The sequence below is a fragment of the Agitococcus lubricus genome (assembly GCF_003051055.1).
Classification (GTDB): domain Bacteria; phylum Pseudomonadota; class Gammaproteobacteria; order Pseudomonadales; family Moraxellaceae; genus Agitococcus; species Agitococcus lubricus.
This window is the reverse complement of record NZ_QAON01000004.1, coordinates 230,687-277,350: the sequence shown is the minus strand read 5'-3', so window position 1 is coordinate 277,350 and position 46,664 is coordinate 230,687. Positions and strand designations below refer to the sequence as shown.

Below are 46,664 nucleotides of genomic sequence, written 5' to 3'. Positions count from 1 at the left end.
ATTCAACGCTAGGTTATAAATCACCATTAATATTTGAACGTGATTTTTTAAGACAAGCTGCCTAAATAACTGTCCTGTTTCTCTTGACCATTACATAATGAGCAAAAATTGGTGTGTAGTAACGAAGAAGATAAACATGACTATTTTATTGTCGGTTGATAACATCAGCATTGCCTATCAACAACAAACGGTGGTTAAAAACCTCAGTTTTCAGCTAGAGCAAGGTGATATCGCCTGTTTATTAGGTGCATCGGGCTGTGGCAAAACTTCCGTATTAAGAGCGATTGCAGGCTTTGAGCCAGTCAGTGCAGGGCAAATTAGCTTACAACAACAAATCCTTAGTCAGCCCAAACAGTTAATCCCTGCTCATCAACGGCGGTGTGGCATGGTATTTCAAGATTATGCTTTGTTTCCCCATTTAACCGTTAGTCAAAATATTGCTTTAGGTTTACACAAACAGTCAGCCGCACAACGTCAACAACGGGTTGACGAGTTAATTGACTTAGTGAAACTGAGTGCATTTGCCAAACAATATCCGCATCAATTATCGGGTGGACAACAACAGCGTGTTGCTTTAGCGCGTGCTTTAGCCCCTAAACCATTATTGTTATTGTTAGATGAGCCGTTTTCTAATTTAGATGCCGAATTACGCGAAAGTTTGAGTTTAGAAGTGCGTGCTTTATTAAAAGCCGAAAATACCACCGCGATTTTAGTCACCCATGACCAACACGAAGCCTTTGCCATGGCCGATTATGTGGGGGTAATGTACAACGGCCAGATTGAACAATGGGCAAGCCCTTATGAGTTATATCATCAACCAAGTAGTCGGCATATTGCTCAATTTATTGGTGAAGGGGTATTGGTGGCAGGAAAACGTTGCTCCGATGATGGTCGGATTGCTTTAGAATTAGGCGAGATTGGGATTGATGTTTGCCCTTGTGAAGCAGGCGAAGAAGTCGATGTATTGATTCGTCCTGATGATATTATCCATGATGATAATAGCCCAATACAGGCAAAAGTCATCGCTAAAGCCTTTCGTGGGGCAGAGTTTTTATATACCTTAGAGTTGAGTAGTGGCACTAAAGTATTATCCTTAGTGCCATCACATCATAATCACCAATTAGGCGAGATGATTGGTATCAAACTCGCCTTAGACCATACGGTGGCTTTCTCTTAAGCCTTGCCATTTTCTACTAAATAGTTCTTATACGTTTCTCTAACGCCTGTCTTTAATAATTTACCTGTTGCGGTGTGGGGTAAATCGGGTACAAACACGACAGCATCAGGTAATTGCCATTTAGCGACTTTGTCACTTAAATAGTTAATGACCTCGGCTTCAGTGACTTCTGCACCTTCTTTTTTGATGGCTAATAACAACGGACGTTCATCCCACTTTGGATGATAAACCCCAATCACACAGCATTCTTTAAGCGCAGGATGACCCACAGCGGCATTTTCTAAATCAATTGAGCTAATCCATTCACCGCCTGATTTAATCACATCTTTAGAGCGGTCAACGATTTGCATGGTGTTTTCGCTGTCAATCGTGGCCACATCCCCTGTATCAAACCAACCATCAACAAAGGATTTTTTATCCTCATTCAAATAATAGCTATCAACCACCCACGGGCCTCTGACCAATAAACGGCCAAAGGCTTTGCCATCACGCGCGAGTTCTGTACCGTTATCATCGACAATTTTAATCTCCACCCCATACACAGGGCGACCCTGTTTTAATTGGGCGTGATAACGTTGCTCTAAGGGGAGGGCTGCCATGTTGCGGGTCATGCTATTGACTGTACCCAAGGGGCTTAATTCGGTCATGCCCCATGCGTGAATCAAAAAGGCATCGTGTTTTTCTTGGAAGGCTTTAATCATCGACAATGGTGCAGCCGAACCGCCAACCACCACATTTTTAACCGAGTCTAATTTGGCATTAATCGAGTCTAAATAATTTAATAAACCTAACCAAACAGTCGGCACACCCAACAATAAATTGGCTTGTTCACCATTAATTAATTCATATAACGACGCACCATCCATCCCATGTGCAGGTAATACCAATTTTGCGCCCATCATCGTCGCGGCATAGGGTGTTCCCCATGCGTTAACATGAAACATTGGTACAACAGGTAATAAAATGGTATCAGGCGTAATGTTTAACGCATTATATTGAGCAGCGGCCATCGCGTGTAATACAGTGGAGCGATGCGTGTACATCACCCCTTTAGGATTTCCTGTTGTGCCAGAGGTATAACATAAAGCCGCATCGGCATTTTCGTCTAAAGCTGGCCATGTGTATTCGGTACTGGCATCGGCAATTAATTCTTCATAACATAATAAATTGGTTAATTTGCTACTGGCTGGCATGTGCGCTTTGTCGGTTAACACCACAATGCCTTCTACCTTGCTAATGTGGCTGGCGACCGCTTCGAGTAAGGGTAAAAAGGTTAAATCGATAAAAATAAAACGGTCAGCCGCATGATTAATAATATAAATAATTTGTTCGGGAAATAAACGTGGGTTAATGGTATGGGTAATTGCACCAATGCCACTAATGCCAAAATATAATTCGTAATGACGATAGGTGTTCCATGCCAACGTGCCAATACGGTCGCCTTGTTGAATGCCTAATTTTTGGGTGAGGGCATTGGCCACTTGCTTTGCGCGTTTTGCCGCTTGGCCATAAGTGTACTTAAAAATACCGCCTTCCACTTGACGGCTCACAATTTCGGCATTGGGATGATTAACAATGGCGTGTTCGATTAAAGAAGAAATTAATAAAGGTTGCTGCATCATGCTCATTATGGTTGTCTCGTTTATAAACCAAAAAGGGTCAGTGTAGGCTTAATACACTGTTTTATTATCTTTACACGCATGGATTATGCGTTGGTCTAATCAAGTCATTGATTAGGAACTACAAGGTTTAGTGGAGGTGGCCTAAACCTTCAGGGTAGCTAATATACAATTGTCTGCTATTTCGAGCGAGAGGCAGATTGCTTTTTTGTAAGGAGAGACGAATGCCAAGCGATGATTTTCTAGAGTGGGGCGTTGAGGAAGAGCCTGCGCCTGAAGGCTTAGGTATTTTTACCACGTCTTTTTGGGGAGACACGCTCAATAATCGTAATGCTGAAGCCTTTGAGTTTTTAAAAGCTAATGAAACACAAACAGAGGCTTATGTTGACCAAGAGGGTTATACATGGCTGATTATCGCTTTTGTGATTAATGAAGTAGAAAATTGTTGTGCTTGGGTCGAATGGAAATCAAACACCAATAAACGAATCGAAGAGCATGACTATTTTTTAAAAGCACGTTTGGCTGATGGTCGTTTTTTAAAGTGGCCGATTCAAACCTATAACAATTATTTTGGCTGTTCGGTCTTGGCGTTAAGCTGTCACCAAGAAGGCGTGAGCTTAAATTATCAAGATAAACATGACACATTTCATGTTTTTTTGCGCAAAGATAATCAAGCTATTTTTAGACCATGCATTGCACCCTAAATAATTGATTTCGAAAAAATTATGCCCTCACGAATTGGTAGGGATTAGGTAAATAAGCCCAATCCCTAAGCAGGTTATTTAGCCTTAAAAACAGAACTAATCGTACTGGTTACGTTCGCAAAACCAATAAATCCTTCGGGTGCTAAAGATTTGCCCGTATTTAAAAACGCCACCGAAATATCACGTGCAGTGTCAGCCCAACACAAAATATTGATAAAGCCTAAATGACCAAAGGCATCGGCGGTGTTTGCACCAAAAATCGTCCATAATTTTTCGCCGCGCATAAAGCCAGCCGAATAACGCATGGGTGCTTTGGCAGAGTGGTCAAAACGTAATGCGCCCCGTCGTGTAGCGTTGGCGACAGTGGCTGCTTCAAATACCCGTTGGCCTTGCCACAGGCCGCCATCTAATAACATTTGATAAAAACGACAGGCTTCTTCGGCACTACAATAAATGTTCGCGGCAGGGACAACGGCAGATAGGCCTTCGGGTGAGTTGATGGCATCGATAATTTCGCGGTCATTCACGCCCAGCATGTGCTCTATCATTTTGCTGGCAATGGGCACTTTATCAACCCCTGTGGCATGACTGAGTGCAATTTCGTGGCGGCGGGTTTCATCGACACCAAAAGTAAAATGTTCACAGCCTAAGGGTTTCGCCAAGATACGATTGAGCAGTTGTGGGAGTGTTTCGCCCGACGCATTTTGTGCAATCGCGCCCAAAATATAGCCTGCGGTAACTGCATGATAGGCTTGATGTTTTTTGGGTGTACCAACGGGAGGCGATTCGGCCAAAATTTTCACGACGGCATCAAAATCAAACATTAAAGCGGGTTCAGGATTGGCAACTGGCATAATGCGAATGCCTGCCTTGTGAGTCAATAAATCGTGAATGGTGGTTAGGTGTTTTCCATGTGAAGCATACTCGGGAATATATTGGCATACGCGGTCATGGAGCTTGAGTTTACCTTCCTCGGCTAATTTATGTATCAGCATGGCGCTAATCGCTTTAGAACCAGAAAATAAACAAATGGGGGTATCAGCAGTCGCTAATTTTGACCCATCATCAGGCGATTCACCTTCCGCTCCAACATGGCTATAACCCAAGCCACGACTCATCACAATGTGGCCTTTATAGCGAATCACTAAGGTAATGGCTGGGTGTAATCCCGTTTTATAATAGGCTTCAACACTTTGCCAAATTTTATCAATAGCATCTGCGGGCAAACCTAATTGTTGTGCGTCACATTCACGCTCTCTGTCAATGGTGGTGATGCGCGAGAGGTCTTTAGGGACAGGTAAACGACGGCCACCTGTTTTGATATAAGGCAATATTCGATTGATTCGGTCACTTAACATAAGACAGTCCACAGTGGTTAATAGGACGAAAGTACTAGATGATAAACTAAAATGCGCTAAAAACCTTGTGATTATACGACTGTATTTTTATGCGCTCTGCTCAAAGCGATTTCCAAATGCCATTGAACAGAGCATCACGTTATAAGTTGACTTGTGTGCCTAACATAACAGTACGATTCGCAGGTAAACCAAAGAAACTATAGACTTCGCCTGCTTGTCTAAATAAGACATTAAATACCCCAAACTCTAGCCGATTCAATGTGTTAGCATGATGACGAATTAAAGTGTCGGAGACAAAAAATGACGTGTGTAGTGGATCAAAAGACCAGTCTAACGGAACTTTTTGCAGAATAGGCATCAATAAAGGCTCTTCGCGAAAGCCGAACCGAATAGTCAATTGGGCTAATTGTGGGCTTAATACCGTGAGACTGACACGCTGTGCATCGTCCACAAAGGGCATATTGAGGGTTTCTACGGTTAAACACACATTATGTTGGTGAATGACTTGATAGTGTTTAAGGTTGTGTAATAACGCACTGGGGATTAAGTCGGGGTCAGAACTTAAATAAATCGCGGTACCTTGTACGCAGTGCATATCATTGACTAAGAGAGGTAATTGATTTATTGCTAAACTTAATTGGCGACGTTCGGCACTGAGCGCATTTTTGCCTTTGCGCCAAATATAAAACAGACCAAATACGATACAACCTACCAATACAGGCAACCAACCGCCTGTGAAAAACTTGCTGCTATTGGCAATCACAAATATCAGCTCTAAGGTGGCAAATAAACCTAATAGACTCAGCATTAACCCGCGTTTATGGTGACCTTGATGATAGACAATTAACATCAATAATAAACTGGTAATGAGCATCGTCCCAGAAACGGCCAAGCCATAAGCAGCGGCTAAAGCACCAGACGATTGAAAAACTAAGACTAAAGTCACTACGCCTAACAACATTAACCAGTTAATAAAGGGGATATAAATTTGACCTTGTTCGGTATTTGAGGTGTGAATGACATTAATACGTGGCAACAAATTCAGACGTGAGGCCTCAACAGTCAGCGAGTAAGCGCCTGCGATGGTGGCTTGAGAGGCAATAATGGTGGCTAGTGTTGCCAAAATCACCAAAAAAATCATCATACTATCAGGCGCAAGCAAATAAAAAGGATTGGCCACTGCACTGGGATTTTGCAAAATTAACGCCCCTTGACCAAAATAATTTAACACTAAACTCGGCCACACTAAACCTAACCACGCTAAACGAATAGGACGTGCGCCAAAGTGTCCCATATCCGCATATAATGCCTCTCCACCTGTGAGTGCCAAAAAAACAGCAGACAATAATAAGATGCCTGCACTGGGATACTGGATAAAAAACTCCATTGCATACATAGGGTTCAGTGCTTTTAAGACACTGGGCTGTGCGAGAATAGCATGGATACCTAAGACAGCAAGGGTCACAAACCATGTAATGACAATCGGGCCAAAGACCCGCCCGCCAATTCGCTGAGTGCCTAAACGTTGCACAACAAATAAGCTGATTAAAATGGCAAGGGTAATGGGGATAATCCACGGTTTAAGGCTAGGCGCAACAATTTCTGTCCCTTCTACCGCCGATAACACGGAAATTGCAGGGGTAATAAACGCATCCGCATAAAATAAACCAGCGGCAAATACGCCTAAGCTAAAAATAACGGTCGTTAATTTACCTTGTTGACTGATTTGCTGATTGGCTAAGGCCAATAAGGACAACACGCCCCCTTCACCCTTGTTATGATAACGCAATACCACCAAGATATATTTGAGTGTAATAACTAATAAAATTGCCCAAAAAAAAGCAGAAAGACTGGCTAAGACATTAAATTCAGTTGGCGCTAAGCCATGAGCAAAGGCTTCTTTGAAGGCGTATAGTGGACTGGTGCCAATATCACCATAGACAACACCCAAGGCAGCAATGGCTAACGCACGGGTGCGGGTTGTGCTAGACATAGTAAACTCCTATCTTGTTTACGACTTAACTAAACGTTAGTTTTTTAAGTGTATTTGTACTTTGTGTGATGGCTAAAGAAAGTCAAACAGCGAGCTAACCGCTTAATAAAAAGCGATAACCGACACCGACTTCGGTGAGTAGATATTTAGGACGGGCGGGGTCTGACTCAATTTTTTTGCGTAAATGGCGGATATAAATGCGTAAGTAGTGCGATTCTTCGCTAAATTCACCGCCCCAAACGGCTACCAATAATTGCCGATGGGTTAATACTTGGCCTGCATGTGCCGTTAAAACAGCCAGTAATTGTGCTTCAATATGGGTGAGATGAATCAGGTTGGTGCCTTGCCATAATTGTTGTTGATGACGGTCAAAATGAAAGTCAGCAAATTGAATCATGGCCTGTTGTGCGTTTTGTTGACGTAATTGGACTAAGCGACGACATTGTGCCCGTACCCGTGCTAATAGTTCGTCGGTACTAAACGGTTTGGTTAAGTAGTCATCTGCGCCTGCATCAAGCGCATGGATTTTATCGTGTTCGGCAAAACGTGCAGATAACACAATAATCGGCAGCGTAGACCAAAGTCGTAATTGGCTAATCCATTGGCTACCGTCGCCATCGGGTAACCCTAAATCTAAAATAATTAACTCTGGGTGAGTTTTGTCCTCTCTGAAATAAGCATTCGCTTGGCTGAGATTAGCGGCCAAACTCACCTGAAAGTCTGCTTTGATTAAGGCTTGGTAGAGTAATTGCCGAATATCTGTATTGTCTTCAACCACTAAAATATGGGAGCGTATCGCTGAACTGATCATGATGGCACCTGTGGTTGTAGGGGAGTGGGCAGGCGGATGGTCATGACTACATAAGACTGTTGGCTATCAGGTGCAGTTTCACAATGGCAGCTAATGTCACCGTGATGCGCATGGATAATTTGTTGGCAAATAGCCAAACCCAAACCTATCCCATGCGGATGTGAGGTGTGTGCTAAGCGTTGAAAAGGGGTAAAAATATGTGTGAGCTGTGCATGAGTCATTAAAGGTGCAGGGTTGGCAATGCTTAAATAAAAGGTATCAGCTTCGCTTTTTACCCCAATTTTTATCTCGCCCTCACCCTGACAATATTTAATGGCATTATCCAATAAATTACTGATGACACGTTGTAATAATAACTCATCGCCGTAAATTACAGCGTCTAGTGATTGGGGTAAAACAATAGGATGCTTATGTAATAAGGGCTTAAGCTCTTGTAACGCACTACCAATCAATTCTTCGACAGGTAGCCATTCCCACTTTAAGACAACATGTCCCGATTGTAGTTTAGACAATTCTAACAAACTACTGACCATTTTATTTAAGTGTAAGCTGTGTTGGCAAATTTGACGAATACGGTCTTGGTGCGTGCTGTCACGTAGTTCTGTAGATAACTGGTCGGCTAAACCATAAATAATGGTTAATGGTGTCCGAATATCATGTGAGACGGCGCTTAAAATGGAGTTACGTAGCTGTTCGCTTTTAATTTGCCACATTTGTTGTTCACTGACATCAATGTAATGCCAACGCTCAAGTGCGACGGCAACAAGGGAGGCAATAGTTTCTAGGCGTGTTTTTGCGATAGCTTGGGGGTTGATAATACGCATCATACCACGTAAGCGGGTTTGGCCTTTAAGGGGAAAATAATGGTTATCTGCATCATAAAACATGTTGGCTGACGCCAAATCTTGTGCCAAAAACCGAGTCAGTGTGCGTTTTTCGTGCTCAGTAAAATCGCCAAATATCATCTCTTCGCTGTTAGCGAGCGCGTTAGGCGAGAGATAAAAAGCGACTTTGAGTGCCAGATTGGTTTCGATAAATTCTTGGCAAATGGCAAAGATGTCCTGTGGCGTTAAAGCACTGACTAATTGTTTAGCAAATAAATAGAGTTGCTGGTTTTGTTCGGCTTGAGCATCACTTTTTTGTTGACCATCGCGTAAGGTGTTGATGAGTTGGCTGACCGTGAGGGCACTAATCAGCATCACCGCAAACGTGATTAAATACTGCCAGTCTTCGACACTAAACGATAATCTGGGTTCGACAAAAAAGAAATCAAATGCCAATACGGCAAGTACGGCGCTGAAAATACCCGCCTGTCGGCCATAGTAGGCACTGAGCATCATGACCATCAATAAATAAAGCATAGCGATATTGGTGGCAGACAACCAAGCAAATACCTGACTAAATAACAAAGTCGCCATGATAATCACACAGCTAATCGCTAACAGACGGGAGGATAAGGGCTTATACATACGCTCTGCCTTGCACACCGCGTGTCAACGCAGTGGGTGTTATGCTAAATCTTGCTAGTCAGTATTCCTCAAATAGTATAAAAAAGGTGTAAAAAATGAAGAGATTTATGGCATGAGCTTGCTAATACAACAACGCCATATTCCTGCCTATATTGCCATGATATTGGTAGACTGGGCGTTAGCGAATGGGTTTAAGGAAGCACAACTCGCAGCATGTTTACAATTGGAGGATATACGGTTATTAGCTGAAGATGATTGTCGTTTAGCCGCAGAAGATTACGAGCGTTTACTAGTGTTGTTTTATGAGCAAGGGCATCAAGATTTAGGTTTGATGATTGGTGCGCGTGTGAATGTCTCTAGTTATGGCATCTTGGGGCATGCCATGTTAAGTGCGCCAACCGTGGGTGAGGCGATAAAATACGGCTTAGATTATTATCGTCTGACCAGTAGTTTTATGAGTTTGGAGGCGTTAGAGCACCCCGAAGAGTTTATGATTCGTGCGCAACTGGATTATCCGTTGCCAGCACTGGCGCAATTTGCCCCCGAAGAGTTAATTTGTGGTTTTACGCATGTGGCACGGCAATTAATGGGCGAAGATTTTTCGCCGTTACTTGTTCATTTTATCGGGCAACAACCCAGTTATCATCACGCCTTACAAGACTATTTACGTTGTCCTATTTTTTATCAACAAGCCGATTGCCAATTTAGTATGGACAACCGTTTGTTGTCTTTACCGCTTAAAACCGCCAATGCACTCACCGCGAAACAATTATTATTACTGTGCCAACAGTTATTGGTTGACCAACAACATCCTGTATTACGTAGCGAAGATATTATCCAAAAAGTACAACAAGCCTTAAAAGCACGCCCCAACTATTGGCCAAGTATGCCCGAAGTCGCTAAGCGTTTAGCTATGTCAGAGCGTACCTTAAGACGTAAGTTACACGCTGCCCAAACCGATTTTCAAGCGCAAGTTGAGCTTGTCCGTCAGCAATTAGCCAAACAACTTTTAGCCAATAAACGGGTGACGGTAGAACAAGCTGCCGCTGTGTTGGGTTATAGCGAAGCCGCGAGTTTTAGGCGTGCTTTTCATCGTTGGATGGGGGTTTCGCCACAAGGTTATCGGCAGGGATAAAATGGCCGAAAATATCCCCCTAGTTGTCCCATCCTGTGCTAGTATCAATGAGCAATCATTTCTAAGATACGACAATAATTATATTCCGTTGGGAAAGGTGATATGCACAAAATCCTGTTTTTTAGTCTATCCCTCATGGGGTTAGCGGCTTGTAGTAAACAACCCCATCTACAGCCAGTCACCCTGAGCGAACAACAACAAATACTCTTTGAACAAAGCTGTAAAACGTGTCACGCCAATGCAGCAAATCCAGCGCCACAAATCGGTGATAAAGCGGCATGGGAAAAACGCCTAGAAAAAGGATTGCCCACTTTAGTACAACACGCGATTCAAGGATTTAATGCCATGCCTGCGGGCGGCTTATGCGCCACGTGTACACCCCCCGATTTTGAAGCCATGATTACTTATATGGCGACTGCTCAAACTGCAAAATAATATACCCCTCCCTAACTCTCCCCTAAATGAGGGGATGGTATCTAAACAGAGGAACGAGGTTAAGAAAGTCATGTTAAATCGTCGTCAATTTTTAAGTTTTAGTGCTGCGAGTAGCGCGAGTTTAGTCTTATCCGCCTGTTATAAAGCCCCTCATCAGCCTGTGCCTGCCAGTCAAAATGCCCAAGGTCATTATATTTGGCAAAATTGGGCAGGCAGTGAATATGCATATCCCAGCAAACGTGTTGCCCCTAATACTATCGATGAACTAAAAGCCTTACTAGCCAATAGCGCAGCACCCATTCGTTGTGTCGGTGCAGGTCACTCATTTAATGCTCAGTGCGCCACAGACGGCACTTTACTCGCCTTAGACAGTTTTTCGGGCTTAATTGGCCACGATGCCGTGCAACATACGGCAACGGTAAAAGCTGGGACACGCTTACAACAATTAGGTCAGTTATTAGAACAAGTTGGCCAAGATATGGTCAATATTCCTGATATTAATAAACAAACCTTAGCTGGCGCGATAGCGACAGGCACACACGGGAGTGGTTATGCCTTACCTGCGCTACATGGTCGTGTGGCGAGTTTTAAGTTAATCAGTGCGCAAGGCCAAGAGCTGAATTGCAGTCCCTTAGAAAATGCTGACATTTATCATGCTGCCTTAGTAGGCTTAGGCAGTTTTGGGGTGGTGACAGAATATACCTTAGAAAATTGGCCGTTAGCCTATACTGAACGTCAAGTGACCATGTTGCCTGTTGAAGAACTATTTGCAGAGTGGACTGAGTTATATCAAAAAAATCGGAATGCCGAGTTTTTTTATATTCCGTTTACGGGCTTGGCGATGAAGGTTTTACATAATCAAACCGATAAACCCGTCACGCCACGTGGTGAAGACAAAGACATGGAATCTTTAATGGACTTAAAAAAGCTACGAGATTATGTCAGTTGGTCACCCAACTTGCGCCGACGTATTGCACAAATGGTTGCCGATAATCATGGCACTGAATACGCGGTAGATTATGGTTGGAAGTTGTTGGCTTCTGAGCGTTCGGTACGCTTTCATGAGATGGAGTATCATTTGCCCTTAGAGGCACAAATCCCTGCCTTAAAAGAAGTCATTTCGCTCATCGAACAACAACGGTCGGATGTGTTTTTTCCGATTGAAGCACGGGTTATCAAGGGCGATGAGCGTGCATGGTTATCCCCATTTTATCAACGGGATACAGGCTCTATCGCGGTACACGCCTATTACGAAGATGATTATCAGTTTTTATATACACTGATTGAGCCTGTTTTCAAAAAATATGGTGGCCGTCCACATTGGGGTAAATTACACTCTTTAACCGACGCAGATTTTGCTAAGCTCTATCCACAATGGTCTACGGTCAAAGCAATACGCCAACAATTAGACCCGCAAAATAAGCTCGTTAATAATTACACCAAAAAAATTTGGGGCATCGCATGAGTTGGAGTCGTAGACAAATCCTGCTAGGCGCAGGTGTAGGGGGGGTGGCTGTGGTGGCTGGCCTAAAACCCTCAGATGAAGGCAAAGGGCATGATAATTATTTTCAGCAGCTCAGTCAGGCATTAAGAACAGCCGAAGTCGCACAACCGACACTGATTATCGACCAACAACGACTCCAACATAATATTCAACAAGTGCAACAACACTTAGCCGCTAAGAACTTGCCTGTACGTTTGGTGGTGAAGTCATTGCCTTGTTTGTCTTTGTTGCAAGTATTGAGTCAGCAGTTGCGTAGCCAGCGTTTTATGGTCTTTAATCTGCCGATGTTATCCACGGTATTAGAACATTATCCGCAAGGTGATTTTTTATTAGGGAAACCCATCGCCGCGTTGGCCTTAAAGCATTGGTTGACAGATTTAACGAATCCTATGCTCTTAGACCGTGTGCAATGGTTGGTCGATAGCAGTGCCCGTTTGCAAGAATATGCCGAGCTCGCGCAAGCCTTTAATTATCCACTAAAAATCAATCTAGAAATTGATGTGGGCTTACATCGTGGAGGCTTAAAAACGGTAGAGGAGTTACAAACGGTATTGCAACAGTTAAAGCAATCGCCCCTATTAAAACTCTCTGGCTTGATGGGCTATGAAGCGCATGTTGCCAAACTGCCGACTGCGCTAGGTATGCAACAAAAAGCATGGGATTATGTGCAGTCTTTTTATCAAGCCTGTCAGCAAACGATTCAACAAGCAGGGTATGATGCTAATCAGATGACTTACAACTCAGGTGGCAGTCAAACCTATACCTTACATGCACAAGGTACAGTCGCTAATGAGATTGCTATTGGCAGTGCATTTGTGCAACCGTCAGATTTTGACTTACCCACCTTGGCACAGCATCAGGCCGCTTGTTTTATTGCGACGCCTGTCCTTAAAGTAGAGCAAGAGCCTTTAATTCCTGCCTTAGAATGGGCGCGTTGGTTTCGTAGTGCATGGGATGCCAATAATCAGCGGGGCTATTTTATTCATGGTGGACACTGGTTGGCTCAGCCTATTTCTCCCGCAGGTTTACGTTTAAGTGAGTTATATGGTCGTTCAAGTAACCAAGAATTATGGCTAGGGTCTGCCAGCCAACAATTAAAGGTGAATGATTATCTCTTTTTTAGACCTCAACAAAGTGAGGCCGTCTTTTTGCAGTTTGGTGATATACGCCTATATCAGCAAAGCGCACTCACCCAGACATGGCCTGTATTTACTGCCTCGGCTTAACCAACGTCGAGCAATGATGGCCTTATTTCTATTGCGCACAATAGGCTAAGCATGTTATCTAATTGAGACAACGGGTTTGTAACGGCAGTTGTATGGCTTTTTGGCAATTGAAAATAGCCATAGCGGGCAACGACTAAAATAATGTAGAACTGCGGGCTATGTGACGTGCTGTAATCTGCCAAAATGGCCTATGTTCTTAACCACAAAAGCGTAAATTATGACAAAAAATGGGGCTTATTATGCAGTATTCTATTGATTTAATTGAAGAATTAACCGTGTTATCTATGTTTGATTTGGGTAATCATCAAGCAGGTCTAAAAATTCATCATACCGCTGAGCCTGTCATCATTGCGGCGGCACAACGCTTGTATCAAAAAGGTTTAACCAGTCATGTAGATGGCGGTTATTTGACTCAACTGGGGATTGAAGCGGCGGAGCATGCACAAGCGGCACTCACGATTTTAGATACTTAATCGCGTCAACATGTAGGGTAAACCTTGTGTTTACCCAATAATATGCGGGATTCATGATGTCTGAACTTAGCCAACACGACGAAAAAGATTGCCAAATGCGTCAGTATATCCGTCGACCAGATAAACAGTTTTGGTTAGATTTACTGAGTCCTCCGCCATTACCGACGCAAGCAGACCATACCCGTCGTACACGCATCACCCGTTATAGCTTAGGAGCAGCCTTTGCCTTAACGACATTCTATTTTTTGCTTTCCTTTTTTCTGGGCTTCACCCAAGGCTTGTCTGTCATTTTACTCAATGCCGTCACTATGGCTTGTTATGGCATGGGGATGTGGGCTGCTTCTTTACACGCGGAACGTTTGGCACGTTTATGGTTAATGGTGACGGTCAACACCCATTTGGCGGTATTGATTTTTTTAACAGGCTCGGCGTTGGGGGTGAGTATTTTTGGGGTAACGAATACCGTCTTAGCCAGTGTGATTTTTGACCCACCCGAAAAAAAGTCCCGTCTATTTTTTATGGGTTTTCCGATTTTATGTTTGATATTAGGTGCTTGTGTATTTACACAAGCCTATGTTGATTTAAGTGCTGTACAGCCCATGCTGATTTCATTAATGCGTACGGTGAATATGGTATTGGCGACCTTATCTGTACTGCTGATTTTGAACGTATTTGACCGCGAGGTACTCAAGGCCGAACAGTATTTAGTGCAAGAACGTGAACGCTCAGACCGCTTGTTACATGCCGTATTACCGCCCAAAATCGCCAACGAATTACGCCAAAATGACCGCATGATTGCTGACCGTCATCCCGAAGTCAGTGTGTTATTTGCCGATATTGCGGGTTTTACGCCGTGGGCATCCAAACAAGACCCCGAAGTCGTCGTCTCGTTATTAGAAAAAATCTTCTCCCGTTTTGATGCGATTGTGGCTAGATTAGGCGCAGAAAAAATCAAAACGATTGGCGATGCCTATATGGTGGTATCAGGTGCACCCGACCCACGTCACGACCATACTCATATCATTGCACGTTTAGCCTTAGCGTTATTAGACGAAATTAAGTTAATTCGCCAAGAAACAGGTATTGACTTGGACGTACGTATTGGTGTGCATACAGGTTCAGTCATTGCAGGGGTGATTGGCGCGATGCGTTTTAGTTATGATATTTGGGGGGACACCGTGAATACTGCCAGTCGAATGGAGTCACACGGGCAAGCGGGACGTATTCAAATCAGTCAAGAAACTCGTATTCGTTTAGCCGAAGATTTTAAGACCGAGTATCGTGGTGTGATTGATGTTAAAGGCAAAGGCGAAATGGCCACATGGTGGTTATTAGCACAGTAGGTGATTTTAGCGTATGTTGACCATCCAACTGATGCAAGTTGAAGATTTAGCTGCCGTCCAAACGGTACAACAACACGCCTATCCGCAAGCACTGTGGGAAGAAACGACCATTTTTGCACATAAACGGCAACTGTCACCTGAGACTAGTTTGGTGGCTAAAGATGGACTACAGGTCGTTGCCTATGTGTTGAGTCATCCGTGGTTATGGGCAGATATTCCTATATTGAATCGCATCAATCCCCCTATCACAGCCAACACAAACACACTGTATATCCATGACCTTGCGGTAGACCCTGCCTATCAGGGACTAGGGCTTGCTCAACAGTTGACCCACTATTTGCTGGCCTATGCCCAGCAACAGGCTTACGCAGCACTGGCTTTAGTGGCTGTACAAGGCGCGCTACGTTATTGGCAACGCTATGGTTTTGTTGTCGATAATCTACTGAATCAACAGCTCAAGGCGGCGTGTTTAGCCTATGGTGAAGACACGGTGTATATGTATAAAAAAATCTAAAAACGGCTGACCTTAGCCATAACCAAGGTCAGACCCTCAGAGGGCGAGTGTTATCTTCGAGCCATAATAGCTCTCCTCAAACCCCGTTTATTCACCGTGCAGTCCTCGTTGTCATTCCTCTTTGTGATAGCGTCTGCAAGGCACTTTTCTATCTTCAAAACGTCAACAAAGTGACACGTGCTTGTCATAAAACCCTTCTACTGTGCGCCTAAGCCCAATCGCCATTCAATCAATCCTTTTATCTGCTAGACATGAACACTGTACAGGAAGTACTTGTGGTACTACGTAGGAGTGACTATGTCCATATTACGCACCTTTGCGACGGATATTTTAGCTTTTGATGAGCAGGACACCATCAATACCGTTGCTGACGCTTTTTTATCACAGGCGTATCAACAATGTTTATCTGTGGCTGTGGTCAATGCCAAACAGCAACCTGTTGGTATGATTAGCCGTCACCAATTAAATGATATCTTTCTCAAAAAATTTGGCCGAGAGTTGTTTGGTAATCGGCCAGTTAAAGACTTTATGCGCCAAGATGTGTTGTCTGTAGAAGTCACGGATAGCTTGGCCGAAGCAGCCGCATATATCAGTAAAAAAATGCGATTTCCACTCAGTGAAGATTTTGTTATTACCGAGCAGGGGCGTTATTTGGGAATGGGAGCGGTATTGCATTTATTATCGGCGATGGAAAAACAAATTAGTCAAAGCGCTGCTGAACTCAACATCGCCTATCGCCAGTTATCCTCGTCACAAGCGCAATTGGTACAGTCTGAAAAAATGGCAGCCTTAGGCCAAATGGTTGCTGGTGTAGCGCACGAAATTAATACCCCTTTAGGTTATGTGAATAATAACATTGAGATGGCACGTGAGTTTTTTGCTCAGTTTCATTATGTGCTACAAGCGCACGAGCACTTGGCACATACGCTGATTGACCCTAATAGTCGCGATGTAGACATTGCTGAAAGTTTAGCAAATCTGGACGATGCAAAAGCGGGTTTTGACAGTCAACAATGGTTTGCTGACCTAGAAGGTTTATTTGCCGATACGTTTTATGGTGTCGAGCAAATCAGTGAACTGGTGACTGGCTTAAAAAACTTCAGCCGTTTAGACCAAGCCATATTAGACAATGTTTCCTTAAATGAATGTATAGAAAACGCTTTATTGATTGCACGTAATACCCTCAAATACAAAGTCACTGTCTTAAAACGCCTTGAAGATGTTCCCCCTATTCGTTGTGCCGCTTCGCAAATCAATCAAGTATTACTTAACTTATTTACCAATGCCGCACAAGCCATCAAAGAGCAGGGCTATTTGTTAATTAAATCATGGTCAGATAAGGACTTTGTCTATGTCTCTGTACAAGACACAGGCTGTGGCATTGCGGCTGAACATCTCGCTAAAATTTTTGACCCTTTCTTTACCACCAAGCCTGTTGGCCAAGGCACAGGCTTAGGCTTATCTATTTCGTACAAAATTATTCAGCAGCATCAAGGCTCTATTCGTGTCGCCTCCGAGTTAGGCAAAGGCACACGTTTTGTGATTGCCTTTCCTCGTACCTTGAATTTATCGGCTGCTGCTTAGGATGTAAATTATGACGATTGCTATTAAACCGCGTATTTTATTAGTGGATGACGAAGAACGTATTTTGCGTACCTTAACGATGTTATTAAGAATGCAGTATCAGGTGTTTGCGACCACAGATGGTTATGAAGCCCTCAAGATTATGCAAAAAGAGAAAATTCATGTCTTAATCTCAGACCAACGTATGCCCACGATGGTAGGCACAGAGTTACTACGACATGCGCGTGAGCGACATCCCAATACCATTCGTATTTTATTAACAGGTTATGCCGATGTTGATGCAGCCGTAGACTCGGTGAATGAAGGTGAAATTTTTAGGTATATCAATAAACCGTGGGGGCCTAAGGAGCTACGCGATACCATTGCCGATGCGGTAGCCATCGCTCTCAAATTAGAGCAAGTGAATATCCCCAGTTTTCCCTTACCAACGCCCGCCAAAGGAATTAACTGTTTGGTATTGGATGAAGACGTATCGGTGTATGAAACGGTTCGGGATATTTTGGGTGACCAGCATCACGTGTTATGGCGTACCACCATCGCCAGTGCGTTAACCGTATTAGCTTCGCAATCTGTCGCAGTCTTGGTGACAGAATTGCAGGTTGCAGATGGTGATGCCTCGGTGATGATTAAAACCCTAAAGCAAGAATATCCCGCGTTATTAACCATCATTAATACCAGTTTCAAAGATACACAACGGGTCGCGCAGTTAATTAATCAGGCGCAAGTCTACCGTTATTTGCCTAAACCTTTACGCAAAGGCTTATTGGCAAAAAGTTTAGAATCCACCTTGTCACGTTATAAACAATTACAAGACCTGCCAGTCTTGAAAGAAGTGATTAAGGTAGAACAGTCGAGTGATGTACAAGAAAAGGCCGTTAGCTCGAAAATAGCGGATTATTTAGCCAAGATACGCGCCAAAGGGTTTGGTGGCTCTAAACCTGCATTGGCTTAAGACACAACCTTATTCGCCGCTTGCCAACCCCACCAAGCGGCTTCCTCAAAAATCGAATAGCCCGATAAGTCACTATGGGCAAACAAAATACGTCCATCGGCCTGTTGTAAATAGTGACGGCTTTTATTATTTAAGAAGCCAACAGTAGGCGCAGCCATTGCATGACCGCGTACACATAATTCTACCCCTTTAACACTTATCCATAACTGTGTCCCGTAAGCGGTTTTTAAGTCGGCAATGCCGAGGTCTAACAGCTCGCTCGTAGTTGCAGTGCTTAGCCATTGACGGGTGGCGGTGCTAGCCGAATTAAAAGCATGATAAGCGGTAAACACGGTGTATTGCGGTTTAGCTGCCCGTAACCATTGATGGGTGGCGACCACATAACCCAAATGTGGACTGCCATAAACCACATTATCCCAAGCCAAATCATTACCTTTTAGCTCTTGCGGAAATTTATCTACATAAAAGTTACTGACTAACCACGGTGCATGAACAGGCATATCGTGTTGCCAGTTTATGCCATCACCTTTGAGTTGTGGTAATAAATGTTTGGTGACGTGTAAAGGCGTGGCACAAATAACTTGTTGCGCCTTGATGTTAAAAACTTTGTTTGATGTCGTATCTAAATACAACACATTTACGCCATCTTTTTGTTCTTGAATATTGAGCGCAAAACCATTAACTAGCTGCTGCTGACGCGGTAGCATTTTTGCGGCAAGATGCTGTAAACCTTCAGGCCACGTTAATACGGTGTTATCGCTAGCATTAGCCGCTAAGCCATGACGACTAGCAAAATAATGAATGCCTGCCCATGCCGAAATCTGTTGGCTATCTAAGCCATAATCATCTTTACAAGCATAATCTACATACCAACCTAAGGCAGCATCGTTAAAACCTTGTTGTTTTAGCCATTGAGCAAAAGTTAATTTATCTAAAGCTCGCCATGTATCATCCATCGAGCAACTGGCAAGTGGAATGGTAAAAACTGGCTTGCCATCATTACCACGTTGCTGTTGATAGTCATTCATGAGCTGAAAAAAGCGTTGTTGTTGGCTTTGGCTGTTTTTGTCGGGGTGTGCTAATAAACCCTCATGCCATTGTTGGTTTATTAAAATTCGCTCATCAGGTGCATGGACTAAGGATAGCTCATCATAAGTAGGTTTAAGGCTAAATGGGTCTTTTTCAATAATTTTCCACGCAGCCAACATTTCCCGAATATGCGTTGATTCGAGAGTGGGCAAAGGTAAATAATGGCCACCACGCGGATAAGCCACATCTTGCCATTGTCCTGCATTGGCATTGCCAAAACGTTCGCCACCCATCAGCAATAAGAAATCCTGATAGCCTTGCTGTTGTAAGCGCCATGCCGCCGTTAAGCCAGCTATGCCACTACCAATAATCAACGTGCCAATACGGCGTTCACCTTGAGCAACAGGTAATTGTTTAAGGTGACGTAAATAATGGCCTTGCTGCATGGCAGGTTTTAAAACCGTAATCGGCAACCACGGAGGTAGATCAAACCATGAAGAGTAATCTTGGCAGGCGGTTAATAAACTGGCGGCTGTGCCTGTAATAAATTGCCGCCGTTTCATCGAATCACTCGTGACCAATCTTGCTCAAAATAATGCACCAGCATTTGATTATTGAGTCTATTAGCTTCTACCTCAACTGGCTGCATATCGGGTGGAAATTGAAACATTAGCGCGGTACTGGCAGCATCTAAAAACTTCATTGGCAGGCTGTACTGTTGTGGCGGTTGATAATTGCCTGTTAAGTCAGCCAACACATAACCCCATTCACCAAACGAGGGCACTAAAACATGATAGGGATAAGTAAAAAATCCTGCTTCTTTTAAGGTGGCATCAATACACCAAAACGATTGGCGGGCAAAAAACGGTGAGGTGGATTGCACCACAAACAGTCCACTAGGTTTTAGATGTTGTTTAACTAGTCTATACATCGGCACGGAATATAATTTGCCTAAACCAAAGTTAGAAGGGTCTGGCAGGTCGGCAATAATCACATCAAATGGTTGCTGCTGTTGTTCTAACCAATGACCTGCATCGGCATTTATCACAGTGACTTTTTTATTGAGCAGGGCACTTTGATTAAGTTGAGTGAGTTCGGCATTGGTGCTAAATAAACTGGTCATCGCAGGGTCTAAATCGACTAAGGTGACGTGTTCAATGTGTGGATAACGCAAAATCTCACGTACAGCCAAACCATCACCGCCACCTAGCACTAATACTGTTTTTGCTTGTGGTCGTGTCGCTAAGGCAGGATGCACTAAGGCTTCGTGGTAGCGGTATTCATCTCGACTCGAAAATTGCAAATTGCCATTAATATATAAGCGCAAGTCATCTTGCCAACGGGTAACAATTAAACGTTGGTACGGTGTGCTTTGGGCATGAATAATCGGGTCAGCAAAAATTTGTTGCTCTGACCAAGAGACCAACTTATCACTGCCCACAAAGGCTAAAAGCAAAAAACCTAAACTTAAAATTGCCCGATTTCGTTGCCGAGCAATCGACTGTAATTGATGCTTAAATTTATAAATTGTCCATGCGGCTACGGCGGCATTGCTAATCCCAAATAATAAGGCACTACGCGCCAAGCCAAGTTTAGGAGCTAAAATGAGTGGAAAGAGTAGCGAAACCGCTAAGGCACCCAAATAATCAAAGGTTAACACCCGACTGATTAACGCGCTAAATTCAGCTTTATGTTGATTAAGTACACGCATGACTAAGGGAATTTCCATACCTACCAACATGCCAATAATTAATACGAGGGCATACAACACTGTTCTAAACGGCATCGACAACCATGCAAAAATTACAAATAAAACCGTTGCCGATAAACCCCCAATCAAACCGACTAATAGTTCAATTTCAATAAAACGGTCTAATACTTTATCTTCGGGCACATATTGCGCGAGGTGTGAGCCAATGCCCATGGCAAATAAATACGCACCAATAATCGTGGAGAATTGTAAAATCGAATCGCCTAATAAATAACTGGCTAAGGCCGCAGTAATGAGCTCATAGGCTAAGCCACAAGAAGCTACGACAAAAACAGATAAAATAAGGGTACGGTCGAGCATAAAAGTTGTTATAGGCGATAAGTTAGAAGTGCGGCATAATAACCTTAAATTGACATCAGCACGTAATCATTGCATCGCAATTATGCACCTTCTGTTTGGCGGTTGCGTTAAGGTGACGTTGAGTGCTTTATTTGAGTTTCTTTCAACAACGCAGCTTATACGAAAAACCTCAATAGTCCCGACATAAACGTCTGAAAGTAGAGGCAGATGAGCCAAGCGCTGTGTCAGCTATCACTTAATTTGCCAAGGAAACGACACCATGTTATCAACCTATATTTATAACTATATTCTCTATTTATTAGCCAGTTTAGCGATGATAGGTGTGTTTTCGCTGATTTACACCAAAATTACGCCGTATGATGAATTAAAAATGATTCGTGAAGGACAAACGGCAGCGGCTTGTAGTTTTGTGGGCGCATTATTGGGTTTTTCCTTAACCTTAGCCTCAAGTATTATGCACAACGATAATTTAGTGGCGTTTGCGGGCTGGGCAAGTGCAGCAATGGCGGTGCAATTGTTGGTCTATGCTTTGGTGTCGCGAATTATGCCCGAAATTCATAACGAATTAGATAACAATAATGTGGCGATGGGGGCATTATTGGGTGGGGTATCTTTAACTTTTGGTATTATTAATGCGGCGTGTTTGTCTTAAACACATTGGCATCCCCAAAACAACAGGAGTATTTAACATGGGTTTATTTTCATTTGTCGCTAAACAATTTGTGGATGTCATTGAATGGGACAATCAACCCGATGGCCAGCTAATGTGGCGCGTTCCATTTACCGACAACGAAATTCAATATGGCGCACAACTGACGGTGCGTGATACACAAACAGCCGTCTTTGTTAACGAAGGTCACATTGCCGACGTATTCCCGACGGGTTTATACACACTCGAAACCCGTACCTTACCCGTGTTAACTAACTTAAAAAACTGGGATAAATTTTTTGCCTCACCGTTTAAGTCCGATGTTTTCTTTTTTAGTACCCGTTTACAGTTAGGCCGCAAATGGGGCACACCACAACCTATTACCATTCGTGATAGCGATTTTGGGATGGTGCGTTTACGCGCCTTTGGTATGTATGCTTATAAATTGGTCGACGCCAAAAAATTCTATAGCACCATTACAGGTGCAAACGATAGTTACAGTGTAGAGCAGTTAGAACCTCAATTGCGTAACTTGATTGTCGCCAATATCAGTACGGCAATTGCTGGTTCAGGTGTGCCATTTTTGGATATGGCCGCCAATCAAGGCTTAATGGCCGACAAAATTAAAGAGGTATTAAAACCGTTATTTGTGAGTTATGGCTTAGAGTTAGACAGTTTTGTGGTTGAAAATGTGTCCTTACCCGAAGAATTGCAAAAAGCCTTAGATACCCGTATTTCGATGGGTATGATGGGCGACCTAAACCAATATACCCAATATCAAACTGCAACGGCCATTCCCTTAGCGGCACAAAATGAAGGTGGTATGGCTGGTGTAGGCGCGAGTATGGCCGCTGGCATGGCAATGGGACAAGCAATGGCAGGAGCAATGAATAAAGCCTTTAATCCTGCGGCAGTGGCACAATCAGTATTGGGTGAACAAACAGCCTCTGCTGCACCAGCCAGTGATGACCCGACAGCAAAATTAGAAAAACTGAAAGGTTTATTAGATAAAGGCTTAATCAGCCAAGCCGACTACGATACGGCCAAAGCCGATGTATTAAAGAAGTTGTTGGGATGAAACCCCTCGGACAACATTATTTGCTAGAGTGCGATGGGGTAGCACCCAACTTGTTGGCGAACCCTGAGCAACTGGAACAGATATTGCGCCAAGCTGCACAGCAGGCACAGGCGCATATTGTTTTTGCCCATTTGCATCACTTTGGTGAAGGGCAAGGTGTAACGGGTGTGTTGGTGTTGCAAGAGTCGCATATCACCATACATACGTGGCCAGAATATGCCTATGCCGCTTTAGATGTATTTATGTGTGGCCAAGCCCAACCGCAAGATGCTGTCAGGTGTTTAATTGAGTGCCTTCAACCGACGCAACATCGCTGGCAAATGATTGAGCGTAGCTCTAAAAGTATGAGTTTTGACTGTTAAGCGCCTCTTGATAAGTTTTTTGAGCTTCGATTCGCTCAGCTAACCCAAAAGTTCCCTGAGCGAAGTCGAAGGGGAATTGCACGTATTACCCCCTCTTAAACTAAGGGAGGGAAATTCATTAAATTAAGGAAAATCGGTCTTTCATGTTTACCGCCACCTGTCCCAGTTGTGGAGCAAAGGTTCCGTTTAAGTCACCCGCATCCGTGATGGCGGTATGTGAGTATTGCCAAACTACCGTCTTAAAAGATGCAGATAGTGTCAAAGATATTGGTAAAATGGCCAGTATTTTAGAGGACTACAGCCCATTACAAATTGGCACAACAGGACTTTATCAAAACCAAGCCTTTACCGTGTTGGGACGGATTCAGCTCAAATATGACGATGGTTTGTGGAACGAATGGTACACTTTTTTTGATAATGGGAAAGAAGGTTGGCTGTCCGAAGCCTCTGGCCAGTATGTGTTTAGCTTTGCCGATGGTGTGGCTAATGATGCACCAGCATTTGAAAGTTTACGACCATTAAGCAAATATCGCCTGTATTCAGCCACTGATGTGCGTACTGCTCGTTGTACAGGTGGACAAGGCGAATTACCGTTTAAAGTCGGGAAAGGTTGGAAAACCCAAACCGCCGATTTTAGAATTAAAGATAATTTTTTAACCCTTGATTATTCTGATGGTTTTCCACCACAACGCTATGTCGGTAAAGCCGTTGAATTAAATCAATTACAATGTCAATTATTGCGTGACCAAGACGCGATTCATGAAAGTGCAGGCCGCATTAAAGGCCAAATGCAGGCGTTGGATTGCCCAAGCTGTGGCACGCAAATTCCTTATGCCAATCAAGAATTTAAACATATCGTTTGTCCTGCTTGTAGTGCCAATGTCGAATTAACCGAAAGCAAAGCGATTGTGGTCGAAAAGCACCAACAGCAAAGTTATAAACAAACGAATTTAAAGTTAGGTGATATGGGCAACATAGAGGGCGTGCAATATACCATTATTGGGTTGTTGCAAGCCGCCGAAATGGATGACTATTCAACCATGCCGTGGACGGAGTATCTGTTATACAACGCAGATAAAGGCTTTTTGTGGTTAGTCGAAAGTAGTGAGGGTTGGGAAAAGGTTAAAGTGCTCAACGAAATGCCTGATAACAGTAGCGATAATTTGCGTTATCAGGGCAAAACATGGAAAAAGCTGTGGACATATCGTGCCAAAGTTGGCTATGCCGCAGGGGCATTTAATTGGCGAGTAAAAGTAGGTGATATCACCGAGATTACCGACTACCAAGCCAATGAGCAAAAAATCAGTGCCGAAAAAACCGCCCAAGAAGTGACTTGGAGCTTGGCGCAAAAAGTGCCTAAAGCTTTGGTCGAAAAGTGGTTTAATAAAACGATATTCAATCCATCTGCGTTTAATAGACAAAATCAGCATGACAATATGATGCGTGAGATGGGCTTTAAATATGATAAGCAACAATTAAGCTATTTTTTTATAGCCATTTTATGGTTGATTAATATGCCATTAATAGCAGCAGGTTCAGGCAGTTTTGTATTGACAGGCATAGCAACTATTGTGCTATGGATTTTAGCGTTAGGGACATAAACGATGTCAAATATTCAGTATCTGTTATGGGCAACGGTGATTGTGTTTATTACAACAGCAATCAATTTATCGACTAATACAGGCAGCTATAGCTCCTCTAGCTCCAGCCGTAGTTGGAGTAGTGGTAGTTATTCTTATGGTGGTAGTGGCGGTGGGCATAAGTAGCTTAACGGGACAGAGGCTATATAGACTGCCCCACGGACTTATTTTTTAAGCCTGACGACTGCTACTAAAAAACTGCTCTAATCGTACACGCATGTCTTCGTTTAAGTGACAGGTCATAAACTTGCCATGACGTTCGACCCAAATTAATTTGGCATTGACCAATTCTTTAATATGGTGAGAAACGGTTGGCGCACCAATATTCAGTTTATGCATAAATTCAGACAAGCCAAAACTACACTCTTTTTTTTGGCAATCGCCTGAAGCGATAATTTTTTCACGTAACTCTAATAACTCCAAATACATTTGCAAACGATTAGGATGGGATAAGGCTTTAAAGGCTTGCGCCATTGCATTTAAGTCTTTCATCTTTTTGCTCGATAGAGTCAGTACAAGTACTCAGTATAACACAATTATATTTTGATAAGTATCGAAACATTATCGGTGTTGGTAAATTGATACTTAAAATTGCAGTAATTGGGCGAGTGCGGCTAATTCTTGTTGGGTCGCAAGCGGAGCAGGACGATTGAGTTTTTTTCCATTCCAACGAGGAATAACATGGGTGTGAAAATGAAATACATCTTGGCCACCTGCTTTGCGATTGTGTTGCCAAACGGTGATACCATCTGCTGCTAAAACCGTCATTTGGCGTTTAGCAACTTGTTGTGCCAAGTCCATCACTGCAAATAAATCGTGTTGTTCAATGGCTAATAAATCAAGACTATGACGTTTGGGAATAACTAAAGTATGGCCTTTGCTCAGTGGGCGAATATCTAAAAAAGCTAAAGCTAGGTTTGTTTCTGCAATTTTGTGGCAAGGCGCTTGGCCTGCAATGATTTTCTCAAAGATAGTAGGCATTAGGTTTATCCTCTCATAAAAATATGACAATGTATCAGCTTTTGTTGGTTTTTAGTTTGACATATATCGAAATATGTAATAATTTGATGGATATCGAACTAATGCTGAGTTGATTATAACAATGAAAGAACATATTTTAATTATTGGTGCTGGCGCGGTTGGGCAGGTGTATGCCTATCATTTGGCACAAGCTGGTTATCACATTCATTTTTTGCTAAAAGAAAAATACCTAGAAGAAGCACAACAAGGTTTTTTTTTGTATAACTTACGCCAAGACAAACAGCGTCAGCAAGCGATTATTTTTAATAATTTTAGTTGTCACACCTCATGGCAAAGTTTGGCCAATATTAAGCTTAGTCAAGTTTGGTTGTGTGTATCCAGCACCGCTTTGGCAGTCATGGATTTAGCCCCAATGAAAGCCGCGATTGGTGATGCTTTAATGGTAGTTTTGCAACCTGACCCTGATGATGTGAGTCGTGTGCAACAGACCTTTGGCAAAGAACAAGTTGCGGCAGGGATGATTAACATGATTAGTTATCACACCCCCTTAGCCACCGAGCAAACAGCGCGAGAAGGTATTGCCTTTTGGATTCCCCCTGTGATGCCTATGCCAGTTGATGGTGAGGTTGAAGGGGTGTCGGCATTGTTGGCCGTGTTAAAGAAAGCCAAAATTAGTGCCTTGTGGCAAAAACAATTTGCGATTGCGAATGCCCACAATACAGGCTTTTTGATGGTGTTTTTGGCCGCTTTAGAATTAAGTGATTGGCAATTTAAGCAATTATCAGCAAATAAAGCGTTATTAAAAACGATGATAGCCGCACAGCAAGAGGTATTTGCTGCCTTACATGCAGAATATGGTAGTAAAGCCAGTATGGTGTTGCGACAAATAAAGCCGTGGATGTTACCAGTCATCCTAAAATTGGCACGTCATGTTGCTCCCTTAGATATGGAAACCTACTTACAAGCGCACTTTATGAAAGTACGCTCACAAACCTTATTGTTGTTAGACGCTTATGTTCAACGAGCTAATAAAAGTGGTATTGCTGTGCCAAATTTGCAAGGGTTATTGATGCGGCTTAAATGAGTAAATAGATAGGCTGATTGGCTTGTTTCTTGCAATTATTCTGATGAAGAAAAATCTAAAAGTTTTCTATCACATCAAAATGAAAGCACTTTGAGGAATAGCCAATATGAACAAAGCACAAGTCGTAGAAGCCGTTGTATTAGCAAAAAAAGCCAAGCAACTTACTTGGGAGTCGATTGCCTCGACGTTGGGGATGAGTACTGTATGGGTGACATCAGCGTGTTTAGGCATGAATAGTATGCCAGAACAAGCAGCAGAAAAATTGTGTGAACTTTTAGAGTTGCCATCTGAAGCTAAGTCTGTGCTCATGGAGTATCCGACGAAGGCATGGTCTCCTGCTATTCCTCAAGATCCACTAATTTATCGTTTATATGAAGTTGTGGGTGTGTATGGTGATACGCTTAAAGAGGTGATTCAGGAAAAATTTGGCGATGGCATTATGAGTGCAATTGATTTTAGTATGGAAGTAGAGAAGCAGCCAGATCCAAAAGGTGATAGGGTTGTAATTACCATGAATGGCAAGTTTTTGCCTTATAAGGCGTGGTAGCAAGAGTCGCAAGGCTTGAGAGATAAAACCCGTCTTCATCGTTTTTATTCTTTCTCCCATAGTTGCGGTAGTGTGGGTTGACCTAGAAAACCCACCATGAGCATTTCATTACCGTGGGTTTAGTTTCTCAACCCATGCTTATGCTCGCTATGCCATTTTCCACAACTTAGTCAGCATTTCTGCTGCACCGCCACGCAAATGATAAGTCGCCAAATGTGATAGCTCACTATCAATAGGATTAATCTCAATAACAGGAATAGCTAATTGTTTTGCAATAACAACAGGTTGTTGAATATAAGGAAATTGAGCACTTGTACCCACCACCACAACCATATCAAAAGGCATGGTTTCTAACAATTGATAGAGTTGAGAGAGGGCTTTTTCGGGTAACATTTCTTCAAACAACACCACATCAGGTCGTATTAAACCGCCGCACTGAGGGCACTGTGGTGGTAGGTTGATAGTTTGTTGGTAGTTAGCCAAAAGTTGTTCAGCCGTACTCTGAAAATCACAATCGAGACAATATAAACGTTCAGCACGGCCATGAATTTCGATGAGGTTTTTGCTGCCTGCTTGATGATGAAAGCCATCAATATTTTGCGTTAATACCCATGTATTTGGTTTGTTTTTTTCGATCTCGGCAATAATTGTATGGCCTTGATTAAACTTAGCTTGATAACACGCTGAGCCAATTTGCCACAAATATTTCCATGTAATCTCAGGGTGACGGCGAAACATCGATGCACTTAATGCAGTTTCGATAGCATAGCCTTCGTCTGTACGTTGACCTTCATACAATCCCCCCACACCGCGATAGGTCGGTAATCCTGAATCAGCCGATAAACCTGCACCTGTAATAAATAATACCGATTTGGCAGATTTAATCAGTTGTTGGGCGGAGGAGAGGGGAGTGGTCATTTCAAAACCACCCCATCACCATCAAACACATTAATTTGCAAAGGAATACCTGCTTGCACACTTTGCGACACGGTACAAAAATCTTCAAACTGCGCCAAAATCCGCTCTAAATGCTCAAATTCGGCAGCCGCTTTACCTAAATTAATGTTGGCATTAATGTGCGTCACGCGTAAGCGTTTTTGCTCATTACGATCAACCGTACAACTAATGGTTGTCTGAATATTCTCGGCATTTTGCTTAAATTTGCGTAGTGCAAACAACAAACTGGCCGATAAGCAATTGGCCACTGCGGCTAATAACAAATGCTCAGGCGAAGGTGCAGAACCTTCACCTAAAGGCGGTGGCAAATCAGCCATTATAGGGCTGAGGGCAGCACCAAAATCCACTTCAAATTTATAGTCGCTGGTTTGCTGAATCTTAATTGTCAGTTGCTCGGCCATGGTTATCGTCCTATTAGAGTCTATAAATATCCCTTCGACTCCGCTCAGGGAGCAGGCGTTGTGCTGATTGAGCGCAGCCGAAACCCATCTGAATAATCTATTGAGCCGCTTTGGGAGGGGGTACATCACCTGTTTTGGGCGAAGTAGTCAGTTTTTTATCAAGCAAATTAAAACTGACCATATTCAGCCAAGAGCGCTCCTCATTTTGTGCGCCTAAATCTAATTTGACTTGGTTTTGCGTATCCACATAGTCAGGATAATTCGTTTTGAGTAAGGCTAATTGTTGGTTGGCTAAGTCGGTCATCCCTAATTGTTGATAACAATGGACAATCATGGCTAAGGCTTCTGGCGTTTGCGGCGTTTGCGGGTAATTTTCTACAACCCAGCGCGCTCGATTGAGTGCAGCAACATAGGTTTTACGTTTGAGATAATAACGACCCGCATGGAGCTCGTTTTCTGCCATTTGATTACGAATATAAATCATGTGCTGGCGAGCATCGGGCGCATAAGCACTATTGGGAAAACGACGGACTAATTCGTTGAAATTATCAAAGGCTAAACGTGAGCTGTTGAGGTCGCGGTGCGCAGTATTGAGTGGAATAAAACGCAAAAAAGCATCTTTGTCGGCTTCAAAGTTAGCTAATGCCCGTAAGTAATAGGCATAGTCGATTTGTGGGTTTAAGGGATGTAGACGGATAAAACGCTCCGCAGCGACGACGGCGCCAGGATAGTCCAAGTGTTTATAACGGGCATAGATAATATCCAGTTGCGCTTGTTCGGTATAAACCCCAACAGGATAGTGCGATTCTAAGGCCTCTAAGTGTTTACTGGCGTTTTCAAAATTTCCGTATTTTAAGGATTTTTGAGCCGCTTCATAATAACCTTGTTCGGATAAAATGCCTTTAGTGTCAGGCGTGGTACTACAGGCAGCAACACATAAAGTCAGTGCAAAAAGAGAAAGCAAACGCATATTTATCCTCAAACCGTGTAAACTACGCCCTGTTAAAATCTCCCAACGGAGGTTTTGGCGTGATAGGCTTAGATGCTCGGCGATTAAACCAGCCTGAGTCTTCTACTAAGTCCGCTATATTAAGCTCTTCTGATACGCTCGCCAAATATGACTACGCAATTACAACAGAGTTCTTCTGAAAATACTGATTTTTTGACAGTAATGATTCCTGCCGATTTAGGCGGCGCACGTTTAGACCAAGCGGCTGCCCGTTTATTTAGTGATTATTCGCGTGAGCGACTCAAAGAATGGATTCAACAAGGGCATTTATTGGTGGATGGCAAAGTGCTACGCCCCAAAGACCGTATTGTTGGCGGGGAATATCTCACCTTACAAGTCGTCTTAGAGGTTGAGACCGAAGCCCAAGCCCAAGAGATGCCACTCAATATCTTATATGAAGATGACCATATTTTAGTGTTAGATAAACCTGCGGGTTTGGTGGTTCATCCTGGTGCAGGCAATCCAGATGGTACGTTATTAAATGCCTTGTTACACCATTGCCCTGACCTCAAAAATATTCCGCGTGCAGGCTTGGTGCATCGTATCGATAAGGATACGAGTGGATTACTGGTGGTAGCCAAAACCTTGCCTGCGCAAACCTATTTAGTTGCAGAGTTAAGTGAAAAAAATGTCTATCGCGAATACGAAGCCGTTGTCCAAGGCTTACTAGTTAGTGGTGGCACGATTGATGCGCCGATTGCCCGTCACCCGCATGAACGGGTAAAAATGGCGGTCTTAAATGGCGGCAAACCTGCGGTCACACATTATCGTGTCATTAAGCGTTATCGTAGTCATACGCATGTCCGTGTTGAGCTAGAAACAGGTCGTACCCATCAAATTCGGGTACATTTTGCTCACAAAGGCTACCCCTTGTTGGGCGACCCTGTTTATGCAGGTCGTCCACGTTTGCCTAAAGGAGCAAGTCCTGAATTAGTGAGTGCCTTACAACAATTTCCACGTCAGGCCTTACATGCACGTCGTTTAAGTTTAGTCCACCCTGACACGGGTGAGCAGATGAGCTTTGAATCACCTTTACCCCAAGACCTTATTGATTTATTGGCATGTCTGAATCAGGATGTCAAAACCTCCTAAGTTCTCTAGCGACGAAGGGCGATTGCCCTTCAACACGGTACCTCACCACACACTCGAATGTTTGCTGACTAAAGTGTGATGTGTATCACATGTTTTTCAAGTTTAGATTTGGCTCTACCCAATTGCTCCATACTCTAATGCCATCTTGCCGCTGGCTAAGCCAGTATCATCTGAATGTCACTTTTGTCAGGTATACATAACTGCCTGCTGGGTGGCCTTAAGGTCTATGTCGGTATTGAGGCCAGTGAAGGCGTATAATCCGTTGATTGGGGTTGATGATGAGTCGTCGTCAAGAAAAGATAAACAAGTTGTTGTGTAAAGTATTTGGCCATCAGCTCATTGATGGGGTGAAGTATCATAATCATGCCACGCGTGGTAGTTCCAAAATTTGTCAACGCTGTGGTTTTTATGAGGTCGTGTTGGCGGATGATGAACAGCACCTGTCAACCTCATCGCCAGACACGCATGCGCAAGCCGTAAAATAATCACCACCTAAACATGGGCAATGGTTTGAATGGGTGACGTAAGGTGTGCCTAACAGATTGTTTCGCCAAAAAGACATGAAAGCCTGCGTTTGGCCACGTTTGCTTAACGCGACGGATGAAGCTCTTTGACAAACCCATCGGCAATTGTCCCAAACTCACATCTAACCAGTCGGCTTTACGAAAGGCATCGACTAAGGGGTTGTGACTATACGGCCAAATTTTATGGTGTAGCGTTATCATCGCCAACACATCCGATTCCCATGCACTTTTTTGCGCCTCATGTAGGTAATGGCGTGCTAAGCGTGCAGAAGGGGCTAAATAATCTAGACTTTGGTCTGTCCAAATTCCCAAATCATGAAATGCCACCGCAATTGCTGCTTTATCAATCGCTTCGGTATTGTCGCCTACCAAGGCACGATAAAAATTTAACACCCGATAGCAGTGGTTTTTATAAGCTACATACTCTTTACCCAATGTGGGTTGCCAACGATTGAGCAAGTCATCTAATAAAAAATGATAGGTTAATAGTTCTAAGGACATAGGCAGGCTCACAGGATTATTATTAATTGTCCGTCTTTTAGCGATAGTCAGAGTCAAACATGCGTTAGGCTATTCTGTCAACTGAGGCGAAGCGCGTATACTGGGTGGTCAAGATTTTCCCTCAACAACGCAGATGTGATAGACAAGGTTAGGAGCAGCTATGTGGCATTATGTAATAGGATTTTGTCTGAGTATTATTTTTTGTTTATCACAAAGTGTATGGGCCTTGTCGGTGGGGGAGGTGTTAGCGTCAGCAAAAATGACGGCGTTACAGGCTTCAGGTCAAACGGTGGCCTTAACGAGTTTTAGTCCACAAGGCGAGGTGGGTACGGTGTTGCAGGCTCGTGCTCGCTTCTCTGATGCCATGGTGCGTCTTGGTGATGTTAATGTCCGTAATCCTTTTCTGGTCAGCCCTAATTGTAAAGACTATGGCAAAGGTCGGTGGTTAGACACCAAAACATGGGTCTATGATTTTAGCGATTTACCCGTAGGTATAGAATGCCGCTTTACCTTAGTCAGTGGTCTCAAAAGTGTACAAGGTAAGTGGTTACGTGCGTATCCGTTATATCAATTCAAAACCGACGATATTAGTTTTGGCTATGAACGTTCTAGCCCTACGAATGTCAGTATCATTGATTCGTGGCCACGCCATTATCAAGAAATTGTCGATGACCAAGTTTTTTTAGTGAAACTAGATAAGACGACCGACCCCAAAACTTTGCCACAACACGTCTATTGTCTCACCAGTCAATCGCCCGAAAAACTCTATGCTAAGTTTTTGACTCCGCAAGAAACCAGTGCATGGTTAGCCAAACAAGACAGTGTGTTATGGGACTGGTGGCGAGGTCAAAAAGGCGATAATTATTATGACCAAGCCAGTAAAAGCGAAAAGCAAGATGTAGTCAAAGAGTGGCGTGCCTTGACCTGTGGCCGTCGGTTGGTGGCAGGTGCAGAGGTGCGTTTGGTGTGGGGTAAGCATACGGCGACGACGACAGGCCAAAAACGCCTTGCTAATCAGGTTTTAGCGTTTAAGGTACGTGAACCGTTTACCGTCAGTTTTAATTGCCCACGTCAGCAGGCCAAAGCCCCGTGTGTTCCCTTAACAGACATGGAGTTACGTTTTTCAGAGCCGATTCCTGCCGAAAAAATCAAAGCGATTCGTTTACAGGGTGCAACTCAACAATGGGCACCTAAACCCAATAATGGCGATGACTACGAAGACAGCGATTATGTGCGTTTTAGTGCGCCGTTTCCTGCTGAGTCTGCTTTTTTATTAAGTTTACCCAGTGGTATTTATGACAGTTATGGTCGGCCACTCAGTAATGCCAAAAACTTTCCTTTATCCGTCAAAACAGGTGGGTATCCTCCATTAGCTAAATTTGCGGCAGATTTTGGCGTGGTTGAGAGTGCCGTCGGCGCAGTTCCCGTCACGGTGCGTAATTTAGAGCCGAGTGTCAGTGCCAAAACTGAAGCCAAACTGTATAGCCTGAAAATTGCGAATGATGACCAGTCGTTTGTTAATGCCCTTAAAATGTATCAGAGTCATGGTAATTATGGCCTGTTAGATAAACCCTTGATTGCTAAACAAGCGGGGGTGACGGTACAGCCATTACCTAAACAGTTAACGGCGCGTGAGTTTGAAGTCATTGGTATTCCTGTCACGCAGGGCTTATATATCCATGAAGTAGAAAGTCGTTATTTAGGGGAGTGGATTAGTCAAAAGCCACAACCCGCGTTTGTCCATAGTATGAGCCTAGTCACCAATTTGGGGGTGCACTTGCAAATGGGGCGAGTGGGGAGTTTGGTGTGGGTGACAGACTTGGCAAAAGGACAGCCTGTCGCCGACGCAACGGTCAGTGTGTGGGATTGTTTGAACAATAAATCGTTGTGGACAGGCCAAAGTAATGCACAAGGTATTGTTTTAATTCAAAAAGATATTTTCAAAGAGCCAGACAATCCCGAGGGCAAAAAAACAGCCTGCCAATATTCGTCTTTTGTAGTCTTGGCACAAAAAGGCAATGATCGTAGTTTTGTGTTGCCGCAATGGAATAACGGCATAGAAACATGGCGCTATAATTTAAGTGCGACAGGCTATTATGACGATGCCAATAGCGATGAATATTATGGTAGCAGCAAAACAACTGGCGATTATGTGGCACATACGATTGTTGACCGCAGTTTATTGCGTGTGGGCGAAACCGTACACATGCAACATTTGGTACGGATGGCTAAATTAGTCGGACTCAGTGCCCCGTCTAAAGAGCTGAAAATTAAAAAAGTTGTTGTCGAGCATGCAGGCAGTGGCGATAGTTATGAGCTGACAACGCAGCTCAACACGATTGGTAACGGTGAAAGCCAATGGCAGATTCCTAAACAGGCGAAATTGGGTGAATACTGTACACGTTTGGTATTACAGGATGACCGCAACTTGTACACCAGTTGTTTTAAGGTGGCTGCTTTTAGATTGCCGGTACTCAAAGCTAATTTGGGCGTACAGCCCAACACCCTCGTCGATAAAACAAATCCACAGTTTCCGATGCAGCTTCAATTGCGTTATTTGAATGGCGGGGGGTATAGCGATGCGCCTGTCACGGTGCGTGGTCGTTTAGAATATGGGGCAGTGCAGTTTGATAAGTTTGAAGACTATAGTTTTGACAGTATTTCGCTTAAACCTAAAGCCGCCAATGATGCAGAAACAGCAGACAGTGAGTCAGCCTTAACGGAGCAACGGTTACGTTTAGATGCCACAGGCAATTTACAAACTCAGATACCCCTCCCTGCCATTGACCAAGTGCATACTGCCCGCTTGGAAATGGAGTTCCGTGACCCCAGTGGTGAGACACAAACCGTTGGCGCTAGCAGTCAAGTGTGGCCAGCCTCGGTGATTATTGGCACGAAAGCCCTATCGACATGGTTGGGCGACGATAAACCCATAGAGCTAGAGTTTGTCAGTGTCAACGCCCAACAACAGTTGGTTCCCCATACACCCTTACAGATTACGGCTAAACAAATCCGTTATGAAAGCCATCGTAAACGCACGATTGGAGGGTATTATGCCTATGACACGCAACGGGTCGAACAAGACTTGCCGCTAAACTGTGGCCAACAAACCAATGCTCAAGGCCGATTGACCTGTCGTCTACCCCTAAAAAAATCAGGTGAAGTGCAAATTGTGACGACTGCAACCGACAATCAAGGCCGTCAACTCAGTACAAGTACCAGTGTGTGGGTGGGTGGGGATGACGATTGGTGGTTTGACCAAGGCAATGATGACCGTATTGATATCTTACCCGACCAAAAAGTCTATCAAACAGGTGACACGGCGCGTTTACAAGTGCGCATGCCCTTTCGTGAGGCAACGGCGTTGGTAGCGGTAGAGCGTGATGGCGTGATAGACAGCTTTGTCACCACCTTAGCAGGTAAAGACCCGATAATTAGCGTGCCTATCAAAGGCGAGTATGCCCCGAACGTCTACGTATCTGCCTTAGTGATTCGTGGTCGTAATCAAGAAGTGCAGCCAACCGCATTGGTCGATTTAGGGAAACCCGCCTTTAAGTTGGGGATTGCCGCACTCAAGGTCGATTGGCAGCCATATCAACTGGGCGTACAAGTCAGTAGCGATAAAAATCAATATCGCCCGCGTGAGCAAGCACAGGTCAGCGTACAAGTTCTAGCGGCTAAAGGTCGTCAAAGTTTGCCTGCGAATACCGAAGTGACCTTAGCCGTGGTTGATGAAGCCTTATTGGAGCTCGCCGATAATGACACATGGGAGGTATTGCCAACGATGATGTTAGAACGGGCGTATGGCATGGAAACAGCCACCAATCAACTGCAAGTGGTAGGCAAACGTCATTTTGGTAAAAAAGCCTTGCCGTCGGGTGGGGGTGGTGGACGCGGTGGCGCAACGCGTGAATTATTTGACACCTTATTACTATGGCAAGCCAGCAAAGCAGTGGATACACAGGGGCGTGTGCAATTTACTGTGCCACTCAATGATGCGCTAACCCGTTTCAAAATTATCGCGATTGCCAGTAGCAAGGAGCAGTTTGGTACAGGCAGCCATAGCATTAACAGTCGTCAAGAATTGCAAGTGGTGAGTGGCTTGCCAACGGTCGTGCGTGAGGGAGACCAGTATCAAGCCGAATGGACTGTGCGTAATAGTACCGAACAAGTACAAACTGTGACCCTGATGCTACAACAAACGGGCATAGCACAGCCAACGCAACACACACTGACCCTCGCAGCCAATAGCTCACAATTAGTCACTGTGCCTGTCACTGTCCCACAAGGTCAAACGCGTATTGATTGGAAAGCAAGCGCACAGGGTCAAGCCTATCAAGACAACGTGCTTGTAAGCCAAACCGTCTTGCCTGCAATTCCGTTACAAGTGTTACAAGCGAGTCTTACCCAAGTCAACGAGAACACACGGACTATGCCTATCGCACCGTTACCTGCCAACGCCTTGACAGGTGGCGAAGTACAAGTCGATTTACAAGCCAGCTTAGGTGGCACGTTAGAACCGATTAAAGCATGGTTTAAGCAGTATCCTTATGGCTGTTTAGAACAAAAGACCACCAAAGCCGCAGGTTTACAAGACCGTGCTTTATGGGACTCACTCATGGCCGATTTACCCACGTATTTAGACCGTGATGGCTTGGCTCAGTTTTACGCTACACAGTATGAAAGTGCGGGTTCTCCCTTTTTAACAGCACATATTTTACGTGTTGCGAAAGCCTTAAACTGGCCAATTCCCGTCGATAGTCGACAAAAAATGCTCACCGCTTTACAAGCCTATGTACAGGGAAAGTTGGCCAATGAGCTTTATAAGCACTGGATATTTGAGCCTCAATTTGACGGCATACAACGACAATTAGAAGTCGCAAGTATCTTGGCGCAATATGGCACATTCAAGCCAACTATGTTAGATAATTTGCGTTTGGAGCCAAAAAAATGGCCAACCCACTTGCTGATAGATTATTTGGAGTTACTACAACATGCGCCTAATTTGAGCCAACGCAAAGAGCGTTTGGCCGAGGTCGAAAATTTATTGCGTAGTAAAATCAAACAAATGGGTGGCACGTATGCCATCTTAGAAAATGACCGTGCGCGTTGGTGGTGGTATGACAGTCAGAGTCTCTTACAAGCCCGTTTAATTTTAGCCATACTCAATCAAGCTCAGTGGCAACAAGAGCTTCCCTTGTTAGTTCGCGGTTTGGTGCGTCAGCAGCAACAAGGGCATTGGTATAGCACACAAGCCAATTTATGGGCTGGGTTTGTGTTGACACGGTTTAATGAAACGAGCGAGGTGATAACTGGTCAAACACAACTGACCTTAGCCGCACAGCAACAACGCTATCAATGGCCTATCAGCCAAGCAAATGATGTCTTGCAACAACAAGCCCAACAAGCGAAAGCCTCAGCCGTGGTATTTGATTGGCCAACCAACAACACAAACTTGACCGTGACACATGAAGGACAGGGCAAACCGTGGTTAAGAGTCTCAACGGCAGCCCGAATCCCGATTACACAAGCCATGAATCGTGGCTATAGCATCCAAAAAAACCTAGTACCTGTCACCCAAAAAGTGAAAGGGGAGTGGCATGTAGGGGATGTGGCGCGTGTAGAATTACGCATGGATGCAGGTCAAGATATGGGCTGGGTGGTGGTCAATGACCCCATTCCTGCGGGCGCAACGTTATTGGGGCGCGGTTTGAAACGCGATAGCCAGCTTCTTAATAATAGTGCGAATGATTGGTGGCCTGTATATGTGGAATATGCCGCAGATGCTTACCGTGCTTATTATCAATATTTGCCGTATAAAGCGACATGGCAAAGCAGTTATGTCGTTCGCTTTAACCAAGCAGGTGTTTTTAAGCTCCCTGCAACACGAGTAGAAGCGATGTATGCCGAAGATGTCTTTGGTTTAAGCCCAAATGCAGATATTGAAGTGAAGCCATAGTGCAATCATCGCCCGTCATGGTACGGGCTATGCACGCGCTGAGGTAGGCTTGAGTAGACAAAATACAAGATTACGACATATTCGCTTAACGATTAACTCTTTTCGGAAGTCGTCAGCAATGATAGTCTTTCACCGTCCTAATTTTTACGAATTATCAGTCCCTAAACGTAGCACTTAGGCATTTTGTTCTTCAACATCGTTAGCAAGTAGCATGTACGCACAGGTTTGAACTTGGTGTGTTTAGTCGGCATAAGACCGTTATGAACGGTGGATATGGCAGCTAAGCTACCCTTAGTGTGGCAGGCCTACTCACATGTTGAGTCCACAAACGCTCAATATAAAAGTGCTACCCAGTCAGGGACATCCCCAAGACAGCCACCTACGGTAAAGTGTGGCATATATAGAGGAACTATAGAATGGTAATGGCCAACGCAGAAAAAAAGACCCTACTACATTGTTTGTTGTATTGGGAAAAGAAAAGCCCCAGTGCCATTTATTTAACCCAACCTTTTGGTAATGGCGATGTTAAAAACTACACATGGCAACAAGTAGGTGATGAAGTTCGTCGTATTGCGAACTATATCCAAACCCTGAATTTACCACCTAAAAGTAATATCGCCTTATTGGGTCGCAACTCCGCGCATTGGATTATGGCTGACCTCGCGATTTGGATGTCTGGCCATGTGACCGTGCCGCTATATCCCACATTAAATGCTGAAACAGCTGAGTATATTTTTGAGCACAGCGAAGCCAAATTATTAATTGTTGGCAAAATGGACGGTAAAGCAGACGGTTGGAAAGAAATTAAAACGGTTATTCCTCAAGGATTGCCCGTTATTGCTGCACCTCTATCGCCACCAGAGCTGTCGGCACAACCACAATGGAATGATATTGTTAGCAAGACAGAACCACTCAAAAATCCCGTTTTACCCGAATTAGACGACATTGCGACTATTGTTTATACCTCTGGCAGTACAGGTAAACCCAAAGGTGTGTTACACAGCTTCCGCACCATGATTGTCATTACCAGCGGTATGGAGCAAATTTGGGGCTTTACCAGCAACGAACGGATGTTGTCGTATTTGCCACTCGCACACGTTGCCGAACGTGCCGCCGTTGAAACCATGTCTTTATTCTTTGGTTTCCATATCTTCTTCTCCGAAGGTTTAGAGACCTTCCAAAAAGATTTACAACGCGCTCAACCGACAATTTTCTTCTCTGTACCGCGTTTATGGACGAAGTTCTATTTAGGCGTCAACGAGAAGTTACCGCCCAAAAAACAAAAACTGTTATTTAACATTCCTATCCTAAATAAAATCGTCAAGAAAAAAGTCTTAACGCAGTTAGGGATGAATCATGTGCGTGTCGCCTTAACAGGTTCTGCGCCGTTGCCACCACAGATTATTGAGTGGTACCGTAGTTTAGGTTTAGAGTTATTGGATGTGTATGGTATGTCCGAAAACTTTGCCTATTCACACGCTTGCAAACCTGGTGAAGTGCGTGTCGGCTACGTGGGTTCAGTAAACCCTGGTGTGTTGCAGCGTATTGCGGATAACGGTGAAATTCAGGTCAAAAGCCCTGCACAAATGATTGGTTATTATAAAATGCCAGACAAAATGGCGGAAGAAATGACCGATGATGGCTACTTCAAAACAGGCGACCGTGGCGAAATTGATGAAAAAGGTCGTTTACGCATTACAGGTCGGGTTAAAGAGTTATTTAAGACCAGTAAGGGTAAATATGTTGCACCTGTCCCGATTGAAAACAAACTCAATAACCACCCCAAAGTCGAAGTGGTGTGTGTGACAGGGTCGGGTGAGCCACAACCCTTCGCCTTGTTTATGTTGTCTTTAGATGCCACTAAAGAGTTAGCGAACGGTCAATTGGATAAAGAGACCTTAACTAACGAATTCAAAGACTTGTTAAAGAGTGTCAATAGCACCTTAGAAGACCATGAAGTCTTAGATTATATTGTGGTAGTTAAAGACCAATGGACGATGGAAAATGGCTTCTTAACCCCCACCATGAAAATTAAACGTAACATCATTGAAGACCGCTACTTAAAACATGGTGAGCAATGGGTTGCCCAAAAACAAAAAGTGATTTGGGAATAATAGTTTGCATCTTTATGGGTGCTAACTAAGTCGATAAACTAAGAGGCAAACTAGCAATGGTTTGCCTCTTTTTATTGGTGGATAACATGACCGAATATCGTATTGAGTCGATTGCCTTAAAAAATATTGGTGTATTTGATGAGGTGAAAATTGATTTTCCTCCCATTGAATCGACTGAGGCTGACCAAAAAAAGGCAGAAATTCATTTATTTACAGGGGCAAATGGTTGCGGCAAAAGTACCTTGTTGTATGCGTTGGCAAGTATTTTTGATAAATATCCAGCTGATAACGATTTGTTAGCTAAACGTTTTCGACAAGATGACTATGCTGTTATTAACATAAATTTTAATAAAGAGCTGATACGTTTTAATCAAAAGACAGATGTAAGATTACATTTAGTAAAAGAATATTATTTTGAACAATCTAAAATATTAGGTTTATATCATCATATAAAGCAAAATATATCACTAATAGATACTTGTTTAGCCCCTATTATGGCTTTTGCCTATTCAGGTCGTCGTACTTTAGAAAATATCAGCACCCACAGTATTGAAAATATCCAAAAATCACCTTTTGAAAATGCCTTATCGTTTACAGGCAATACCGATACCAATTTAATCGCTCAATGGATTTTAAACAGTTTATCTTCGGCAGCATTGGCAGAAGTGGAGGGTGACAAACAAGCAGCACAAAACTATCAATATGCCGTCAAACAAATAGAAGAATTTATTTTTGATATTTGTCAGTTAGAGATTAAATTCAAGATTCAACGCTCACCGTTAACGGTAAAAATTAGCCTTAATAATCGAGTGTTAGATTTTGAGGTATTGCCTGATGGCTTAAAGTCGGTGATTAGTTGGGTGGCTGATTTAGCGGTACGTTTAGATAGTATTCCGTGGGCACAGCAACGAAGTATTTTTGACCAAAATATTATTTTATTTTTAGATGAAATAGATATTCATTTACATCCTAAATGGCAACGCCGAATTTTGCCTGCGGTACAAAAACTACTACCCAATGCCCAAATTTTTGCTTCTACTCATTCGCCGTTTGTGGTCGGTTCGGTAGAAGATGCGTGGATTTATAAACTCCCCGAACAAGGCGAAAAAGTTTCAGAAATTAAAGCCATTAAATCAAATCCTGCTAAAAGTTACGCATTAATTTTGAATGAAATTTTTGATATAGATAAAGATTTTGGTGAAGAAATAGAGCAAGATTTAAATCAGTTTTATCAGTATCGTCAATCTTATATGAATAACAAACAGCCTGCCGATAAAACACAATTATTAGCAATTGCAGCAAAGTTGTTTGATAAAGGTGAAGAAGTTAAGGCGATTGTTGCACGTGAATTAAGACAATTATCGCGTTTAATGAATGAGGATATAGACCTTGCGTAAATTAACAAGGATGGCTGCACCTGAGTGTTGGCAAAAAAAAGAGTACCAATGGAATGCGGACTATGTGGCAAAAGTGCAAGAGAGTCCATCCTATAAATTTGTATGGCGTGACTCCAAAACGTGTTTTAGTTGCGCTAAAGAACAATTAATGAGCATGACTCAACATAATTGTGCCTTTTGCGATGGGGCATTAGGGGTAGAAAGTCGAAAAACCATAGAGCATTTTCGTCCTAAAGAGTCTTTTCCTCAATTGGCTTATGTATGGGATAACTTGTTTTCTTGTTGTGACGTATGTCAGTCAGAGAAATTAGCACAATTTGATGAGAGCTTATTAAAACCTGATGAGCCAACTTATCAGTTTTATCACTATTTTCAAGTGAGTTTTAGGACAGGTGAAATACAGCCATCATCAATAGCGAGTCAATCTCATCAGCAGCGCGCAGAGATTACCATTAACTTATATCAATTAAATAAACTAGAGCGTTGTAAAGCGCGTCTTAAAGAGTTACACGCATTTCGTCCTCATGAGGGCGATATGCTAGATGATTTTAATTATCGATTTTTTCTAGAGGCTGCGCTTTAGTATGCGTTGGCTGTTAGTGTTACTTTTGACGATTGCTTGTCAAATCGTTCAGGCCGCCCAACTCCCCCGTTTTGAACAAGTCAAACAACAATGGCAATCTTCTTATGCCCGTTTATTAGACCGACATGGCCACGTATTAAGTTATCAACGTCTCAATAAACAACAACATCGCTTTGAGTGGACAGCCTTAGACGACGTGTCACCCGCGTTAATCGATGCCTTATTATTTGTTGAAGACAGAGATTTTTATCAGCATCATGGTGTCGATTGGGGCGCGGTGAGTCGTTCGGCGATCAGTTATTTAACGGGGCAAAAAGCCCGTGGCGCCAGTACGATAAGTATGCAACTGGTTGCTCTGTTAGATAACACGCTGAGTTGGCAAAGCGGTGGACGTACAGTCAGTAAAAAATGGCAGCAAATTTGGGCAGCTAAACAACTAGAGCGGCAATGGACAAAAGCACAAATATTGGAAGCCTATCTCAACCTAGTGATTTGGCGTGGTGATTTACAGGGCGTGAGTGTCGCCAGTTTAGCCTTATTTGATAAATGGCCGCGTGGTTTAGACCGTGATGAGAGTCTGGTTTTGGTCGCCTTATTGGCGGCACCTAATGCCAATTATGCCCGTCTTAAACAACGTGTTTGTCAATTAGCCCAAGCGGGTTTTACGGCAGACTGTACGCGCATGCGTTTGTTGGTAGAAACTCAATTGCACCGCCGACAACTACCGTTTGCCATGCAACCCGATATCGACAGTTTGGCCGCTCGTTTGTTATCAGAAGCCCATCAAGACCTACGCACCAGCCTAGATGCGTCATTACAACAGTTTGCTTATCAGACCTTAGTGAGTCAACTCCGCAGTTTAGTGCACCAACAAGCCAATGCAGGTGCTGTGTTGGTGATTCATAATGCCACAGGTGAGGTATTGGCGTATGTGGCCAACAGTGGTTTAGACCAAGAAAGTCAATGGGTAGATGGTGTACAAGCCTTAAGGCAAGCTGGTTCTACCTTAAAGCCATTTTTATATACCTTAGCCATCGACCAGCAACGCTTAACAGCCGCCTCTGTCTTGGACGATAAGCCTGTCAACATCAGTACCGAATTAGGTTTATACGTGCCACAAAACTACGAAAAAGATTTTAAGGGCGCAGTGACGGTGAGAACTGCATTAGCCAGTTCGTTAAACGTGCCCGCGGTGTTAACGCTTCAGCAAGTAGGTTTGACTAGTTTTTGGCAATTATTAAAAGACTTAGGCTTTAGTCTTGAGCAACAACCCGACTATTATGGCAATGCCTTAGCCTTAGGCGGGTCAGATGTGAGTTTATGGCAATTAGCGAATGCTTATCGCACCTTAGCCAATGCAGGGCAGCGTAACCCCTTATTTCTGACATTGCCACACGATACGCCAGTCCCCACAGCGCCGTTATGGTCGTCGGGGAGTAGTTTTATTGTCAGTGATATTTTAAGTGACCGCCAAGCGCGCAGTTTAAGTTTTGGTTTTGAAAATCCCTTGGCCACTCCTTTTTGGACAGCGGTCAAAACGGGTACCAGCAAAGATATGCGTGATAACTGGTGTATAGGCTTTTCTCAAACCTATACCGTTGCGGTATGGGTGGGCAATATGCAGGGTTTACCAATGCGTGATGTGTCAGGGATTACGGGCGCTGCCCCCATTTGGTTTGACATTATGCATTATTTGCATCAGGACCAAATGGCAATGCCCGCACCGGTTGCGCCCGCCACGCTACAACAGATGCAAGTCCAGTTTACAGGGTTTAATCAGCCAAGTTATCTTGAATGGTTTCTTGAAGGGACTGGCCAACAACAAATTAGTTATCAAGCAGACACAATTCCACAAATAATCTATCCTGCACATGGTACTATCATCGCCCTTGACCCCGATATGCCTGTCGCCCGTCAAAAAGTGTTTTTTAAGGCACACGTCGGGGGGGAGCATTTAGCGTTTTGGTTAAATGACCAGTATTTGGCTCAAGCAGAGCAAGATTATGCTTGGCAACCCCAACGTGGGCACTATCATTTGCAACTGAAAACACATTCTGGTCAGACACGTGCTGACATTCGTTTTGAAGTTCGTGGTAAGGTAGTGAAACCGTAGGAGCATCATGCTCCTAAAATCTGACCCTGATTTGGTCAATAGCTTGTCATCTATTGTCGTTCTAAGGAAGGCTGTCTATGAGTTTAGCCGACTCGTTTTTAATGCCCGATTGGCCTGCACCTGCCAATGTACGTGCAATTGTCACCACCCGTGCTGGCGGACATAGTACAACACCCTATGACAGTTTTAATTTGGCGTTTCATGTGGGTGATGTGGCAAGTACGGTTGTAGAAAATCGTCGCAAATTATTGTGTGCGCTCAACGAAATTGCACCCTGTGGTCCCCCACAATGGCTACAGCAGGTACATGGTACAGACGTGGTAGATGCCTTTAGTGAACCGAAGCGTCGTGCGCAAACCGTTCCTGAAGCCGATGCAGTGACAACCACACACCGTGGTTTGCCGTGTGTAGTGATGACAGCCGATTGTTTGCCCGTCTTTTTTTGTGACCAAAATGGCAATCGTGTTGCAGTAGCACATGCAGGTTGGCGCGGTTTGTCTAATGGTATTTTGGAAAATACACTGGCAAGATTCACCACCCCTGCGGAAGTCATGTGCTGGCTCGGCCCTGCCATTGGTGCAAATACCTTTGAAGTGGGTGCCGACGTGCGAGATGTTTTTGTGAAAGCCGATAAAATGGCTGCCAGTGCGTTTGTTGCCCAAGCGAATGGCAAATATTTAGCAGATATCTATGAGTTAGCACGACAGCGACTCATGAAGGCAGGTATTGGTATGATTAGTGGCGGGGGGTTATGTACCGTCACTGACCAAGATAGATTTTTTTCGTATCGCCGCGACCAAATCACTGGCCGTATGGCCTCAGTCATTTGGTTAGCGTAAATACGCGCCTATAGAGCAAGATTATGGCAAAGAATATCGCAATTGTTTATCACAGCGCTTATGGCCATACCGCCAAATTAGCGGAGTTTATCGCCTTAGGAGTGGCACAAATCGCCGATGTTGATGCCTATTTGATGTCTGTAGACCAGTTAGATTGGCAACTATTGGCCGATGCGGATGCCATTATCATGGGCTGCCCAACCTACATGGGCAGTATTTCTGCTCCCTTCAAAGCGTTTATGGATGCCAGTTCTAAAGTCTGGTTGACGCAAGGCTGGCAAGGAAAGTTAGCCGCAGGCTTCACGAATTCAGGCGGCTTGAGTGGCGATAAGCTCGCAGTGTTACAACAAATCCAACTCTTTGCCATGCAGCATGGCATGTTATGGGTCGGTATGCCGTTGATGCCCACAGGCACACAGCCTGAAGACATGAACCGTATGGGCAGTTATATTGGATTGATGGCACAATCTGACAGCGCACCTGTTGAGGTGACACCGCCTATAGGGGACCTAAAAACCGCCGAATGGTTTGGTCAATATGTCGCTAAAACGGTACAGCGCATCATGGTATTTGACGATGGTTTACAATGATTCGAGAGTCACCGATTACCGATTTTCAACCACGCCCCAATGATATTATTTGGGATGTGCGTGATGCTAACGCCTATGCCGAAGGGCACTGGCAACCTGCACAACATCAAGCCTTAGACAGTATTAATCGGACTGTTTTGCAAACTGTTCCTAGCGAACAGACCATTTATGTACTCTGTGGTGGTGGGACAAAAGCAGGTAGAGCCGCTCAATTGATTGCAAGTTTAGACAGTCAACGCTCTGTCGTGATTTTGACAGGTGGCACGCGCGCGGCGAAAGCAGCAGGCTTACCGATGGTTGAGGGGTTTTAACAGGAGTCTTCGGTTTAAAATACCCCATCGACTTCGCTCAGGGGCACGTTTCGTTGATTGAACAGCCTCGAAATCAAATAAACATGCCTAGAAGATGCGTCTGGCTATTTAATGGTAGCGTGTTGCAGTCGACTTAAAAATCACGGTTAATCATAATACTTCCCCAAATTAAATCACGATGGCCGTGACCTTGTTTGAGTTCCGCACTTTGATAACGCCAGACCCAACTTAATCGGTAGTGCGTACTGATTTGTTGAGTCACACCTAACCATGACTCCACTAATAGGGGTTCAAGCTCACTTTGCTGATAGCTAAAGGTACTTTCTCTAAACTGCCCTTGCAAAAACGCATTATAGGCGCGTACACGTAATTTGGTGCCTGCCCACAGATAAAGCTCAGGTTGACGATAACGGTACTGCATGGGTAAACCCACACTGGGCTGGGCAAAATACTCAGAACGGTCGGGTGTAAAGCTCCACCACGGGCTGCTAATGCGTCCCCAACGTACAGAAATAGCACTATTAGCTTCGGTTAAA

General features: G+C 43.8%; 42 protein-coding genes (1 of these 42 cut by a window edge). 28 read left to right on the top strand and 14 right to left on the bottom strand.

Going from position 1 to position 46,664, the window contains the following annotated elements:
* Positions 1-136: 136 nt before the first annotated feature.
* Positions 137-1,177: an ABC transporter ATP-binding protein gene (locus C8N29_RS06270; protein ID WP_107865186.1), complete on the top strand. Its 1,041-nt coding sequence runs from the start codon at positions 137-139 to the stop codon at positions 1,175-1,177.
* Here the strand turns inward: C8N29_RS06270 and C8N29_RS06265 are convergent.
* A complete protein-coding gene (locus C8N29_RS06265; RefSeq protein ID WP_107865185.1) occupies positions 1,174-2,805 on the bottom strand; it encodes a long-chain-fatty-acid--CoA ligase in 1,632 nt (543 codons plus the stop codon). The two genes, C8N29_RS06270 and C8N29_RS06265, sit on opposite strands and share 4 nt — an antisense overlap.
* Before the next feature lie 215 nt (positions 2,806-3,020).
* On the opposite strand from C8N29_RS06265, the gene C8N29_RS06260 reads away from it, so the two are divergent.
* The gene (locus C8N29_RS06260; RefSeq protein ID WP_107865184.1) at positions 3,021-3,500 is read left to right on the top strand and encodes a hypothetical protein; all 480 of its coding nucleotides are present in this window, start codon (positions 3,021-3,023) and stop codon (positions 3,498-3,500) included.
* Between the two features lie 74 nt (positions 3,501-3,574).
* Here C8N29_RS06260 and C8N29_RS06255 read toward each other — a convergent pair whose 3' ends face one another.
* From C8N29_RS06255 to C8N29_RS06240, 4 genes are all read right to left on the bottom strand, one after another.
* Complete coding sequence (locus C8N29_RS06255; RefSeq protein ID WP_107865183.1) at positions 3,575-4,858, bottom strand: serine hydrolase domain-containing protein; 1,284 nt, start codon at positions 4,856-4,858, stop codon at positions 3,575-3,577.
* Between the two features lie 139 nt (positions 4,859-4,997).
* Complete coding sequence (locus tag C8N29_RS06250; RefSeq protein ID WP_107865182.1) at positions 4,998-6,851, bottom strand: potassium transporter Kup; 1,854 nt, start codon at positions 6,849-6,851, stop codon at positions 4,998-5,000.
* A 94-nt stretch (positions 6,852-6,945) separates the two neighbouring features.
* Positions 6,946-7,662, bottom strand: coding sequence for a response regulator (locus C8N29_RS06245; protein WP_107865181.1), 717 nt, complete (start codon positions 7,660-7,662; stop codon positions 6,946-6,948).
* Positions 7,659-9,131: a DUF4118 domain-containing protein gene (locus C8N29_RS06240; protein ID WP_107865180.1), complete on the bottom strand. Its 1,473-nt coding sequence runs from the start codon at positions 9,129-9,131 to the stop codon at positions 7,659-7,661. The genes C8N29_RS06245 and C8N29_RS06240 overlap by 4 nt, the downstream gene beginning before the upstream one ends.
* Positions 9,132-9,243: 112 nt before the next feature.
* Here C8N29_RS06240 and C8N29_RS06235 point away from each other — a divergent pair, with 112 nt between their 5' ends.
* The 9 genes from C8N29_RS06235 (at position 9,244) to C8N29_RS06195 (ending at position 18,297) form a co-directional block, all read left to right on the top strand.
* Entirely contained in the window at positions 9,244-10,266 is a 1,023-nt protein-coding gene (locus C8N29_RS06235) for an AraC family transcriptional regulator (RefSeq protein ID WP_107865179.1), read from the top strand.
* Between the two features lie 102 nt (positions 10,267-10,368).
* Positions 10,369-10,701 carry a c-type cytochrome gene (locus C8N29_RS06230; protein WP_239986970.1) on the top strand — a complete coding sequence of 111 codons (333 nt, stop codon included), beginning with the start codon at positions 10,369-10,371 and terminating at the stop codon, positions 10,699-10,701.
* A 70-nt stretch (positions 10,702-10,771) separates the two neighbouring features.
* Positions 10,772-12,166 carry a D-arabinono-1,4-lactone oxidase gene (locus C8N29_RS06225; protein WP_170106909.1) on the top strand — a complete coding sequence of 465 codons (1,395 nt, stop codon included), beginning with the start codon at positions 10,772-10,774 and terminating at the stop codon, positions 12,164-12,166.
* Entirely contained in the window at positions 12,163-13,431 is a 1,269-nt protein-coding gene (locus tag C8N29_RS06220) for an alanine racemase (protein WP_107865176.1), read from the top strand. Before C8N29_RS06225 ends, C8N29_RS06220 begins: the two co-directional genes overlap by 4 nt.
* Before the next feature lie 239 nt (positions 13,432-13,670).
* Positions 13,671-13,904, top strand: a complete 234-nt coding sequence (locus tag C8N29_RS06215) for a TIGR02647 family protein (RefSeq protein WP_107865175.1) — start codon at positions 13,671-13,673, stop codon at positions 13,902-13,904.
* 53 nt (positions 13,905-13,957) lie between these two features.
* On the top strand, positions 13,958-15,247 hold the full coding sequence (locus C8N29_RS06210; RefSeq protein WP_107865174.1) for an adenylate cyclase: 1,290 nt from the start codon (positions 13,958-13,960) through the stop codon (positions 15,245-15,247).
* A gap of 13 nt (positions 15,248-15,260) precedes the next feature.
* Positions 15,261-15,761: a GNAT family N-acetyltransferase gene (locus C8N29_RS06205; protein ID WP_107865173.1), complete on the top strand. Its 501-nt coding sequence runs from the start codon at positions 15,261-15,263 to the stop codon at positions 15,759-15,761.
* Between the two features lie 297 nt (positions 15,762-16,058).
* Entirely contained in the window at positions 16,059-17,345 is a 1,287-nt protein-coding gene (locus C8N29_RS06200; protein WP_107865172.1) for an ATP-binding protein, read from the top strand.
* Between the two features lie 10 nt (positions 17,346-17,355).
* Positions 17,356-18,297 (top strand): response regulator, encoded by a 942-nt coding sequence (locus C8N29_RS06195; RefSeq protein ID WP_107865171.1) that lies wholly within the window; start codon positions 17,356-17,358, stop codon positions 18,295-18,297.
* Here C8N29_RS06195 and C8N29_RS06190 read toward each other — a convergent pair.
* On the bottom strand, positions 18,294-19,889 hold the full coding sequence (locus C8N29_RS06190) for an NAD(P)-binding protein (protein ID WP_107865170.1): 1,596 nt from the start codon (positions 19,887-19,889) through the stop codon (positions 18,294-18,296). The genes C8N29_RS06195 and C8N29_RS06190 overlap by 4 nt on opposite strands.
* Positions 19,886-21,397, bottom strand: coding sequence for a polyamine aminopropyltransferase (locus tag C8N29_RS06185; RefSeq protein WP_107865169.1), 1,512 nt, complete (start codon positions 21,395-21,397; stop codon positions 19,886-19,888). Before C8N29_RS06185 ends, C8N29_RS06190 begins: the two co-directional genes overlap by 4 nt.
* 259 nt (positions 21,398-21,656) lie before the next feature.
* Between C8N29_RS06185 and C8N29_RS06180 the strand changes: the two genes are divergently transcribed.
* The 5 genes from C8N29_RS06180 (at position 21,657) to C8N29_RS16740 (ending at position 25,252) form a co-directional block, all read left to right on the top strand.
* Positions 21,657-22,049 (top strand): DUF350 domain-containing protein, encoded by a 393-nt coding sequence (locus tag C8N29_RS06180; protein WP_107865168.1) that lies wholly within the window; start codon positions 21,657-21,659, stop codon positions 22,047-22,049.
* A gap of 37 nt (positions 22,050-22,086) precedes the next feature.
* Positions 22,087-23,124 (top strand): SPFH domain-containing protein, encoded by a 1,038-nt coding sequence (locus tag C8N29_RS06175; protein WP_107865167.1) that lies wholly within the window; start codon positions 22,087-22,089, stop codon positions 23,122-23,124.
* A complete protein-coding gene (gene speD, locus C8N29_RS06170) occupies positions 23,121-23,486 on the top strand; it encodes an adenosylmethionine decarboxylase (protein ID WP_107865166.1) in 366 nt (121 codons plus the stop codon). The genes C8N29_RS06175 and speD overlap by 4 nt, the downstream gene beginning before the upstream one ends.
* 143 nt (positions 23,487-23,629) lie before the next feature.
* On the top strand, positions 23,630-25,087 hold the full coding sequence (locus C8N29_RS06165; RefSeq protein ID WP_107865165.1) for a DUF4178 domain-containing protein: 1,458 nt from the start codon (positions 23,630-23,632) through the stop codon (positions 25,085-25,087).
* 3 nt (positions 25,088-25,090) lie between these two features.
* Positions 25,091-25,252 carry a hypothetical protein gene (locus tag C8N29_RS16740; protein ID WP_170106908.1) on the top strand — a complete coding sequence of 54 codons (162 nt, stop codon included), beginning with the start codon at positions 25,091-25,093 and terminating at the stop codon, positions 25,250-25,252.
* Positions 25,253-25,297: 45 nt separating this feature from the next.
* Here the strand turns inward: C8N29_RS16740 and C8N29_RS06160 are convergent, their stop codons facing one another.
* Together C8N29_RS06160 and C8N29_RS06155 are read right to left on the bottom strand one after the other, a co-directional pair.
* On the bottom strand, positions 25,298-25,618 hold the full coding sequence (locus C8N29_RS06160; RefSeq protein WP_204509285.1) for an ArsR/SmtB family transcription factor: 321 nt from the start codon (positions 25,616-25,618) through the stop codon (positions 25,298-25,300).
* Positions 25,619-25,711: 93 nt separating this feature from the next.
* The gene (locus C8N29_RS06155; protein WP_107865164.1) at positions 25,712-26,107 is read right to left on the bottom strand and encodes an HIT family protein; all 396 of its coding nucleotides are present in this window, start codon (positions 26,105-26,107) and stop codon (positions 25,712-25,714) included.
* Positions 26,108-26,228: 121 nt separating this feature from the next.
* Here C8N29_RS06155 and C8N29_RS06150 point away from each other — a divergent pair, with 121 nt between their 5' ends.
* Together C8N29_RS06150 and cynS are read left to right on the top strand one after the other, a co-directional pair.
* Complete coding sequence (locus C8N29_RS06150) at positions 26,229-27,191, top strand: ketopantoate reductase family protein (protein ID WP_107865163.1); 963 nt, start codon at positions 26,229-26,231, stop codon at positions 27,189-27,191.
* 106 nt (positions 27,192-27,297) lie between these two features.
* Positions 27,298-27,738, top strand: coding sequence for a cyanase (gene cynS, locus C8N29_RS06145; RefSeq protein ID WP_107865162.1), 441 nt, complete (start codon positions 27,298-27,300; stop codon positions 27,736-27,738).
* A 147-nt stretch (positions 27,739-27,885) separates the two neighbouring features.
* Here the strand turns inward: cynS and C8N29_RS06140 are convergent, their stop codons facing one another.
* The 3 genes from C8N29_RS06140 to C8N29_RS06130 all read right to left on the bottom strand — a co-directional run bounded on the left by C8N29_RS06140 (position 27,886) and on the right by C8N29_RS06130 (position 30,066).
* Positions 27,886-28,656 carry an SIR2 family NAD-dependent protein deacylase gene (locus C8N29_RS06140; protein ID WP_107865161.1) on the bottom strand — a complete coding sequence of 257 codons (771 nt, stop codon included), beginning with the start codon at positions 28,654-28,656 and terminating at the stop codon, positions 27,886-27,888.
* Entirely contained in the window at positions 28,653-29,096 is a 444-nt protein-coding gene (locus C8N29_RS06135; protein ID WP_170106907.1) for an OsmC family protein, read from the bottom strand. The genes C8N29_RS06140 and C8N29_RS06135 overlap by 4 nt, the downstream gene beginning before the upstream one ends.
* A gap of 97 nt (positions 29,097-29,193) precedes the next feature.
* Positions 29,194-30,066: an outer membrane protein assembly factor BamD gene (locus C8N29_RS06130; RefSeq protein WP_107865160.1), complete on the bottom strand. Its 873-nt coding sequence runs from the start codon at positions 30,064-30,066 to the stop codon at positions 29,194-29,196.
* A 147-nt stretch (positions 30,067-30,213) separates the two neighbouring features.
* Here C8N29_RS06130 and rluD point away from each other — a divergent pair, with 147 nt between their 5' ends.
* Positions 30,214-31,197 carry a 23S rRNA pseudouridine(1911/1915/1917) synthase RluD gene (gene rluD / locus C8N29_RS06125; RefSeq protein ID WP_107865159.1) on the top strand — a complete coding sequence of 328 codons (984 nt, stop codon included), beginning with the start codon at positions 30,214-30,216 and terminating at the stop codon, positions 31,195-31,197.
* Positions 31,198-31,472: 275 nt separating this feature from the next.
* On the top strand, positions 31,473-31,682 hold the full coding sequence (locus tag C8N29_RS06120) for a DUF1660 family phage protein (protein ID WP_107865158.1): 210 nt from the start codon (positions 31,473-31,475) through the stop codon (positions 31,680-31,682).
* On the opposite strand, the gene C8N29_RS06115 is transcribed toward C8N29_RS06120, so the two are convergent.
* A complete protein-coding gene (locus C8N29_RS06115; protein WP_107865157.1) occupies positions 31,683-32,222 on the bottom strand; it encodes an HD domain-containing protein in 540 nt (179 codons plus the stop codon).
* 160 nt (positions 32,223-32,382) lie between these two features.
* Between C8N29_RS06115 and C8N29_RS06110 the strand changes: the two genes are divergently transcribed.
* The 8 genes from C8N29_RS06110 (at position 32,383) to C8N29_RS06075 (ending at position 46,128) form a co-directional block, all read left to right on the top strand.
* Positions 32,383-38,181: an alpha-2-macroglobulin family protein gene (locus C8N29_RS06110; RefSeq protein WP_107865156.1), complete on the top strand. Its 5,799-nt coding sequence runs from the start codon at positions 32,383-32,385 to the stop codon at positions 38,179-38,181.
* A gap of 416 nt (positions 38,182-38,597) precedes the next feature.
* The gene (locus tag C8N29_RS06105; RefSeq protein ID WP_107865155.1) at positions 38,598-40,295 is read left to right on the top strand and encodes an AMP-binding protein; all 1,698 of its coding nucleotides are present in this window, start codon (positions 38,598-38,600) and stop codon (positions 40,293-40,295) included.
* Between the two features lie 86 nt (positions 40,296-40,381).
* The gene (locus C8N29_RS06100) at positions 40,382-41,692 is read left to right on the top strand and encodes an AAA family ATPase (RefSeq protein WP_170106906.1); all 1,311 of its coding nucleotides are present in this window, start codon (positions 40,382-40,384) and stop codon (positions 41,690-41,692) included.
* Positions 41,685-42,275, top strand: coding sequence for an HNH endonuclease family protein (locus tag C8N29_RS06095; RefSeq protein WP_146164424.1), 591 nt, complete (start codon positions 41,685-41,687; stop codon positions 42,273-42,275). The genes C8N29_RS06100 and C8N29_RS06095 overlap by 8 nt, the downstream gene beginning before the upstream one ends.
* Before the next feature lies 1 nt (position 42,276).
* A complete protein-coding gene (pbpC, locus tag C8N29_RS06090; protein WP_107865152.1) occupies positions 42,277-44,388 on the top strand; it encodes a penicillin-binding protein 1C in 2,112 nt (703 codons plus the stop codon).
* Positions 44,389-44,465: 77 nt separating this feature from the next.
* Complete coding sequence (pgeF, locus tag C8N29_RS06085) at positions 44,466-45,227, top strand: peptidoglycan editing factor PgeF (RefSeq protein WP_107865151.1); 762 nt, start codon at positions 44,466-44,468, stop codon at positions 45,225-45,227.
* Between the two features lie 23 nt (positions 45,228-45,250).
* Positions 45,251-45,817: a flavodoxin family protein gene (locus tag C8N29_RS06080; protein WP_107865150.1), complete on the top strand. Its 567-nt coding sequence runs from the start codon at positions 45,251-45,253 to the stop codon at positions 45,815-45,817.
* Positions 45,814-46,128, top strand: coding sequence for a rhodanese-like domain-containing protein (locus tag C8N29_RS06075; protein WP_107865149.1), 315 nt, complete (start codon positions 45,814-45,816; stop codon positions 46,126-46,128). The genes C8N29_RS06080 and C8N29_RS06075 overlap by 4 nt, the downstream gene beginning before the upstream one ends.
* Before the next feature lie 133 nt (positions 46,129-46,261).
* On the opposite strand, the gene C8N29_RS06070 is transcribed toward C8N29_RS06075, so the two are convergent.
* Positions 46,262-46,664 carry the 3' portion of a lipid A deacylase LpxR family protein gene (locus C8N29_RS06070; RefSeq protein ID WP_107865148.1) on the bottom strand. 656 nt of this gene lie beyond the right edge of the window, so only the last 403 of its 1,059 coding nucleotides appear in the window; the start codon falls outside the window, past its right edge; the stop codon is at positions 46,262-46,264.

Coding starts and splice junctions, on each gene's coding strand:
- C8N29_RS06130 (WP_107865160.1), bottom strand. CDS start 30,066: ATGCGTTTGCTTTCTCTTTTTGCACTGACTTTATGTGTTGCTGCCTGT.
- C8N29_RS06215 (WP_107865175.1), top strand. CDS start 13,671: ATGCAGTATTCTATTGATTTAATTGAAGAATTAACCGTGTTATCTATG.
- C8N29_RS06165 (WP_107865165.1), top strand. CDS start 23,630: ATGTTTACCGCCACCTGTCCCAGTTGTGGAGCAAAGGTTCCGTTTAAG.
- C8N29_RS06115 (WP_107865157.1), bottom strand. CDS start 32,222: ATGTCCTTAGAACTATTAACCTATCATTTTTTATTAGATGACTTGCTC.
- C8N29_RS06185 (WP_107865169.1), bottom strand. CDS start 21,397: ATGCTCGACCGTACCCTTATTTTATCTGTTTTTGTCGTAGCTTCTTGT.
- C8N29_RS06240 (WP_107865180.1), bottom strand. CDS start 9,131: ATGTATAAGCCCTTATCCTCCCGTCTGTTAGCGATTAGCTGTGTGATT.
- C8N29_RS06150 (WP_107865163.1), top strand. CDS start 26,229: ATGAAAGAACATATTTTAATTATTGGTGCTGGCGCGGTTGGGCAGGTG.
- C8N29_RS06155 (WP_107865164.1), bottom strand. CDS start 26,107: ATGCCTACTATCTTTGAGAAAATCATTGCAGGCCAAGCGCCTTGCCAC.
- C8N29_RS06180 (WP_107865168.1), top strand. CDS start 21,657: ATGTTATCAACCTATATTTATAACTATATTCTCTATTTATTAGCCAGT.
- C8N29_RS06270 (WP_107865186.1), top strand. CDS start 137: ATGACTATTTTATTGTCGGTTGATAACATCAGCATTGCCTATCAACAA.
- C8N29_RS06250 (WP_107865182.1), bottom strand. CDS start 6,851: ATGTCTAGCACAACCCGCACCCGTGCGTTAGCCATTGCTGCCTTGGGT.
- C8N29_RS06205 (WP_107865173.1), top strand. CDS start 15,261: ATGTTGACCATCCAACTGATGCAAGTTGAAGATTTAGCTGCCGTCCAA.
- C8N29_RS06200 (WP_107865172.1), top strand. CDS start 16,059: ATGTCCATATTACGCACCTTTGCGACGGATATTTTAGCTTTTGATGAG.
- C8N29_RS06135 (WP_170106907.1), bottom strand. CDS start 29,096: ATGGCCGAGCAACTGACAATTAAGATTCAGCAAACCAGCGACTATAAA.
- pbpC (WP_107865152.1), top strand. CDS start 42,277: ATGCGTTGGCTGTTAGTGTTACTTTTGACGATTGCTTGTCAAATCGTT.
- C8N29_RS06080 (WP_107865150.1), top strand. CDS start 45,251: ATGGCAAAGAATATCGCAATTGTTTATCACAGCGCTTATGGCCATACC.
- C8N29_RS06140 (WP_107865161.1), bottom strand. CDS start 28,656: ATGACCACTCCCCTCTCCTCCGCCCAACAACTGATTAAATCTGCCAAA.
- C8N29_RS16740 (WP_170106908.1), top strand. CDS start 25,091: ATGTCAAATATTCAGTATCTGTTATGGGCAACGGTGATTGTGTTTATT.
- C8N29_RS06210 (WP_107865174.1), top strand. CDS start 13,958: ATGATGTCTGAACTTAGCCAACACGACGAAAAAGATTGCCAAATGCGT.
- C8N29_RS06100 (WP_170106906.1), top strand. CDS start 40,382: ATGACCGAATATCGTATTGAGTCGATTGCCTTAAAAAATATTGGTGTA.
- C8N29_RS06160 (WP_204509285.1), bottom strand. CDS start 25,618: ATGAAAGACTTAAATGCAATGGCGCAAGCCTTTAAAGCCTTATCCCAT.
- C8N29_RS06265 (WP_107865185.1), bottom strand. CDS start 2,805: ATGAGCATGATGCAGCAACCTTTATTAATTTCTTCTTTAATCGAACAC.
- C8N29_RS06220 (WP_107865176.1), top strand. CDS start 12,163: ATGAGTTGGAGTCGTAGACAAATCCTGCTAGGCGCAGGTGTAGGGGGG.
- C8N29_RS06105 (WP_107865155.1), top strand. CDS start 38,598: ATGGTAATGGCCAACGCAGAAAAAAAGACCCTACTACATTGTTTGTTG.
- C8N29_RS06190 (WP_107865170.1), bottom strand. CDS start 19,889: ATGAAACGGCGGCAATTTATTACAGGCACAGCCGCCAGTTTATTAACC.
- C8N29_RS06195 (WP_107865171.1), top strand. CDS start 17,356: ATGACGATTGCTATTAAACCGCGTATTTTATTAGTGGATGACGAAGAA.
- speD (WP_107865166.1), top strand. CDS start 23,121: ATGAAACCCCTCGGACAACATTATTTGCTAGAGTGCGATGGGGTAGCA.
- C8N29_RS06245 (WP_107865181.1), bottom strand. CDS start 7,662: ATGATCAGTTCAGCGATACGCTCCCATATTTTAGTGGTTGAAGACAAT.
- C8N29_RS06255 (WP_107865183.1), bottom strand. CDS start 4,858: ATGTTAAGTGACCGAATCAATCGAATATTGCCTTATATCAAAACAGGT.
- C8N29_RS06225 (WP_170106909.1), top strand. CDS start 10,772: ATGTTAAATCGTCGTCAATTTTTAAGTTTTAGTGCTGCGAGTAGCGCG.
- pgeF (WP_107865151.1), top strand. CDS start 44,466: ATGAGTTTAGCCGACTCGTTTTTAATGCCCGATTGGCCTGCACCTGCC.
- C8N29_RS06235 (WP_107865179.1), top strand. CDS start 9,244: ATGAGCTTGCTAATACAACAACGCCATATTCCTGCCTATATTGCCATG.
- C8N29_RS06230 (WP_239986970.1), top strand. CDS start 10,369: ATGCACAAAATCCTGTTTTTTAGTCTATCCCTCATGGGGTTAGCGGCT.
- C8N29_RS06260 (WP_107865184.1), top strand. CDS start 3,021: ATGCCAAGCGATGATTTTCTAGAGTGGGGCGTTGAGGAAGAGCCTGCG.
- C8N29_RS06175 (WP_107865167.1), top strand. CDS start 22,087: ATGGGTTTATTTTCATTTGTCGCTAAACAATTTGTGGATGTCATTGAA.
- C8N29_RS06110 (WP_107865156.1), top strand. CDS start 32,383: ATGTGGCATTATGTAATAGGATTTTGTCTGAGTATTATTTTTTGTTTA.
- C8N29_RS06075 (WP_107865149.1), top strand. CDS start 45,814: ATGATTCGAGAGTCACCGATTACCGATTTTCAACCACGCCCCAATGAT.
- C8N29_RS06120 (WP_107865158.1), top strand. CDS start 31,473: ATGATGAGTCGTCGTCAAGAAAAGATAAACAAGTTGTTGTGTAAAGTA.
- cynS (WP_107865162.1), top strand. CDS start 27,298: ATGAACAAAGCACAAGTCGTAGAAGCCGTTGTATTAGCAAAAAAAGCC.
- rluD (WP_107865159.1), top strand. CDS start 30,214: ATGACTACGCAATTACAACAGAGTTCTTCTGAAAATACTGATTTTTTG.